The sequence below is a fragment of the Bowmanella sp. JS7-9 genome, assembly GCF_004329715.1.
GTDB lineage: Bacteria > Pseudomonadota > Gammaproteobacteria > Enterobacterales > Alteromonadaceae > Pseudobowmanella > Pseudobowmanella zhangzhouensis.
Genome location: NZ_JXSY01000018.1, coordinates 1 through 57,671 on the forward strand (window position 1 = coordinate 1; position 57,671 = coordinate 57,671).

50 protein-coding genes (1 of these 50 running past the window's edge) are annotated in these 57,671 nt (G+C 50.1%); 31 read left to right on the top strand and 19 right to left on the bottom strand.

Annotated elements, in window-relative coordinates; translation table 11 throughout:
• Positions 1-119: 119 nt before the first annotated feature.
• Positions 120-2,042 (bottom strand): methyl-accepting chemotaxis protein, encoded by a 1,923-nt coding sequence (locus tag TK45_RS09480; protein ID WP_131258414.1) that lies wholly within the window; start codon positions 2,040-2,042, stop codon positions 120-122.
• Between the two features lie 143 nt (positions 2,043-2,185).
• Here TK45_RS09480 and TK45_RS09485 point away from each other — a divergent pair, with 143 nt between their 5' ends.
• The 5 genes from TK45_RS09485 to TK45_RS09505 all read left to right on the top strand — a co-directional run bounded on the left by TK45_RS09485 (position 2,186) and on the right by TK45_RS09505 (position 12,469).
• A complete protein-coding gene (locus TK45_RS09485) occupies positions 2,186-4,729 on the top strand; it encodes a hybrid sensor histidine kinase/response regulator (RefSeq protein WP_165490751.1) in 2,544 nt (847 codons plus the stop codon).
• 1 nt (position 4,730) lies between these two features.
• Positions 4,731-6,014, top strand: coding sequence for a response regulator (locus TK45_RS09490; RefSeq protein WP_131258416.1), 1,284 nt, complete (start codon positions 4,731-4,733; stop codon positions 6,012-6,014).
• A 213-nt stretch (positions 6,015-6,227) separates the two neighbouring features.
• Positions 6,228-9,827, top strand: a complete 3,600-nt coding sequence (locus TK45_RS09495) for an EAL domain-containing protein (RefSeq protein WP_131258417.1) — start codon at positions 6,228-6,230, stop codon at positions 9,825-9,827.
• Positions 9,828-9,909: 82 nt separating this feature from the next.
• The gene (locus tag TK45_RS09500) at positions 9,910-11,772 is read left to right on the top strand and encodes a DUF885 family protein (RefSeq protein ID WP_131258418.1); all 1,863 of its coding nucleotides are present in this window, start codon (positions 9,910-9,912) and stop codon (positions 11,770-11,772) included.
• A gap of 85 nt (positions 11,773-11,857) precedes the next feature.
• Complete coding sequence (locus tag TK45_RS09505) at positions 11,858-12,469, top strand: YigZ family protein (RefSeq protein WP_131258419.1); 612 nt, start codon at positions 11,858-11,860, stop codon at positions 12,467-12,469.
• On the opposite strand, the gene TK45_RS09510 is transcribed toward TK45_RS09505, so the two are convergent.
• The 7 genes from TK45_RS09510 to TK45_RS09540 form a co-directional block, all read right to left on the bottom strand.
• Positions 12,454-12,702, bottom strand: coding sequence for a hypothetical protein (locus tag TK45_RS09510; RefSeq protein WP_131258420.1), 249 nt, complete (start codon positions 12,700-12,702; stop codon positions 12,454-12,456). The two genes, TK45_RS09505 and TK45_RS09510, sit on opposite strands and share 16 nt — an antisense overlap.
• A gap of 39 nt (positions 12,703-12,741) precedes the next feature.
• Positions 12,742-13,170: a group 1 truncated hemoglobin gene (locus tag TK45_RS09515; RefSeq protein ID WP_174719778.1), complete on the bottom strand. Its 429-nt coding sequence runs from the start codon at positions 13,168-13,170 to the stop codon at positions 12,742-12,744.
• The gene (locus TK45_RS09520; RefSeq protein WP_131258421.1) at positions 13,164-14,006 is read right to left on the bottom strand and encodes a DUF3034 family protein; all 843 of its coding nucleotides are present in this window, start codon (positions 14,004-14,006) and stop codon (positions 13,164-13,166) included. The genes TK45_RS09515 and TK45_RS09520 overlap by 7 nt, the downstream gene beginning before the upstream one ends.
• Positions 14,003-16,306: a bifunctional diguanylate cyclase/phosphodiesterase gene (locus TK45_RS09525; RefSeq protein WP_131258422.1), complete on the bottom strand. Its 2,304-nt coding sequence runs from the start codon at positions 16,304-16,306 to the stop codon at positions 14,003-14,005. Before TK45_RS09525 ends, TK45_RS09520 begins: the two co-directional genes overlap by 4 nt.
• Positions 16,306-16,938, bottom strand: a complete 633-nt coding sequence (locus TK45_RS09530; RefSeq protein WP_131258423.1) for a methylamine utilization protein — start codon at positions 16,936-16,938, stop codon at positions 16,306-16,308. The genes TK45_RS09525 and TK45_RS09530 overlap by 1 nt, the downstream gene beginning before the upstream one ends.
• Before the next feature lie 75 nt (positions 16,939-17,013).
• The gene (locus tag TK45_RS09535) at positions 17,014-17,214 is read right to left on the bottom strand and encodes a histidine kinase dimerization/phospho-acceptor domain-containing protein (protein WP_131258424.1); all 201 of its coding nucleotides are present in this window, start codon (positions 17,212-17,214) and stop codon (positions 17,014-17,016) included.
• A complete protein-coding gene (locus TK45_RS09540) occupies positions 17,198-18,574 on the bottom strand; it encodes a sigma-54 dependent transcriptional regulator (protein ID WP_131258425.1) in 1,377 nt (458 codons plus the stop codon). Before TK45_RS09540 ends, TK45_RS09535 begins: the two co-directional genes overlap by 17 nt.
• 240 nt (positions 18,575-18,814) lie before the next feature.
• Here TK45_RS09540 and TK45_RS09545 point away from each other — a divergent pair, with 240 nt between their 5' ends.
• Both TK45_RS09545 and TK45_RS09550 read left to right on the top strand, forming a co-directional pair.
• Positions 18,815-19,360, top strand: a complete 546-nt coding sequence (locus TK45_RS09545) for a BON domain-containing protein (protein WP_131258426.1) — start codon at positions 18,815-18,817, stop codon at positions 19,358-19,360.
• Between the two features lie 135 nt (positions 19,361-19,495).
• Positions 19,496-19,906 (top strand): DUF3617 family protein, encoded by a 411-nt coding sequence (locus TK45_RS09550; RefSeq protein WP_165490752.1) that lies wholly within the window; start codon positions 19,496-19,498, stop codon positions 19,904-19,906.
• Here TK45_RS09550 and TK45_RS09555 read toward each other — a convergent pair.
• Complete coding sequence (locus TK45_RS09555; protein WP_131258428.1) at positions 19,900-20,736, bottom strand: sulfurtransferase; 837 nt, start codon at positions 20,734-20,736, stop codon at positions 19,900-19,902. The genes TK45_RS09550 and TK45_RS09555 overlap by 7 nt on opposite strands.
• Positions 20,737-20,820: 84 nt before the next feature.
• Between TK45_RS09555 and TK45_RS09560 the strand changes: the two genes are divergently transcribed.
• Positions 20,821-22,362 (top strand): amidase, encoded by a 1,542-nt coding sequence (locus TK45_RS09560; RefSeq protein ID WP_131258429.1) that lies wholly within the window; start codon positions 20,821-20,823, stop codon positions 22,360-22,362.
• On the opposite strand, the gene metJ is transcribed toward TK45_RS09560, so the two are convergent.
• Positions 22,359-22,676 (bottom strand): met regulon transcriptional regulator MetJ, encoded by a 318-nt coding sequence (metJ, locus tag TK45_RS09565; protein WP_131258430.1) that lies wholly within the window; start codon positions 22,674-22,676, stop codon positions 22,359-22,361. The genes TK45_RS09560 and metJ overlap by 4 nt on opposite strands.
• 165 nt (positions 22,677-22,841) lie before the next feature.
• On the opposite strand from metJ, the gene metB reads away from it, so the two are divergent.
• From metB to TK45_RS09580, 3 genes are all read left to right on the top strand, one after another.
• Positions 22,842-24,005: a cystathionine gamma-synthase gene (gene metB / locus TK45_RS09570; protein WP_131258431.1), complete on the top strand. Its 1,164-nt coding sequence runs from the start codon at positions 22,842-22,844 to the stop codon at positions 24,003-24,005.
• 2 nt (positions 24,006-24,007) lie between these two features.
• Positions 24,008-24,892, top strand: a complete 885-nt coding sequence (metF, locus tag TK45_RS09575) for a methylenetetrahydrofolate reductase (protein ID WP_131258432.1) — start codon at positions 24,008-24,010, stop codon at positions 24,890-24,892.
• Positions 24,893-24,987: 95 nt separating this feature from the next.
• Positions 24,988-25,866: a virulence factor BrkB family protein gene (locus tag TK45_RS09580; RefSeq protein ID WP_254426598.1), complete on the top strand. Its 879-nt coding sequence runs from the start codon at positions 24,988-24,990 to the stop codon at positions 25,864-25,866.
• 37 nt (positions 25,867-25,903) lie between these two features.
• Here the strand turns inward: TK45_RS09580 and TK45_RS09585 are convergent, their stop codons facing one another.
• Positions 25,904-26,536, bottom strand: coding sequence for a DUF2959 domain-containing protein (locus TK45_RS09585; protein ID WP_131258867.1), 633 nt, complete (start codon positions 26,534-26,536; stop codon positions 25,904-25,906).
• Positions 26,536-26,763, bottom strand: coding sequence for a hypothetical protein (locus TK45_RS09590; protein WP_131258434.1), 228 nt, complete (start codon positions 26,761-26,763; stop codon positions 26,536-26,538). Before TK45_RS09590 ends, TK45_RS09585 begins: the two co-directional genes overlap by 1 nt.
• A 78-nt stretch (positions 26,764-26,841) precedes the next feature.
• Here TK45_RS09590 and pip point away from each other — a divergent pair, with 78 nt between their 5' ends.
• Both pip and dtd read left to right on the top strand, forming a co-directional pair.
• Positions 26,842-27,807 (top strand): prolyl aminopeptidase, encoded by a 966-nt coding sequence (gene pip, locus TK45_RS09595; RefSeq protein ID WP_131258435.1) that lies wholly within the window; start codon positions 26,842-26,844, stop codon positions 27,805-27,807.
• Positions 27,804-28,241: a D-aminoacyl-tRNA deacylase gene (gene dtd / locus TK45_RS09600; RefSeq protein ID WP_131258436.1), complete on the top strand. Its 438-nt coding sequence runs from the start codon at positions 27,804-27,806 to the stop codon at positions 28,239-28,241. The genes pip and dtd overlap by 4 nt, the downstream gene beginning before the upstream one ends.
• On the opposite strand, the gene TK45_RS09605 is transcribed toward dtd, so the two are convergent.
• Positions 28,226-28,969: a spermidine synthase gene (locus TK45_RS09605; protein ID WP_131258437.1), complete on the bottom strand. Its 744-nt coding sequence runs from the start codon at positions 28,967-28,969 to the stop codon at positions 28,226-28,228. The genes dtd and TK45_RS09605 overlap by 16 nt on opposite strands.
• A gap of 66 nt (positions 28,970-29,035) precedes the next feature.
• Between TK45_RS09605 and TK45_RS09610 the strand changes: the two genes are divergently transcribed.
• On the top strand, positions 29,036-29,932 hold the full coding sequence (locus TK45_RS09610; RefSeq protein WP_131258438.1) for a bifunctional GNAT family N-acetyltransferase/thioesterase: 897 nt from the start codon (positions 29,036-29,038) through the stop codon (positions 29,930-29,932).
• Between the two features lie 47 nt (positions 29,933-29,979).
• Here the strand turns inward: TK45_RS09610 and rpoH are convergent, their stop codons facing one another.
• Together rpoH and TK45_RS09620 are read right to left on the bottom strand one after the other, a co-directional pair.
• Positions 29,980-30,831: an RNA polymerase sigma factor RpoH gene (gene rpoH, locus TK45_RS09615; protein ID WP_131258439.1), complete on the bottom strand. Its 852-nt coding sequence runs from the start codon at positions 30,829-30,831 to the stop codon at positions 29,980-29,982.
• Positions 30,832-31,212: 381 nt separating this feature from the next.
• Positions 31,213-33,207 (bottom strand): sodium-translocating pyrophosphatase, encoded by a 1,995-nt coding sequence (locus TK45_RS09620; protein WP_131258440.1) that lies wholly within the window; start codon positions 33,205-33,207, stop codon positions 31,213-31,215.
• Between the two features lie 301 nt (positions 33,208-33,508).
• On the opposite strand from TK45_RS09620, the gene ppa reads away from it, so the two are divergent.
• The 5 genes from ppa (at position 33,509) to TK45_RS09645 (ending at position 38,208) form a co-directional block, all read left to right on the top strand.
• Positions 33,509-34,057, top strand: coding sequence for an inorganic diphosphatase (gene ppa / locus TK45_RS09625; protein WP_131258441.1), 549 nt, complete (start codon positions 33,509-33,511; stop codon positions 34,055-34,057).
• A gap of 124 nt (positions 34,058-34,181) precedes the next feature.
• Complete coding sequence (locus TK45_RS09630; RefSeq protein WP_131258442.1) at positions 34,182-34,646, top strand: DUF3299 domain-containing protein; 465 nt, start codon at positions 34,182-34,184, stop codon at positions 34,644-34,646.
• A 152-nt stretch (positions 34,647-34,798) separates the two neighbouring features.
• The gene (locus TK45_RS09635; protein ID WP_131258443.1) at positions 34,799-36,418 is read left to right on the top strand and encodes a methyl-accepting chemotaxis protein; all 1,620 of its coding nucleotides are present in this window, start codon (positions 34,799-34,801) and stop codon (positions 36,416-36,418) included.
• A gap of 211 nt (positions 36,419-36,629) precedes the next feature.
• Positions 36,630-37,787: a hypothetical protein gene (locus tag TK45_RS09640; protein WP_131258444.1), complete on the top strand. Its 1,158-nt coding sequence runs from the start codon at positions 36,630-36,632 to the stop codon at positions 37,785-37,787.
• 10 nt (positions 37,788-37,797) lie between these two features.
• Positions 37,798-38,208 (top strand): substrate-binding domain-containing protein, encoded by a 411-nt coding sequence (locus TK45_RS09645; protein ID WP_131258445.1) that lies wholly within the window; start codon positions 37,798-37,800, stop codon positions 38,206-38,208.
• A 35-nt stretch (positions 38,209-38,243) separates the two neighbouring features.
• Here the strand turns inward: TK45_RS09645 and TK45_RS09650 are convergent, their stop codons facing one another.
• Genes TK45_RS09650 through uvrA form a run of 3 tightly spaced genes read right to left on the bottom strand, consistent with a single transcriptional unit; the run spans position 38,244 to position 42,187 of the window.
• Complete coding sequence (locus TK45_RS09650; RefSeq protein ID WP_131258446.1) at positions 38,244-38,942, bottom strand: 2OG-Fe(II) oxygenase; 699 nt, start codon at positions 38,940-38,942, stop codon at positions 38,244-38,246.
• Positions 38,939-39,328, bottom strand: coding sequence for a thioesterase family protein (locus TK45_RS09655; protein WP_131258447.1), 390 nt, complete (start codon positions 39,326-39,328; stop codon positions 38,939-38,941). Before TK45_RS09655 ends, TK45_RS09650 begins: the two co-directional genes overlap by 4 nt.
• A 30-nt stretch (positions 39,329-39,358) precedes the next feature.
• Positions 39,359-42,187 carry an excinuclease ABC subunit UvrA gene (gene uvrA / locus TK45_RS09660; RefSeq protein WP_131258448.1) on the bottom strand — a complete coding sequence of 943 codons (2,829 nt, stop codon included), beginning with the start codon at positions 42,185-42,187 and terminating at the stop codon, positions 39,359-39,361.
• A 164-nt stretch (positions 42,188-42,351) separates the two neighbouring features.
• On the opposite strand from uvrA, the gene TK45_RS09665 reads away from it, so the two are divergent.
• The gene (locus TK45_RS09665; RefSeq protein ID WP_131258869.1) at positions 42,352-43,701 is read left to right on the top strand and encodes an MFS transporter; all 1,350 of its coding nucleotides are present in this window, start codon (positions 42,352-42,354) and stop codon (positions 43,699-43,701) included.
• 12 nt (positions 43,702-43,713) lie between these two features.
• Positions 43,714-44,289, top strand: a complete 576-nt coding sequence (ssb, locus tag TK45_RS09670; RefSeq protein WP_131258449.1) for a single-stranded DNA-binding protein — start codon at positions 43,714-43,716, stop codon at positions 44,287-44,289.
• Positions 44,290-44,417: 128 nt separating this feature from the next.
• Here the strand turns inward: ssb and TK45_RS09675 are convergent, their stop codons facing one another.
• Positions 44,418-47,951, bottom strand: coding sequence for a glycosyl hydrolase (locus TK45_RS09675; protein ID WP_131258450.1), 3,534 nt, complete (start codon positions 47,949-47,951; stop codon positions 44,418-44,420).
• Between the two features lie 346 nt (positions 47,952-48,297).
• On the opposite strand from TK45_RS09675, the gene TK45_RS09680 reads away from it, so the two are divergent.
• From TK45_RS09680 to TK45_RS09725, 10 genes are all read left to right on the top strand, one after another.
• Positions 48,298-48,951: a DUF2238 domain-containing protein gene (locus TK45_RS09680; protein ID WP_131258451.1), complete on the top strand. Its 654-nt coding sequence runs from the start codon at positions 48,298-48,300 to the stop codon at positions 48,949-48,951.
• A gap of 240 nt (positions 48,952-49,191) precedes the next feature.
• On the top strand, positions 49,192-50,469 hold the full coding sequence (locus tag TK45_RS09685) for an OmpP1/FadL family transporter (RefSeq protein WP_254426584.1): 1,278 nt from the start codon (positions 49,192-49,194) through the stop codon (positions 50,467-50,469).
• Between the two features lie 213 nt (positions 50,470-50,682).
• Positions 50,683-51,630, top strand: coding sequence for an MSHA biogenesis protein MshI (locus TK45_RS09690; protein ID WP_131258453.1), 948 nt, complete (start codon positions 50,683-50,685; stop codon positions 51,628-51,630).
• Positions 51,627-52,223: a PilN domain-containing protein gene (locus tag TK45_RS09695; protein ID WP_131258454.1), complete on the top strand. Its 597-nt coding sequence runs from the start codon at positions 51,627-51,629 to the stop codon at positions 52,221-52,223. Before TK45_RS09690 ends, TK45_RS09695 begins: the two co-directional genes overlap by 4 nt.
• Positions 52,223-52,918 (top strand): type II secretion system protein GspM, encoded by a 696-nt coding sequence (gene gspM, locus TK45_RS09700; RefSeq protein ID WP_131258455.1) that lies wholly within the window; start codon positions 52,223-52,225, stop codon positions 52,916-52,918. The genes TK45_RS09695 and gspM overlap by 1 nt, the downstream gene beginning before the upstream one ends.
• Positions 52,918-53,268, top strand: a complete 351-nt coding sequence (locus TK45_RS09705; protein ID WP_131258456.1) for a hypothetical protein — start codon at positions 52,918-52,920, stop codon at positions 53,266-53,268. The genes gspM and TK45_RS09705 overlap by 1 nt, the downstream gene beginning before the upstream one ends.
• Entirely contained in the window at positions 53,258-54,928 is a 1,671-nt protein-coding gene (gene mshL, locus TK45_RS09710; protein ID WP_131258457.1) for a pilus (MSHA type) biogenesis protein MshL, read from the top strand. Before TK45_RS09705 ends, mshL begins: the two co-directional genes overlap by 11 nt.
• Positions 54,929-54,931: 3 nt before the next feature.
• Entirely contained in the window at positions 54,932-55,840 is a 909-nt protein-coding gene (locus tag TK45_RS09715) for an ExeA family protein (RefSeq protein WP_131258458.1), read from the top strand.
• Positions 55,837-56,937, top strand: coding sequence for a lipopolysaccharide assembly protein LapB (locus TK45_RS09720; RefSeq protein ID WP_131258459.1), 1,101 nt, complete (start codon positions 55,837-55,839; stop codon positions 56,935-56,937). The genes TK45_RS09715 and TK45_RS09720 overlap by 4 nt, the downstream gene beginning before the upstream one ends.
• Positions 56,938-56,940: 3 nt before the next feature.
• Positions 56,941-57,671: the beginning of a GspE/PulE family protein gene (locus tag TK45_RS09725; protein WP_131258460.1), read on the top strand. The gene runs 1,096 nt beyond the window's last position; 731 of the gene's 1,827 nt are visible here — the first part of the coding sequence; the start codon lies at positions 56,941-56,943; its stop codon lies beyond the right edge, outside the window.

Genomic DNA, 57,671 nt, shown 5'->3' on the forward strand with positions numbered 1-57,671 from the left:
CCGCAGTCGTGAGTATGCAGCAGATCTTTCACTGCGACCAAAATTAATCATCGCGTTTAGTCTGAGTGAATAACAAAATAAGCGCCCTATTGGGCGCTTATATTACTGAAGACATGTATTTAAACTTTGTAGTAGGCCAGTTCTTTGCGCAATCGTTCAGATAGTTCACGTAGATTTTGACAAGCCTGGGCCGTGTTTTTCGCACTGTCCTGATTGGCTCGCGACGCCATTTGAATGGCCTCAAAGCTTTGGCTGATTGACGACGTGACCTGTTTTTGCTCATCGGCGGCGCTGGCGATTTCACTGTTATAGGTAGAGATTGTTTGCACCGAGCTCAGTACTTCATCCAGAGCACCGCCCGCTTGTTCGGTTGCCAGAGCATTTTGCTCTGCGCGGACTTTGTTTTCTTCCATCAAGGTGGATGCACTGCGGCCACCGCGCTGCAGGCGCTCAATCATATCGCGGATCTCTTCCGTTGATGTTTGAGTGCGGCTCGCTAATGAGCGCACCTCATCAGCTACCACCGCAAAACCGCGTCCTTGTTCGCCAGCCCGGGCCGCCTCAATGGCCGCATTCAAGGCTAACAAATTGGTTTGTTCGGCAATGTTGCGGATGACTTCCAACACCGCCGAAATATCTTCGCTGGCATTGGCCAGTTCGCTGATTACCTGTACCGAGCTTTGCATGGCATTGGACTGGGCATGGATATCCTGAATGGTTTTTTGCAACACACTCACCGTTTTCTCTGCATCGCTTCGGGCCTGATTAGCGGCTTGCTCGGCACGTGCGGCATTATCCGCCACACCTTGCGCGGAGCTACTCATTTCATGGACCGCGGCAGCACTTTGCTCGGTTTGCTGGGTTTGCTGATTAATGGCAGTTAGGGCCGCGCTGACATTTTTATCCAGTGTTAATGCGGCTTGATATACCTGCTCAGACGTTTGTTTTGACTCAGTAATGGTACGCTGTAAACGTTCGATCAATTTATCGAAACCGCGCGCCATCTGGCCGAGTTCGTCTGAGCGGGTGGCATTGAATCGGATCGTTAAATCACCTTCTCCATCTGCAAGATGATTGACGGTTTGGATGTACTCTGCCAACGGAGCACCGACCAGTTTATTGACCAGCAGATATACTCCGCCCAGCATCAATGCGCCCGCAATCACGACTTTGATGATGCCCGCCAGTACCCCCTGCCAGAAGTATCCGTCGACTTCCTGTAGTGAAGTGGCAATGACAATGTCATAACCCCATTCATTAAACGGGATAATTTTAACGTCCCAATCATCTCCTGGCTGGCTGACGATCTGGTTGATAGTTTCATTGGGAATATGACGGGAATGCAGGCGGATATTGCCTTTACCATCCCGCAGTGCCACGAAGCCTTGTTCTAACACCCGCATATTTTCGATGGCATCAGCCAATACCTTTAGGTCAGCGGAATACCCAACATACCAGATACCAATAACATTATTATTGGCATCAAACATGGGTTCATAACCGGTCAGGTAAGGGTTGCCGAGAATATCCACTTCGCCATAGTAGGCTTGCCCCTGACGAATGGCGGCCATGGCTTTACCGTTAGGGGCGAGCTTTGTGCCGATGGCCCGTTTACCTTCGCGCATTACATTGGTGGATACGCGAATAAAATCATCACCGCTGCGGCTAAACAAAGTGGCGGTGCCACCCATAATGTCGGTCAGTCCATCAACCAGTTGAAATTGATTGGCTTGCGGCGAATCGCCCAAAAATAATTGTGGTGCGGGCGTACCATTTACGTCAACGGTCGCACCTTGGGAGGGATTACCAATCGCGTTGCCCTGAATCTTTAACAATCGCATGGCATTTTGCACCCGCTCACGCATGATGCTATCGGTAACCTGCAAAACACCTCTGACTTTACTTTCGCTATAACGCACATCTTTGTCGAGTTGTGAATCGGTGTTCTGCACCGCCGTTTGAACCGTCAGAATAACCAGAAAAATACCTAAAACTACTACAAACCCCGCAACTGCCAGCAGGAACTTCTTTTGCACTGTCATATCAAGCGCTCCAACTATAAGACGGGGATTCAGTATAGAAGGACAGTAAAGATTTGCGCGTTGGACCAGCGGGCAAATTAATATGATCTGGTTGATTTTGTTGACTATTCTTACGCTTAAATCGACCAATGCCAGAGGAAATAATGCAAGAGGTGCTGGCAACCATCGCTTGCCCCGCTATGTTCGTCTCTGCCAAGGGGGAATTGTTAGCGAGCAACCCGCAGTTTGAGCAAACATTTGCGACCGATAAGTTGCATGAATTGCTGCTGGCTGAGGCAAAAGGTCTGATTACCAGTGGCCTGAGTTGCCGAATTTTTACTGTCGAACAGCAGCTGCGGGTATTACAGAGCATTCCCACCGGCGATGATCAGTTCCTGATCACTATTCAACCAACCCGTGAAAGCCTGCTGACTAGGCGATACCAGGCCATCGTAACAGCGATCGAACTATTGCCGGATGCCCTGTTTATCAGTGATTCCCATCATTGCATTGAGATCGTCAATTCGCGTTTTCGGGACCTATTTACACAATTTTGCCGCTATGGCGCAAAAGGCCGGTCACTGCTGGAGCTGGCGTCTTTTGTTTTAAAAAGCATGCCGGAGCAAACAAAACAGCGTAAAGCGGCGATCATGCGTTGGTTAAAGCGCAAACTGACAACTAAACGCCCATTCGCCGTGCGCTTTACCCATAGTGATGGAAAATATTTGGAATATCGCGACAGCGTCACCCCGGATGGCGAACGTGTGAGTATGCTGATCGACGAGTCGCACTTCAGAGCACTGCATCTGCAGTTAGAGCAGGCATTCGAGCAGGCCCAACAATTAAGCCGGGCGAAAAGCCAGTTCCTGGCTGCAATGAGTCACGAGGTAAAAACACCCCTCAATGCCATCATTGGTATGTTGGATCTGACCCTGCATGATCCGCAATTTGCACACAACGAATATCTGCATCGGATACAAAGTAATTCTCAGCATTTACTGCAATTACTGAATGATGTGTTGGATGCGGCAAAACTGGATGCCGAAAAAATGGTTCTGGCATCTGTCGACATTTCTCTCAGGGCAGAAATGGAAGAATTATTTAGTGGCTTTCTCGGGCAGGCGCGCAAGCGTGACGCCAAACTTCTCCTGTTTGTCGACCCCGCTGCTCCGTCAGTCATACGTGCAGATAAGAGTCGATTACGGCAGGTATTAAATAATCTCATTAGTAACGGGCTCAAGTTCAACGAATCACCCGAGCCGTGCATTGAACTGCGGATTGATTATGAAGCGGCGAATCACGCCATTTCTTTCTCGGTCCGTGACAATGGGATTGGCATAGCGCCAGAGCAGCATAAAAAAATTTTTGCGGGTTTCGAGCAGGGAACGCTGGATATTCATGGTCGCTATGGCGGTACCGGATTGGGGCTACACATTTGTCAGCGGATTTGCCAGTTAATGGGCATTGAATTGCAGTTGTCATCACAATTGCAAAAAGGAAGTTGTTTTCACTTTACATTGCCATTGGCAGGTAAGCCTGCGTCTTTGAGTAAAGACATCAGCCCGAACAGGCTGAACGGACTGGAAATATTGTGCAATGATCCGGCGTTCATTGAACAGTTAAACCTCTACGTCAATCAATACGATGTGCAGCTTACTTCTATCAGTTCGCTTCCCGCCCAGATTACCGACCGGCAGCGAGTACTCTTTTTGCCGGATACGGCGCCGCCCGCGCCAGAACTTATTTTGCAACTGAATCAGTTAAACGCAGTGGTGCTATACCCAACAACGCCGTTTGACTTAAGTAATCTTTGTCCGCAGTTAATCAATATGCCGCTTAAATGGCGCGATTTTTTGGCAATGATGCTGGATTACGATCATAAAGCCCATTCCCCTCGCCCGATTGTTAATGCTTCAGAGCCGTTGTTAAACAAGCGCCGGATTCTGGTGGTGGAAGATAATCCTGACAATGCCTATGTCATTTGTCATCAGCTTAAGGTGCTTGGCCAGCATGCCAACCTTGCGGTCAATGGTACAGAAGCCATACATCTGTTTCAGCATCACACATACGATTTAGTTATCTCGGACTACCAAATGCCAGACATAACAGGAGCTGAATGTATCCGTCGCTTGCGAGCCATCGAACATCAGCAACAGCGAGCACATGTCATCATGGTTGTGTTGACCGCAGACAGAACTCAGGCGTGTTTTGATAACAGTATAAAAGTTGGTGCCGATGACGTATTGATGAAGCCTCTTACGCTGACCAGTATGATGGATTTCTTGATGAACAGCGAGGGTAAGTGGTCACAAACGCAAAGTGTCAACCATAGCCACAACCTGCCCGGGGAAATGCGTGTTAATGAGTCCCCATACAACATTGGCGCCCTCTTTCGGTTTACCGGTGATATTGCAGCGGAAGAACTGCGCGAGTTTATGCGCGAGTTTATCCGCAATATGCAACACAGTTTTGAAGAGTTGGTCGCGGCCGTCGCCCATCGTAAGTGGGCGGATGTTGAACGTTTGGCACACAGTCTCAAAAGCAGTGCCAGAGCAATTGGCGCCAATCAACTGCAATTTGAGGCTGAACAGTTAGAAACAATTTGTCGCGAGAACCGCCCAGAAGATTTGCGTCTGCTACAGTGGTTGGAGGTGAAAAAACAAATGGAACGCTTATTGATGGTCTTGCGCAGGGATTGGGAGGGTTAATATGCCATCGAATACTACTCACATTATTTATTATCGAACCGATCCTGAAGCCGACAAACTGTTGATTAATATCCTTTCGGATTATTTCGCCTCGGTATTGGTGGTTGATGCGATGCGCGATATCTGCCGGCAACTGATTAGCAAGGAGCAGAAAGTATTCCTGATAACTGGCCCGAGCGTTGTCAAATGTCTGTCCGCCTATTATCGCAGCCTTGATGCGGTGGCGGAATATCCGGTCTGCGAGCATCGCGTTGTGGCCATGGTGCCTCGCCACGAAGAAGCGGAAGCTTATCAGGCATTTCGCAGTGGCATCGTCGATGACTACATGGTGGCGCGCCCTGTGTATGAAATGCATCGGGTGATTCTTATTTGTGAACACTTGCTCGCCAGCATGGGGATTGCAGTTAAACACAAAAAGGGTGATATGACCTTTGTCAGAGAAATCGGCAAAGTATCGGAAGATGTCGGGCGCGCGGTGAGTCGAGGGTTGGAGCGGCGTGAGCTGCTGCGGAGCGAATTTGAACAAACCATGCTGGACATCGACAAGGCGCTGGACGGTGCTGTGGCAAAGATTCGCTCACACCAACCGGTTGATCTGGACTTGGTTAAGTTACGTGAGACCCTTTCAGCTATTCGTTCCGATGAAGTGCGTCCTGAATTACTGAAGTTACAGCAAAAAACCATGAACCTGATTGGCGAATTGCTCGACAGTGTTAATCTGCCCAAAGCGAAAAATGATGACGCCGCCGATGAGGCGAATTCCGCTGCTTTTGAGACTCCAGCGTCCGATGGGGATAATCGGGTCGATGATGAAAATAATGCTCAAGAGACCAGTCACTATACGTTTAATCGTTTATATAGCGAAGACGTCGATTATGAGCAGATCTTGCAGCAACAAAAGTCGACACCATCGATTTTACTGGTCGAGGATGATGCAATTAGCGCACAGTTGACCAAAAAATTGTTAAATCATTACAAGGTAAAAGTCGATGTCGCGGCCAATGGAAGGGTCGCGTTTGCCTCTCTGTCAAACCGACATTATTCGCTGGTACTGATGGATGTAACGCTGCCAGACACCAATGGCATTTATATTGTCGATCAGGTGTGCACGACCGATGGCCCTAATAAAGATACACCGATAGTAATGCTCAGTGGTCGTAAGGATAAAATCACCGTACAACAGGCGGTCGAACGTGGGGCGAAAGGATATATTGTGAAACCTTTGTATAAAGAGTCTCTGGAAAAGCTTTTCGAAAAATTTGGCTTAAACATTGTGGCGAAATGAAGGGAACACTTGTTTTTGGTTTTCGCCTGTGAGACTTTTTAAAAAGCCATTAAATTCAGTTAGTTAAGTACATTCCGAAGTAAACGGCAAGGATGCCCGAATTTTAAAGTTGGCGCAATGTTGATAAAAGTCAGCGCCATTTATCCGGGGCGGCGAGTAGAATGGTGTTCGTCGTCTAAGCTTTGCACATAATTTGAGCGCCGTAGACGCACGATGTTGAGAAAATTCGCTTTTTTTGCCGCGTTATTGTTTTGTCAGGGTGTTGCTGCCACTGACAAAATTGTACTGCAACTCAGATGGGAACATGAATTCCAGTTCGCCGGGTATTATGCTGCCCAATGGCAAGGCTATTATGCCGACGCTGGCCTGGATGTCGAAATTGTCAGTGGCGTAAAGCCAAATAAAACCCCCATAGATGCAACCGATGAATTAAGTGAAGGACGGGTGGATATTGCCGTCGGCTCGGTAGACTTTCTGCTTGCCCGCGAACGGGGTGTGCCGGTGGTGTTGTTAGCCAGCTTCTATCAGGAAAGTCCAATTTCTTTTTTCTCGCTAAACAGCGTACCGCTAGCTAAACCAGACGACCTCAGAGGTCTGCGCATAGCAGTCGGTCAGCGCATCAGCAGTCGCGCTGAATTGTTAGCGCTATTACAGCATTTCGATATTCCACAAAGCGAGGTTACGCTGGTGAATGTGCCAGCCAATGTGCAGAGCCTGCGTGAACGCAAAGCAGATGCCATCGTATCTTTTGCGCCCAGTGCCCGCTATGAAGCGACTAAAGCACAGTTATCACTAAATGAAATGGATCCGGAAGACTACGGTATTGGCTTTTATGGGGATTCATTGTTTAGTACCGAGCAGTTTGTACAGCAACATCCGGATGTAGTGCGCCGCTTTATCGATGCCAGTATAAAAGGCTGGCGCTATGCCCTGCAGAATAAGAGTGAAATTGCCAATCGTATTTCTGAGCAAATGCCGCGTTACATAATTCAATATCCCAACCTACGCGAATACAACCTAGAGTTTGCCAACATTATCGACAGTTATATTCAATACCCACAAATACCATTGGGGAATGTCGATATTGTGCGTTGGCAGTATATGGCCAGGCAGCTAAAAGCGACCGGACTTTTGAATGAGTTGCCTGGCGATGAAATATTTAGCCGAGTAATTCAGACTGACGCAGGCCACATCAGTACGTTGTTCTTATGGATGCCATTGGTGGTGTTGGTGGTGTTTGTGCCGGCGCTGGCATTTACCTGGTATCGCAAGCGACTGGTGTTAACCATCGCACTGGTGATTTTGCTGGCTTTTATTATCGACCTGATGTTAGAGCAGGTGGTGCAACAGGAATCCCGCAATCGGGCTGAACTGACCGCTTACCGCCAGCTGAGCACTATCGCGGCGAAAATGGAAGGGCATCTTTCCCTGAGTTTATCCATGCTGGAAGGCTTTTCAGCGTATATTGCGGCTAATCCTGAATTGAGCTACGAGGAATTCGCCCGCTACGCCAAAGAAATGTTCAAGCGTGAACCGCTAATCGTAAACTTTGCTGCGGCGCGCAACCTTATCGTCAATTATGTGTATCCACTGGAGGGAAATGAAAAAGCGGTCGGGCTGGATTACAGTACCGTGGCGGATCAGAACCCTTCTGTGCTGAAAACCGTGCGCACCGCAGAGTCTCTGGTAATTGGTCCGGTGCAACTGGTGCAGGGAGGCGAGGCGTTTATTGCCCGCTCACCGATATTTTATGAACAGAATCAGCAACGTCAGTTGTGGGGGATTATCTCGGCTCCTATTGATGCAGATGCCCTTTTCCGCCAATCCGACGTGAGTCTGAATATGGGTGATATCTTGGCAATCCGCAGCTTCGATGCATTAGGCGAGCGCGAAGCGGTATTTTTTGGTGAAAAGCACATTTTTGACAAACCGGAGCGCCTGCAGGTGTCTATCCCAGTCGGTGGTGGTAGCTGGCAATTGGCAATTCTACCCGATTACCATTCCGATCAGTTACTGACCAATCTGTTTACCCTGCGTGCCCTGGTGTTCTTTTCTGCTGCGGTAATAATGCTGTTGTTGCAGATCCGTTTTCGCCAGATCAAAGAAAAGTACCGCCTTGAGTATGCGATGTATCGCAGCCAGCAATTGTTGGAAAAGGTTGGGCACGTGGCGCAAATTGGTGGTTGGAAAATCGATGCACAGTTAAATATTGTGCAATGGTCAGAGCAAATTTCCCGTTTGCTCAGTACAGCTACTATTCCTGAGCCCAGAGATGTTAATGAATTGGTTGCTTATCTGCAGCCTCCGCAGCTAGGCTTGTTGCGCGAGGCCATCACCAAATTATTTAACGATAAAAATAGCTTCGATCTGGAACTGGAAATACACGACAGCATCGGGGATGGGCGTTGGCTGCGTTTTATCGGTGAATATGTTCAGGAAGATGAGCAGCCACTCTGTATGGGGACCGTGCAGGATATAACGGATAAAGTACAGAGCATGCGGGTCATTGAACGGCAGGCCACTTTCGATGCTTTGACCGGTTTGCCAAATCGTTTGTTATTTAGCGCTCACTTACGTAAAGCACTCGATTCTGCAAGACGCCGCAATGAAATGTTGGCAGTGCTGTTTATCGATCTGGATCGCTTTAAACCGGTTAATGACAACCATGGTCACGCAGTGGGTGATGAGTTATTGCGTCAGGTTGCTCAGCGGATATCAAGTTGTGTACGTGAATCTGATACGGTGGCCCGCCTTAGTGGCGATGAGTTTGGCGTGCTGCTGAGCCATGTCGAAGAAGAATGTGATATTCAGACAGTCATCGAAAAGGTCATTGAAGCTGTGCAGTTGCCGCTTGAACTTGGAAACGTCCGGATTAACTGTTCATGCAGTATTGGCGTGGCTATCTATCCTCAGGACGGTCGCGACGAACAAACGCTGATTATTCATGCCGATCAGGCCATGTATGAAGTAAAAAATAGCGGCAGAAATGGCTGGCAGTTCTACACCCGTGAATTGCAGCAAAAATCTGAGCAGCGCCATGCCATGCTACAGGCGCTAATTTTAGCCATTAATGAGAACAAGCTAAGCTGCCACTATCAGCCAATTATTGACATTCACAGTGGCCAAGTCGTGCGCTGTGAAGCACTTGCCCGCTGGCAACGTAATGATGGCAGCTATGTTCCACCCTATGAATTTATCACACTGGCAGAGGAATCTGGCCTGATTAACCGTATAGATACCCTAATGCTGGAAAATGCCTGTGAACAGTTACTGGCGAGTTTCCCGGATGGCGACATTGGCTTGTCGATTAACGTGTCACCACGCCTGTTCCACTCAAAGGATCATGCATTGGAATTATGGCTGGAGAAAATTTCCCGCTATAGCCAGAACATCGAGATCACAGTCGAGATCACCGAGCGCCTTATCACCGCCAATACGGACAAAGCGCTTGGGGTGCTCAGTGAACTGAAGGAAATGGGCGTAAAAATCGCCATTGATGATTTCGGTACCGGTTATTCATCACTGGGATATCTGGTGCGTTTCCCGGTCGATATTATCAAGATTGATATCGAATTTATCTCCAAGTTGGGGCGCGATGAAGGTGCGGAAACACTGGTTGAAACCATTTTGGGCATGGCTGACAAACTGGGCATGGCCTGTGTTGCCGAGGGCATTGAGCTGTCAGAACAACTGACTTTTCTGAAGGCTCAGGGTTGCCAGTTTGGTCAGGGCTTCTATCTGGCCAAGCCGATGCCCCTTGAGTCATTCCAGCAATTTGTGCAGCAGGCCAATCAGCGCTCTGACACAAATTGAAACCCAATAACACTGCCCGGCTATTGACTGTAAGCGATGGCTGGGTAGTCTGTTTTGCAACAATAATAAATGAGTTCCTGTCATGCGATTAATCTTATCTCTAACCGCGCTCGCGGTGTTGACTGCCTGCTCGCCAGCTAGCAACGACAATTCTGCTGCGGCCCCCAAGGTGTCTGTTGAACAGACTGCACAAACTGAGTCCGAGCGCCTGAATCAATGGTTTGAGGAAAAATACGAAGAGCAATTGCAGTTTTCACCGCTGCAGATGACCTATCTCGGCCGTAAAGATAAGTACGACCAATTGGATGATATGTCCGAGGAGGCAGAGAAAAAGAATCTCGCCTGGCTAGCGGCTTCGGTTGCAGAACTGAAAAGTCATTTCGATTACGCCAAGTTGGATTTGGATAGTAAAACCTCTTACGACCTGTGGATTTACCAGTATGAGCAGGCACAAGCCGGTGAAAAATGGCGTTATCACGGCTACAGCTTCAATCAGATGTTTGGCCCGCAATCGATGTTGCCTAACTTTATGATCAATATGCATCGGGTAGATAATCTGCAGGATATGCAAGCTTACATCAGCCGATTGAATCAGATGAATCGTGCCGCCAAGCAACTGATAGATGGTGTGCACAAAAGTGCGGATATTGGCGTTAAAGCCCCATACTTCGCCTACGACGGTGTCATTACCCAGTCAAAAAATGTCATCACAGGTTATCCATTTGATGATAGCGAAACGGACGCCCCTCTAATGGCTGATGCTAAGCGCAAAATTCAGGCGCTGGTGGACAATGGCAGTATCGATCAGGCTAAGGCTGACGAACTGACAGAAGAGGCTAAAGCGGCATTGTTGAGCAGCGTTAAACCGGCTTACCTGACGTTTATTGACTGGTTTGAAAGTGATCGGGCCAATATTCCTGACGCCGCTCAGGGGGCTAGCGCACTACCAGATGGCCTGGCCTATTATGATTATCGCCTGAAGACGTCGACCACAACGGACTTAACCGCGGATGAGATTCATCAGCTGGGCCTGAGTGAAGTGGCGCGCCTGACAGCGGCAATGGAAAAGCTCAAAACTGAGGTAGGCTTCGAGGGCACACTGCAGGACTTCTTTGCATATATCAAACAGGATGTTACTGACGAGCGCTTCTATTACCCGGATACAGATGAAGGACGTCAGGCTTATATCGATGATACCCAGGCGTATCTGGACTATATCGACAGCAAATTGCCTGAGTACTTTGGCTTATTGCCCAAAGCCAAGCTGGTGGTAAAACGGGTTGAATCATTCCGTGAGCAGCCGGGGGCCGCGCAGCACTACAGCTCTGGCACACCGGACGGTAGCCGCCCGGGTACGTATTATGTGCACCTGTCTGATATGACCATGATGCCAAAAAATGAAATGGAGGCTGTGGCCTACCATGAGGGTAGCCCGGGTCACCATATGCAAATTTCTATTCAGCAGGAACTGCAATCTGTCCCCACATTCCGCACCCAATTGTTCTATGGCAGCTACGTGGAAGGCTGGGCGCTGTACGCCGAAACATTGGCCAAGGAAATGGGTGCCTATCAGAATCCGTTCTCTGACTTTGGGCGTTTGGTAACAGAAATGTGGCGGGCCATCCGTCTGGTTGTGGATACCGGTATTCACGCTAAAGGCTGGACTGAGCAACAGGCCATTGAGTATTTCAAACAAAATTCGCCGATTTCAGAAGGGCAGATTATTTCTGAAGTGCAGCGTTATTTTGTGATGCCGGGTCAGGCAACTAGCTACAAAATCGGTATGCTGAAAATCCTCGAACTACGTCAGCGCGCTATAGATGCTCTGGGCGATAAGTTCGATATCCGCGCCTTCCATGACACCGTATTAGGCGGTGGTCAGCTACCATTGCAGGTACTGGAACGCAAAGTGGATAACTGGATTGCCAGCCAGCAGAGCATGTAATAACTCATAGCCGCCTGCGGGCGGCTTTTTTATGCGGTTCCACCATTGGCTATGCCATAATGGCGCGGTTAACCGGCCAAATACTATGTCATTGTCATTCCCTATCCCTGCACAGTCTCATCAAACAGAACTGGAAATTAAACGCAGCCGTTTTCTTGCATTTGCTGCGCATACGCCCAATCCAGAGGTAGCGAATCATTTTTTGCGTGAACTACGTGCCCGGCATCTGGGGGCTAATCACGTGTGTTGGGCTTATATTGCTGGTGCACCGAACAGCACATTGATGTCTATGAGTGATGACGGAGAACCAAGCGGAACTGCAGGTATGCCGATGCTAAAAGTGCTGCAACACAGTGGTATTGGCGAAGTGACGGTGGCGGTGGTGCGTTACTTTGGAGGCACCAAGTTAGGCACAGGCGGATTACAGCGGGCATACTCTGACGCCACGTCTGCGGTGCTGGCTGAATTGCCCGTGCGTCATTGGGTGCAAAGGGTAGGGCTAACACTGGCGTTTGATTATGGATTTGATGGTGGCATGTTGCAGTTAGTCAGTCAGTATGACTGTGAACAGATTCATTATGATTATCAGCAACAAATCGTCTTAACCTTGCAGTTGGCAAAGGCGCAACAACAGGCATTTTGCCAACAAGCGACAGACCTGTGTGCCGGTAAAATTGTCATTCAATCCAGTGAGTGATGCTGTTCTTTCTGTATTTCTTCGCGACGCACCAACAGAAAGGTTAGATACATTTTGGTCGGTAACGACATTACCATACCCAGCGCTACGCAAACCGCACTGATTATAATGCCGGTGACCCCCATCGCTTCGATGGTGGCATTGAAATTATGCAGATAAATGCCGAGCAGTATCAGACAAATGCCCACCGACATGACGATTTTCAGTAAACGAATAAGGCTTTGATCAGACATGATGGCTCCTGATGGTGGGGAGCGGATGGCGCCCGGCGTTTAACGATAAATCATTTGTCGACGCATTGGCACAAACAGCGCAAGCATTTTGTTTTGCTGCGGGTGACTTAATCCGGCTTCGGTCATTGCGTCGATCAACAAGTCGACTGTGCGGTTGAAATCAGATTCTGTGATATGCATACCCGCGTGCACGTCCTGCATGCTGTCGCCGCTATAAACACAAGGCCCCCCGCTAAAGGCACAAATGTGTTCACTCAATTTACTGCGAAACCGATCAATATCCGATTCGAGAAAGAATTCGATGATATGCGGGTCATATTCAATTTGGCGAATAAAGTTGTCTACGATACGGTCGATGGTTTGCTGGCCGCCTATTTGCTCATACAGGCTGCTGGAAGCTGTGTTGCTCTGACAGCCTGCCAGGAATAGCAACAGCGCGATAACACCCAGGTGTAATTTCGTTACCATAAATACCCCGTGATTGACAGATACAAACCCCGTTGGCCGCGAACGCCGGCAATACTGCCCAAGTCGGCCCATGCTGCGGTAATATTGACATGCTTGTTGGGCAAGTAGCTGATAAACGCATCGTACCAGTCCTGTTCGCCCAAACCGAGATTGTCTGGTTTCTGGCGATATTCGATACCGAGCACCAGGCTGCGAGATAACAATACGCCTGCACTACCTTCAAGCATGATGGCATAATCATCATCGTGGCTACCACCATAACCTAACAGACCCATCTGGTTAGCTTTGGTCGCGCGAGCGGTCAGGTTCCACACCAGGTTGTAGCCACCTGCGGCGCCTAAATGAATTTTGGTTGCAGACAGATACCAGTCGGTACCTTGGCTAGAGTTATTGGCACCCACTAAGCGCGCCACACTGCCATCGCTGAGCTGCTTATGTTGAACCCCTAATGCCAGTTGAGGCCAGTCTGAATAGATCACATCACCGTACAAGCGCACTTTGGCGCCGACAATGGTTTGGCTGATATCCCCGCCCAGAGAGGTTAAATCAAAGGTGTGACGGGCAACGCTAAGCTCAACCCGGTCATACAGGCCGATGTTGGCGCCCCAGGCACTGAGCCGGTAATCATCGACGCTGACCGAGGTGCTGAATACGCTGGCTGAGGTTTGCTCACGACTGTCATAGCCGGCGATGGTCGCCCACGGAACTAGTCCACCGCCGCCACTGCCCTCTATTTGGGTTAGTCCGGGTGTTGCAAGCAATTTACCTTCGCCGGCCAGGGCATAGTCTGCCAGCAGACAGGTTACTGCCAATGATACCAAGCCTAGTTTTTTCATGGCTGCTCCTGTTGTTCAAGCCAGTGAGTAAAGTCACGGAAGGTCAGCGGTTTGGCAATGTAAAATCCCTGTAACGACTCACACCGCCAAGATTTTAAAAGCTCCCAACTATTCCAGCTTTCCACGCCTTCCGCCACCACATCTAGGTGAAAGCTGTGGGCCAACTGGATGATAGTTTGCACGATTTGCCGGTCAGCGGCATTTTCATCCAATTTCAGTACAAAACTTTTATCGACCTTCAGGGTATTGACCGGCATGCTGCGCAAATAAGCGAGGGATGAATAGCCGGTACCAAAGTCATCGATGGCTAACTGAAAGCCTGCATCGCGCAGGCGTTGTAATTGTGTAATGGCGGTTGTTGCATCACTGACCAAATCGCTTTCTGTCAATTCGAAGCTGATATGTTTGCCGCTAAGATTGGCATGTTTCACTTGGCTGATCAGTTGATCGACTATGGTGGATTTGAGGATATCCTGGGCGGAGAGGTTAATTGCGATACAGATAGCATATCCCGCTCGCTCCAGATTATGACTGTCTTCGATGACTTGTTGCAGCACCCGGAACGTCAGTTGATGAATGATCCCGGCTTGTTCAGCCAAGCCGATAAACACGTCTGGCGCGACAAAGCCTAAAGTGGGGCTGGTCCAGCGTACCAGCGCTTCTGCTCCATGGCACTGACCGGTCTGGGTGTTGATTTTGGGCTGATAATGCACGGCAAACTGGTTGGGAGAGGTCTCTAAAGCGAGCTTCAACTCACTAATGATGGTCAGGCGCCGCAGATAGTCTTGCTCCAATTGCACATCAAACTTGACCCAGGGAAGGTCTTTCTGTCGCGGGTCGTCCAGCACAATATGCAAGCGGCGCAACACTTGTTCTGTGCTATCCGCCTGTTGCGGACAATCCAGGTAGCCCAAGGCAATGGCCGGACGATATTCTACATTGCCCAACAGTACGGGGGCCTGCAAATCACGCAGCAAGGCGCCCAATTGTTCGTCACTGCAGCCGCGCGGGCTAATCAGCGCGAATTCGCCACCTGCGGTGCGAGCGCAATAGGCAGTTTGCTGAGCCAATCGTTGCGCGAGAATAGTCAGACACAGATCGGCATTCTGATGGCCAAACACGTCATTAATATTGCGAAAACCACGTACCTTGATCCCTATTGCCTGAAAGGCCTGCTGCTGGTCAAACATGCCGGTAATGTGTGCAGACAAGGCATTGCGGTTATTCAGTCCGGTGAGTAAGTCATGTTCGGCCTGAAAGCGGATTTGAGCTTCTCGGTTTTGAATATTGTCTTGCATGGTATTAAAGGCATGTGTCAGTTCATTGACTTCCAGTGAACCGTCAGTTTCGGATAAATGCCGATAGTTACCGTGCGCAATATGGCTGGATTGGTTGACTAAATTGCGGATCGGCCGGGTAACCCGGCGGGCGATGATGGCTGTGATCAGAACGGCTAATAAAACGCATAGCAGCGCGATAATGCTTATTTGCAGTTGTAAGCGCGAAAAGCCAGCGAATAACTGCTGAACATTTTCAGATAATTGTAACTCGATGCGCTGTTGATCATGCTGACTAAGCAGCGCAGATTGGGCCGCGAACACTTGCTGATTGAATAAGGCAATATTAATCCAGTTCAGTTGGTCCGGTTCGTGTTGGGCGACATGGTTATCTGCGGGCAATGTGCTGAGTAAACGCTGTGTCAACTGATTGTGGGTTAGCGTGATGGAGACGTCCAGTTGGGAAATAGTACTCAGTTCGCGCAGTAACGGCAGGCCTATCTCAAAGCCCAGCATGGCGACAGCAATAGGATTGGGCGCTTTTACCGGCAGCAGAAAGACCTGATATATTTTACCATCGCTATGTAAAATTTGTGTCTGGGTGCCACCGAACAACGCCTGTTGCGCCATACTGGCGGCCTGTTGGCTGAAGGTGGCAGGGATATTATCGCGGTCAAATACCATAGTGCCATTGACGTCGATTACGGCCATCATGTCCACATTGATGCGACGACCAAAATTCAACAAGACCGAGCGCATGGTTTGTTTATCACGCAGCGCCTGCACTACGGCCTGCTTGAAGCCCCAATCATCCGTCAGCACTTGAGCACTGGTGGCTAATTGTTGTTCGCGGTTTTGCAAAATACGCTGGGTAATCGCCTGACCAACCGACAAATCATTGCGCAACTGATTGCGGGCGTGCTCTGTGGTGGAAATCCACACATTGACCAGAATAATCAGCGAGGTAAAGACAATTAGTCCACCGACATACAACAAGATTGTCTGGTTAAGACGACGTCGCATTATGGTTGACCCTGCGGCCGCAGTTTGCGGCCAAATTTTGTACCCTTACTGGACGGTTCTGCTGGCGGCACCAGCGAAAATGGTAAAATAATTTGCTGTTGCCCGGGCGCTAGCGTAATAGACGTGCGCTCAACGACAGACAGCTGCTGTCGCGGGTGCCACAGGCTTAGTGTGGTAATCTCGGCAGGAATATTGAGCTCACCTTGCGAATTGCTTAGCGCAGTACCCCGACCATCATTCACGTAAATGTAGCCAATCATGCCGTCATGGATATTGCAGCCTAACACAACGATTCCGGGCGTATCGAATTGCACCGGGGGCGCATCGCTGCCTGCATATAACTTAAGTTCAAATGGCTTGGTGGGTGAAAAACTGTAAACGTGGTGGCGGATATCATCACTGTTGGGAAAAATCACCTGCTGACCGGCTTGGATGATTAATACCTGCGGGGAAAATTGCTTGTTGATTTGATCCATCACTGCCAATGAGTCAGTGGGCTGGTAAGCTGGTGTGGCGGGATAGCTAACCACCAGGTCGGCAACGGGCTGGCCTTGTTGGTCGAGCACGGTCAACTGACGGGCCCCACAGCCAAGACTAAACGCTATCAGGCTGATGAATAAGACTAATTTCAAAATGGTGTACTCAGACGCAATCCTCTACCATCATACCGGAATAGTCGCGTGCAGCAACTGACACTGTGTATTGGTTTAACCATGTTGTTTCAGTGAATCGAGTAATTGGCTGCTTCGCTGGCACTGCGCAATAATAGTGTCAAAGGTTTGCAATAGTTTTTCTGCCGTAGCCCCTTGCTGTGCCTGCATTTTGCCTAGCTCGGCGTACATGCTGATATTGTTCAGCGGATTGCGTAAATCGTGAATAAACTCGTCGAGATTAGTTGGCGCTGACATCCGTATGCTCCTGTTCCGATTCGTAGGCTTTTAAACGGTTGTAGAGGGTTTTAGTACTGACGCCGAGCATTTTTGCCGCGCGGGTGCGATCGCCACCCAGTTTTTCCAGGGTCATTTCAATCAATGCACGTTCCATTTGCTCGATGGATTGTCCCGGCTTTAAGGTAAAGTCACCGGGATCGTTGGCCTCACTGCTGGCAAACGGCGAACCGAGCTTATCCGGCAGTTGTAATGTGCGGCTATCCGGATCCGTCATAATAAATGCGCGGTGGATGCAATGACGCAACTCGCGTACATTGCCCGGCCAACTGTAGTCGCACAGACGTGCCAGTTCAGGTTTACCCAACACCAGGCCGCTACCGTGCTGGTTATTCAACTGATTGAGGAAGTGCTCTGCCAAAATGGGAATGTCACCGTCCCTTTCCCGCAGCGGCGGGATATGGATTGGAAACACCGCGAGACGAAAATATAAGTCTTCCCGCAGGCATTTTTCCCGCGCAATCGCTTGTTCATCGCGGTTAGTGGCGGAAATGACGCGGCACTGTACGGCAAGCGGCTCCTGCCCCCCAACCCGCACAAACTGGCGGCTTTCCAATACCCGTAACAGATTGGTTTGCAGATCAAGCGGCATCTCGGTGATTTCATCCAGAAACAGGGTGCCGGCGCCGGCCTGTTCAAACACGCCGGGTTTGCGGTTGAGCGCGCCGGTGAACGCCCCTTTTTCGTGACCAAATAATTCACTGTTAATCAGGTCTTTATTCAATGCCCCGCAGTTGGTGGCGACAAATGGTTCATGGGCGCGGCTGGCCTGATGTATGGCCTGTGAGACGACTTCTTTGCCGACGCCGCTCTCACCCATCAACATCACATTCGCATCCGTGGCGGCGACTCGCTCTATGGTACTGATTAATTGTTTTATTTGTGGACTCTCGCCAACCAACAAGGCTTGCGGCGAACTGGTTGCGTGCTGAGGCGCTGGCGTTGTGACCGCTGGTGTCGTCGGTATCGATTGCTCGCTTAATGCTTGTTGCAATGCGGTGATGGTCAGGGGTTTGACTAAGTAATTGACTCTGGGTCCATACAGGCTTTTGACCGATTGGGTAATACTGGGATGGCCGGTGATGATGGTGACACGGGTTGACTCCCGTTGGCGCTCATTAAGACTATCGAGTAATTGTAAGCCGCTGCCATCGGGTAACATCAGGTCCAGCAACAAGTGATCGAAGCGCTGACTTTTGACCATCATTTGCGCCGCACCCAGACTATTGCAGCTGCTAATCTGGTGCCCGAGGCCCTCCAGTAGTTCTGCTGCCACATCTAAAAATGTCTGGTCATCATCCACGACAAGCACTCTGGCCATCATCACTCTCCATGCTGGTTAATAGTTGACCACTATACGCAATTTACATGTTGCATCAATAGCGCACGCGGCCGGCTAAATTTTCCAGTGAGCGGAAAATTCTACCGGTGATTACGAACGCTTTTACCTGTCAGATCAGCATAAAAGCAAATTAAAACAACAAGTTATCCATTTGGCATGGAACCCGCAGTAATCAATTCAACGCCACCCGGTGGCAAAACAGGAAATTTGGAGGATAAGATGAAACATCTGACTAAGACGTTAATTGCAACTTCATTGCTTTTCGCTGGTTCAACGGCTTACGCTGCCAATACGTGGCAGGATGAGGCGAAAGATGCCTGGATCGATGGCAAGGCCGAGAGCACTTTGTTGTTTAATACCGAACTGAATTCGTTTGATATCAATACCGATGTGAAAAATGGCGTAGTAACGCTGACCGGTAAAGTAGAGAGCGAAGTTGATAAGGCGCTGGCGGGCGAACTGATTGCCAGCCTCGATGGTGTTGAGCGGGTGGATAATAAACTGACTGTGCTGAAAGAAGATAAAGAGCAGTCCGGCGAAACCATTCAAGACCTGAAAGATGCCAAAGTGACGACTGTGGTTAAGGCGCGTCTGCTGATGGAATCAGAAGTGAGCGGTACCAGCATCGACGTCGATACTGAAGATGGTGTCGTTACACTGAAAGGTAAAGTGGACAGCGAAGCTGAGAAGCAGCTGGCTGTAGCGATTGCTAAAAACACCACAGATGTGACGAAAGTGGTCGACAAACTGAAAGTTGAGTCGTAATTTGCCGTGAATCCCAAAAGCCGCTCCCAGAGCGGCTTTTGTTTGTCTTCAGCTATTCGCTATCAGGCTTGGTACTTCCCAATACTCGGCTTACCCCGTAAAGTGATCGCTCAGATGTTAAGAAACAGGAAGAATATGCGCTATTGGTTAGGCAGTTTGTTTTTATTGGTCGCGACAAATGCAATGGCGGCGCAGCTGACGATTGAGCCGGGATTATGGCAAACCACGCTGGCATCGAAAGATCCATTTAGCGGTAAAGTGCATCGTGAGGTGAGCAAATACTGTGTCAAAGAGCCGGTGTTGAAACTCACCGAGCTGGTAACAAAATTTAAAGATTGCCAGGCAGTGAGTGAAAAAATGGTAGGGGAGACCCTGCATGCGGTTATGCTCTGCGATATGCAGGGCGTGAGCACGGAGATAAGTGGGCAATTCCGCTCGTTTGGCAATCGCGGTGAAGGCGATATCACCATGCAAATGCGTCTGGGGGGCATGGCGATGGCATTACAAAGTTCCTTGCAAGCCGAGCGAATCGGTGAGTGTCAGTAGTCTGCGCTACTGACAATCGGTAAGCTCGGGTCGCTGCCCCATTCACTCCAGGAACCATCATAAACGCTCAGATTCGGGTAACCGCACAAATGAGCGGCAAACAAATCCACACAGGCGGTCACGCCGGAACCACAACTGAAAATAATTCGGTCCGTAGGTTGCAGCCCACGGGCCTGAAATGCTTCGAACAAGGTTTTAGTCGGCTTGAACTGACCGTCGGCCAACAGGCTTTCAAACGGTAAACTGACAGAACCCGGAATGTGGCCGGCACGCATGCCTTCACGTGGTTCGGGCGCTGTACCGTGAAAACGTGCTGCGGCGCGGGCATCGACAACTTTCCCGTCGGCATGCTTACAGGCTGCAAGCACTGCGTGGCGATCAACAAAGGCGTCAGGCGCAAAACGCGCGACAAAATCGCCGGTGTGTGTCGCAGGGCTAAGGGTTGCGGTTTGCAGACCTAAAGCCTGCCAGGCTGGCAACCCGCCATCGAGTAAATAGACCTTTGCATGTCCCATACTTTTGAACATCCACCAAGCTCGTGCTGACGAAAAAATGCCTTTGCTGTCATACACCACGATGTGGCTGTTGGCCGAGATTCCCAGCGCCTGTGCCAGTGCGCTGAAGCGTTCTGCACTGGGCATCATATTTGGCAGGGAGGCATCGGGGTCGCAAAACTGTTGCTCAATATCGAAACGTAGTGCGCCCGGGATAGCGGGTGCATGTTCGTTATAGTTGTCATCGACATGGCAACTGGCATCCAGAATAAGCAGATTGGGCTGGTGCAACCGGGCGGCTAGTTCGCCAGCCTGGATAAGTGAGGATGTAAACATAACAAACTGATCCTTATAGGTTTGTTGTCATATTAAGGGTTAACTGGCATCTTGAACAGCAGACTCAATAAGGTGGACATAAGCATGAAACTGGCGGGAAAACTCACGGCGCTGGGATTAGCGTTGGCAAGTATCAGTGGCGCAGTCAGCGCCGCACAGGATTTCAGCAACTTAAGCTGGCAACAGGCGCAAGCTAAGCTAATCAGCGGTGAAATCACCAGCGCCGAACTGGTGGCCTATTATCAACAGCGTATTAAAACGTTGGATCAGGCGAGCGACAGCACCAATTCAATCTCACAACTCAGTCCGGAGGCGCTGGCGCAAGCGCGGCAATTAGACGCTGAGCGCGCTCAGGGTAAGGTGCGGGGACCGTTACACGGTATTCCGGTGGTGCTAAAGGACAACATCGATACCGGTGATGGCATGAGCAATAGTGCCGGGTCGCTGGCGCTGAAAAATAATGTCCCGGCAGATGATGCGTTTCTGGTTGCGCGGTTACGTGAAGCGGGCGCGATTATTCTGGGCAAAACCAACCTGAGTGAGTGGGCAAACTTCCGCTCCAGCCGCAGTAGCAGCGGATGGTCTGGTATGTATGGCCAGACCCGCAATGCTTATGATTTCAATCGTAGTCCGTGTGGGTCAAGTTCCGGTTCTGGTGTGGCCGTCGCCGCAGATTTTACCTTGCTGGCTGTCGGCACTGAAACCGATGGTTCAGTGACCTGCCCCTCGTCAATCAACGGTATCGTGGGGATTAAGCCAACATTAGGTCTGGTTAGCCGTGATGGGATTATTCCCATCTCACACAGCCAGGATACGGCGGGCCCTATGGCCCGCACGGTCGCCGGGGCGGTGGCATTGCTGCAAGCAATGGCAGTGTACGATGGTAACGATGCGCAGGCAGAAAAGGGGCAGATGGATTATCTGCGCCATCTGAAAGCGGATGGTCTTAAAGGTAAACGTATTGGCATTGTGCGCCAGCTTGGTGGCTATCACGACGATGTGGATGTGCTGTTTGAACAGCAACTGGCGGTGCTTAAAGCGCAGGGCGCCGTTATCGTTGATAACGTTGAACTGGCGGATTACGAAAGCTGGGGCGATTTGGAATACAAGATTCTGTTACAGGAATTCAAACCGGATTTAGAGGCGTATCTGGCAACTACCGGGGATGGCGTACCTAAAACCATGCAGGCGCTGATCGCGTTTAATCAGTCCCATGCAGAGCAGGAAATGCCGTATTTCAGACAGGAAATCTTTGAGGCGGCGATGACCCCACCGTTTAGCCCTGAGGAGTATCAACGCAAACTCAGTGCGCTGAAAAAAATGGCGCAGGCTGATGGGATTGATGCGGCACTTAGTCAGCATAAGCTGGATATGCTGATTGCCCCGAGTAATCAGGCAGCCTGGTCTATCGACCATATCAATGGTGACAATTATTTAGGTGCGGCCAGTTCACCGGCTGCGATTGCAGGCTATCCGCATATTACCGTCCCTATGGGATATATACAGGGTATGCCGGTCGGCTTGTCTTTCTTTGCGGGTAAGTTGGCAGAGCCAGTGCTGATTGAGGCGGCTTATGGCTTTGAGCAGGCAACATTAGTTCGTCGCCCGCCCGCCATTGCCAATTAATCGTCGTCTTCGTTAATCTCAACCCCCATAGCAGCCATCAGTTCACGGGCTGCCTTGGGGATCCGGTTTGGATTGTCTTTACGCAGGTCATCGTCATCGGGTAACGGTTGGCCGGTAAAGGCATGCAGAAACGCCTCACACAATAATTCTGAATTGGTCGCGTGACGCAGGTTATTCACTTGTCTGCGGGTGCGCTCATCGGTCAGCACTTTCAACACATTGAGCGGGATAGACACGGTCACTTTTTTGACTTGTTCTGCTTTCTTACCGTGCTCAGCGTAAGGGTGGATGTACTCGCCATTCCATTTTGCCATTGGCTTATTCTCTTTATTTGTTATTCGGTCAGTAACTGAGCTACTGATTAATGCAGCAAATTCTACTTGGCTGGTAATTTTCGTCAACTTTAGACGGCTAAACATCTTGACGGCCTGTAAACCGTTCGGTAGTTTAGACGTCTAAACGTCCATATGGTGATGAGCATGGCAAAATATTCTGCACAAACGCTGGCGGTGCGAACCGGAATCGAATCGGATAGCGCTCATGGCGCGGTGGTGCCACCTATTTATCTAAGCAGCAATTTTGCATTCGCGGATTTTAAGGCGGCGCCGCAATTTGATTACGCACGGGGCGGCAACCCGAACACTCAGTTATTGGAACAAACCCTGAATAATCTCGAAGGCGGGCAGGGGGCTATCGTCACTAACTGTGGCCTGGCCGCTATTACGCTGCTGATGCAGTTGCTTAATGCGGGCGATAAACTGGTGGTTCCCCATGATGCCTACGGTGGCAGTCTGCGTTTATTTAAAGCATTGGCAGCCAAGGGCCAGTTTGAATTGGTGATAGTCGATCAGACTGATACTGCGGCCTTCGACGCAGCGATCGCAGATAAGCCAGCGATGGTGTGGTTAGAGACGCCCAGTAATCCTTTGCTGCGTATCGTGGATATTGCCGCAACATGCCGCAAAGCCCGAACGGTGGGGGCTAAGGTTGTGGTGGATAACACATTTTTATCACCTATCCTGCAACAACCCCTGGCTTTGGGGGCGGATTTTGCCCTGCATTCCACCACCAAATACATCAATGGTCACAGTGATGCGCTGGGCGGGGTAGTGGTCTGCTCCGATGCTGAGGTGGCGGAAAATCTGCACTGGTGGGCCAATTGTCTGGGCCTTACCGATTGCTCGGGACTTAATAACTACATGATCCTTCGAGGGGTACGCAGTCTTGGGGCTCGTATGCGAGTGCATCAGGAAAACGCCGGGCAACTCGTGGCACTGCTGACGTCGCACCCGGCGGTGAGTAAGGTTTATTACCCGGGATTGAGTTCTCATCCAGGTCACGACATCGCTAAAGCCCAGCAAAAAGGCTTTGGTGGCATGATCAGTTTTGAACTGCATGGTGGCCTAGAGCAAGTCGAGACACTGCTTAAGCATGTGCAGTTATTTAGTGTTGCGGAATCACTGGGGGGCACAGAGTCTCTGATCTGTTATCCATCCACCATGACACACCGTTCGATGGATGCCGAAGCGCAGGCACTGGCTGGCATTGGGCCGACGTTGCTGCGCTTGTCAGTGGGCATCGAACAGGCAGAAGATTTAGTCACAGATTTAACTCAGGCGTTAAACGCCGTCGTGGAGAATTAAGCATGGTGTCATACGCCCAGGGCATTGATGCACTGAATCAGTCAGTGTCCGAATTACGCAATATTAATGTGAGCTTTGAGTTCTTCCCGCCGCGTACCGAGCAGATGGAAAAGACCCTGTGGAAGTCGGTAGAACGATTGGCGCCATTGAAACCCAAATTTATGTCGGTCACTTATGGCGCCAATAGCGGTGAGCGGGATCGCACCCACGATATCGTGAAACAAATACACCATGAAACAGGTGTAACTACCGCCCCCCATTTGACCTGCGTGGATGCCAGCGCGGATGAACTTCGTGCGATTGCCAAAGATTACTGGGACAACGGCATTCGCCGTATCGTGGCGCTGCGGGGGGATTTACCGCAAGGGATGGGCAAGCCAGAGATGTATGCGGTGGATTTAGTCAGGCTGCTCAAAGATGTCGCCGATTTTGATGTGACCGTTGCGGCCTACCCAGAGGTACATCCGGAAGCGCCCAATAGTCAGTTTGATTTACTCAACCTGCGCAAAAAAGCTGAAGCGGGTGCCAGCACGGCTATCACGCAATTTTTCTTTGATGCCGAAGTCTTCCTGCGCTTCCGCGATCGGGCAGCGGCAGCCGGAATTGATTTGGAAATCATTCCAGGCATCTTACCGGTAACCAACTACCAGACGCTGGTAAGGTTTGCGGGCATGACTAATGTGCACGTGCCAGATTGGCTGCATAAGCAATTCAGCGGACTGGATGATGATGATCAAACCACGCGAAATCTGTTAGGTGCCAATATTGCAATGGATATGGTCAAAGTGCTGGCCAAAGAAGGGGTGCGGGACTTCCATTTTTACACGCTTAACCGTAGCGAACTGAGCTACGCGATTTGCCATATGCTGGGGCAGCGCGCCGGCTAAGCCATTGGGCTTTATGTAAAACCCATGTATATTCAAAGTGTTAATTTCTTTGAAAGGGTTAAGGTGTGCAAGCTTCTGGCGAGCCGGTTGATAAACTGGCGTTAAGCAAACAATTCCTGCAGGCGTTGCAGCGGCGTTGCGTACAGGATCGCATTACGGTATCGGCAGGTAACCTCGCCTACGTGACATTGTTGTCGCTGGTACCGTTTATTATGGTGTTTTTCACCATCTTGCAGGCCTTCCCCGCGTTTGCCGAAGGGCGCGCCGCCCTCGAGTCCTTTATTTTTGAGAACTTTGTGCCCCATGCCGGTGGCGTGGTGCAACAGTATGTAACGGAGTTTGTCGCCAATGCTTCGCAAATGGGCACGGTGGGGATTTTGTTTTTGGTGCTGGTGGCGTTACTGCTGATTTCCAATGTAGATAAAACCCTTAACCATATCTGGCAAACCCCCAGTGAACGGCGGCTGATTTTCACCTTTGCCATCTATTGGATGGTGTTGACCCTGGGGCCTTTGTTGATTGGCTCCGGGCTGGCAGCTTCGTCCTATCTGCTGGCACTGGCAAAATATGCGGAAGATTACACCCCCGGCATCACCACGTTATTACTCAAGCTGGTACCTTTCGTCACCTCACTGGGAACCTTCATTATTCTGTATATGGTGGTGCCCAATAAACAGGTGCGGGCCAAGCATGCGGTGGGTGGCGCACTATTGGCAGCCATATTGTTCGAGTTATCCAAAAAGGGTTTTGCCCTGTATGTGGCGAGCTTTCCGTCCTATCAGGTGATATACGGTGCACTGGCGGCGATTCCCATTTTGTTTGTCTGGATCTATATGAGCTGGATTATCGTGTTATTGGGCGCGGAATTTACCGTTCAACTGGAGTACTTTGCTGAACGTTATCAAACCCAAGCGGAAAAGCAGGCGTCGCAACGTTTACCGGAAGCCATGCGTGATGACGACAGCGGTGTGTAGAATATTCTTCACAAAAAAAGCGCCCTGAGGCGCTTTGTTAATTTTGCATGGCGTTGATAAAGGCTGTCGATTCGGCGATGGCCTTGTTCATGTCTTTAATCAACTGATCAACATCCCGTTTTATCCCACCAAACTCCCCCTGCAAAGCGCCAATCGCTGATGCGTTGAGGTTGTGCTTAAGATATAAAACGTTGTCCTGCAAGGCACTCAGTACCGGCGCCATTTTGCTCTCGGCGCGGCGCATACTGCGCAGCAGGGTGTCGTAACGACGGCGGGTATCGGCCAGTTTTTGCTGGCTATCACGGCGCAGGCGGTCATTGCTATACTTCTCCAGTTCGTCCTGCCACTCGTCAAACAACGCCCCGGCGACAGACTCGACTTTATCGATCCTGGCTGAGACCCGCTCGGCAGAAGCTTTGCTGGCTTCATACTGATCATTGAGGTTGTCATAAACCGTTTGCAGCTCACCACCATCAAAGTTAATCAGGGTGCTGAATTCTTCCAATGCGGAACTGAATTGCTGCTGTGCGTCTTGTTGGGCGTCTTTCGCTTCTTCAACCCGGTCGACCAGAATATCGCGCTTCTCGATGCCAAACTTCTCCATCGTTGCGTAATACGCCGACTGACAACCCGCCAGACCCAGCAACACCACTAACGACAGAGCGCGCATCATGCGGGGACTCCCCTAAATTTGGCAGCATCGATAATTGACCATAAATGCACGATTCCGCCGATGATGGCAGGGATAATCAGCACAAACAGGAAATAACCTACGCTGACAATCACAAAAAACAGCAATGCTGGAAAAATCCTGCCCTGTACCAATTGACCTAATCCCGGAATAAAAAAACTGCAAATCGCGGCTAACACGTTACCGCCTGATCCTTGCCCTGCCATAGGGTTCTCCTCGTTACATTTACACGTTAAGGTATACGCTACTTTAATTAACGCTAATGCACAATCAGGCAGGTCGCGGTGACGCAAATTTACCCTCCGTTAAAACCTTACGCAGAGCAGCGAATTCGTGTCAGTGACGGGCATTCACTGCATCTCGAACAAAGCGGCAACCCGGACGGGCTGCCGGTACTTTATTTACACGGTGGGCCTGGTGGTGGGATTTCGCCGTTTATTCGCCGTCTGTTCAATCCTGCGGTATATCGATTGATCAGCTTCGATCAGCGCGGCTGCGGTAAGTCCACGCCGTTTTTGGACGTTGAGGCGAATAGTACAGAACATCTACTCGCTGATATTGAGCATATTCGTAGTATGCTTGGCATCGAAAAATGGGTTGTTAGCGGCGGTTCCTGGGGCAGCACGCTGGCATTGATTTATGCGATACGGTATCCACAGCGGGTCCAGGCCATGATTCTGCGAGGCATTTTTCTCGCCCGTCAGCAGGATGTGGACTGGTTGCTGACGCCACAAGGCGCCGCGGCGCAAATGTTTGCTGAATACTATCCGGAGTTTGTGCAGGGCATATCTTCCCCACTGACTACCCAGCGAATTGTTGATTATTACCAACAGCAGTTTCACGGAGGTAATGATCTGGCACGTCTCAGTGCTGCGCGCGCCTGGGCCAACTGGGAAACCCGGGTGGCGGTGATGCATGCCACCGATACGGATATGCAGCAGGAAGATCACCGCTGCCTGTCGTTGGCCATTCTTGAACATCACTATCTCAAGCAGGGATGCTTTGTCGCAGAAAACTATATTCTGGAAAATATTCACCAGCTGTCAGGCATACCGGCAACTCTGATCCATGGGCGTTACGATATGGTCTGTAAGGCGGAGAACGCAGTGACGCTTCACCAACATTGGCCGAGTAGTCGTTTGTGTATGGTGCCAAATGCCGGGCATTCAGGCAGTGACCCGCTTATTGCCGCCGCGTTTGTCGCCAGCACTGAGCAATTGGCGACGTTTTTACAGGGAGCATCATCGTGATTGGATTGATTCAGCGTGTCAGCCAGGCGCAGGTAGATATTGATGGCCAAACGGTAGGAAAAATAGGGCAAGGGCTGCTGATTTTGCTTGGTGTCGAGCGTGAGGATGATGAGGCAAAAGCCAGACGTCTATGTGAACGGATCCTCAATTACCGGATTTTTGCCGATGAGCAGGGCAAGATGAACCTCAATGTACAGCAGGCTGGCGGCAGTGTACTGGTGGTCTCGCAGTTTACTCTGGTGGCCGATACCAGCAAAGGCAATCGCCCGGGATTTAGCCGTGGCGCGACGCCGGAACAGGGGCGAGCCCTCTATCATTTCTTTACTGATTGCGCCCGAGAGGCGGGTATACAAGTACAGACCGGTCGTTTTGGCGCGGATATGCAGGTGAGTCTGATCAATGATGGCCCTGTCACGTTTCAGCTAACGATTTGAAACTGATTTAAATCCAGTTGATGTTGGTTGGCATAGTCAACCAATGCGTCGCAATAGCGCAATTCTGGTAACGGGGTTTTGCTGATGGTAAGCAGGCGGTTCTTATAGCCCGGCAGTCTTATTTCCATGGCGGGCTGCGCAAACAGTCCTTCCAGTAATTCTTTGACTATCTCTATTTGCAGTGGTGTTTCCGGCAGTAAATTAACACTCAGAATGCCCTGTTCTGTCAGGCGCGCGGCGCAAAACTGGTAAAACAGTTGGTGAAACGTAAAGGGACTCGCTCCGTCGTGGTTAAACAGGTCGACTATCAGCCAGTCAACCAATTCACCCTGCTGTACATAGTGGGCTGCGTCATCCTGAATAACCGTACCGGCATTGTCGATGGCAAAGTATTGTTGGTAGACCTCAATAATGCCCGGATCCCATTCGACGCTTGTCACCTGTTGTGGTTTATTGGCAAAAAAGCGCTGAATCGCCCCGCCCCCCAGGCCCAGTTCCAGAATATGCTGAATATCCGGCCGCAGGTAGGGAATCAGCAACAGGGGTTGCAGGTAGGAAAGAATCGGCCTTTGTGGTTCCTGCAGGCTCATAACGGACTGCACAATGGTGCCTAATTGCAGCCAGCGGAACGCATTATTCTGGTACACAGTTAGGCGTTCGCCATCGTTTTGCTGATGCAACAGTAACAAGGTTTCATCTTGTAAGGCTTGTTTTAGATCGAAGGACACTGATATAACTTCCGTTCTCGGGGTGTGCAGTAGATCACCAAAACCAACAGAGTACAGTGCCACTATATGTTTAAAGTCGTGACACCACAATCAGAACAAGACTTTGAAAATTATTATAATTTTCGTTGGTTAATGCTACGCAAGCCGTGGAATTTTCCGCAGGGTTCAGAAAAAGATGAGTACGAGCAGGTCAGTCACCATCGTATGATTGTTGACTCCCGTGGCGAGGTCGTGGCAGTAGGGCGTTTGCATTTTAATACTTCGGAAGAAGCACAGATGCGCCATATTGCAGTGGCGGCCAATATGCAGGGCAAGGGCCTGGGTAAAATGGTCGTGTCGGCTTTGGAGAATGTGGCGCGTAGTGAAGGTGTGCAGCGCATTGTGACCAATAGTCGGGATACGTCGGTGGCGTTTTTTCAGTCTTGCGGTTATGACGCCGTACAGGAAATTTCCGCCGATGTGGGCGGGGTGAAACGTTTGCAGATGCGCAAACAACTGACCGAACTCAATGCGATTATGTTACATCCTAAATGGTGTGCGGCATTGCAAACTATCTGGCATGAGGGGATCCCCATCAGTGAACAGATGGGCATTAAGATATTTCAGTACAGCGGCCGAACACTGGAAACGCGAGCGTCACTGGTGAAGAACATCAACCCGCATAACACCATGTTTGCTGGCAGCATTTATTCACAAGCGGTATTAACCGGCTGGGGCATGATTTACCTGATGATGCGCGAGCGTAATCTGGACGGTGCGATTGTGCTCGGCGAAGGCAATATCAAATATTCACGCCCCATTAGTCAAAGTCCGCGGGGCTTGTGCAATATTGAAACGGTACATGAAAATCTGGCCGAATTAGAACGGGGCAAAAAAGCTCAGGTGATGCTGCAGGTGGACATGTACGATGAGTATCAACAATGTGGCCTGTTCCGCGGAGAATATTGGGTGATACCTGAATAGCATTAAAAAAGGCGCTCATTGAGCGCCTTTTTTGAATCTTTGCTTGGTTACAGCATGGCAGCTTGTAACTTTTTAATCGCGTTTTTCTCAATCTGACGGACCCGCTCGGCTGATACCTGATATTGGTCGGCCAGATCCTGCAGGGTTAGTTTGTCGTCGGCTAACCAGCGCGTCTGGATAATATGTTGGCTACGCTCGTCCAGAGTACGAATCGCCGCATGCAAACGTGTTGTCGCGGTATCTTCCCAGTCATCATTGATCACCTGGGCTTCGACGTTTTCAGATTTGTCTTCCAGATATTGTACTGGCGCAAAATTGCCGCTTTCATCATCGTCTGCACTCAGATCAAATGATTGATCCTGGCTGCTCATACGCGCTTCCATTTGCAGCACTTCGCGCTCACTGACACCTAACTCTTCAGCGACTTTTTGTACTTCTTCGTGGGTAAACCAGCCCAGACGCTTCTTGGCTTTACGCAGATTAAAGAACAACTTGCGCTGTGCTTTGGTGGTAGCCACTTTAACGATACGCCAGTTTTTCAATACGAATTCGTGGATTTCAGCTTTGATCCAGTGCACCGCGAACGATACCAGACGAACACCGACGGTCGGGTCGAAACGCTTGACCGCTTTCATCAGGCCGATGTTACCTTCCTGAATCAGATCTGCTTGTGGCAGACCATAACCAGAATAAGACTTGGCGATATGCACCACAAAGCGCAGGTGTGACATAACCAGCTTGCGGGCTGACTCTAAATCGCCTTCATTTTGTAAACGCTCAGCCAGACTACGCTCTTCATCCGCGCTAAGCATATCGATGCTGTTCACCGCAGAGATGTACGCCTCAATGCTTCCACTATGGGGAACGCTTAATGCCATTGACTGTAGGTTAGTGCTCATTACTTACCTCATTCACAAAAGGGTCTGTTAGTCTATCACTCGAATACCAGCCTTGCCATTTGTCGAACGGTTAAATCTGGTATCTCGTCGTAACTGCTTTGAGTCACAGACAAATCAAAAGTTCAACGTGTGCACAAAACGATCAAATTCAAGGGTTGCGATAAGCAATTCGTTAAAAATTCATCGTTTTGTATCGCAGACCGCGATACGCATACATTATTGTCCCAGTTATATATCAAAAAAATGCGTTTGGATCTGCTGTAATTCGGGCAAACAGTAACAATTTTTGTCACTTGAACAAAAAAGCAACAATAGCGCAGTGAAATGACAGGAGAATGACAAAAAAGGGTACCGAAGTACCCTTTTTTATCGTGTCAGAATTTAAAGCAACGGGGCAATGACCAAAGACACAATGGCCATCACGTTGATTAAGATATTCATAGCCGGGCCGGAGGTATCCTTAAACGGATCACCCACGGTATCACCGACTACAGTGGCGGCGTGTACCGGAGAACCTTTGCCCCCATAGTTACCTTTCTCCACATATTTTTTAGCGTTATCCCATGCGCCGCCGGCATTGGCCATCATCAGTGCCATCAGCACACAACCAAGTAACGCACCGCCCAACATGCCACCGAGTGCATGGGCGCCTAAGCCGAAGCCGACAAGAGGGGGAGCCGCCACCGCAATGACACCGGGCAGAATCATCTTTTTCAGGGCGGCCTGAGTGGCGATATCCACACAGCGGCTACTATCCGGATCTGCAGTACCTTCCATTAAGCCCGGGATCTCGCGAAATTGACGGCGGATTTCCTGAATCATCTCAAATGCCGCATCGCCTACTGCTGTCATGGTAATTGACGCGATTAAAAACGGCAGAATCCCACCGATAAACAGCCCCATCAACACGTCCGGATTTCCCAGATGTAGGGTAAAGCCGGGGTTATGTAATGACAGGGTTTCGACAAACGCGGCGATAATTGCCAGTGCCGCCAATGCTGCCGCACCGATGGCGAAGCCTTTGCCAATCGCTGCTGTGGTATTGCCCAGTTCATCCAGTGAGTCAGTAATTTCGCGGGTTTCTTTGCCGAGGCCACCCATTTCCGCAATACCACCGGCGTTGTCAGCCACCGGACCATAGGCATCGATGGCCATGGTAATTCCAACCGTTGCCAGCATGCCCACTGCAGCGATACCTACTCCATACAACCCGGACAGATGGGTCGAAATATAGATAATCGCGCAGATGGTTAAGAGTGGAATCGCTACCGATTGCATACCGATAGACAACCCCGTAATCATGACAGTGGCTGGGCCGGTTTCGCCGGATTTGGCAATCTTGCGAATCGGCGCAGAGGCAGTGTAATACTCTGTCACCAGGCCGATAATAATGCCACCGACGGCACCCGTAATCACCGACCACCATACCTCGCTGGCCACGCCCAGATAACTAAGCACAAATTTCGCCACCACGATAAACAAGATCGCTGCGGAAATCGTGCCGGCGCGCAAGGCAACTTCTGGCTTGGAGGAAGACATCATATTTACCAGCAGAATGCCGAGCACCGAACAAATCAAACCGGCGGAAGCTAACGCCAGTGGAGTAAACATCAGGGCTTCACGGCTACCCAATGAGCCAATTGCCATGGTCGAGGCGATGGCGATACTGGCAATCATCGCGCCGCAATAAGACTCGAAAATATCCGATCCCATGCCAGCTACATCGCCTACGTTATCTCCGACGTTGTCGGCAATAACCCCCGGATTGCGTGGGTCATCTTCCGGAATGCCGGCTTCGACTTTACCGACCAGATCTGCACCGACATCGGCCGATTTGGTGTAAATACCACCACCTACCCGGCTGAACAATGCCACGCTGGACGCGCCCATGCCGAAACCATGAATCGCGTGAGCCGATTCAGGATCGCCGCCGAATAACCAGTAGAGTAGCCCCAGACCTAATAAGCCCATGGAGGCGACACACAACCCCATGACCGATCCACCCATAAAGGCAATGGATAAGGCTTTCGATGCGCCACTGTCGTGGGCAGCCTGTGTGGTTCGCACGTTGGCTTTGGTAGCAGTGAACATGCCGATATAACCGGCGAGGCCGGAACAAACGGCGCCTGCCGCAAAGGCTATGGCGGTGTTTTGGCCAAGAGCCATATAAAGTGCAATCACCAACACCAGCGCGAAGACAAATAAGGTTTTATATTCGCGGTGCATAAACACCATGGCGCCGTCATGGATAGCGTGGGCGATTTTGGCAATCACCTGATTGGTAACGGTTTGTTTGGCAATAATGGAATAAATCACGAAGGCTATCAGTAAGCCCCCGATCCCCAGCAAAGGTGGGAGGTAATGCGTCGTGTTCATAGTGTCCCCAGTAGTAAGTACCACAATTAGCGTGACAACTTCCGGACGGCTTGCTCAGAAACACACCTGACTCAAGAGCACACTAATTCCATTAGCTTTGCCCTTGTTTTTGTTAGAATTTTTATTCACTAACGGTTCGACTATAAACAGCAAATCGGAGCCTGACAATCATCTTGTCGGGATTCTGCCAATTCTCTTTTCGACATTGGTCGTAAAAGTGTCAGCAGGTTTTGAATGATTGCTGCGCAGCCTATATAATCCGCCGTCTAATTTTATTCATTCACTATCAGGTAGCTGAACAATGAGCTTAAACGCCGTACCTGCAGGGAAGAACCTGCCAGATGAGATTAATGTAATCATCGAAATTCCGGCTCACTCCGATCCGGTTAAATATGAAGTAGATAAGGAATCCGGCGCGATCTTCGTAGACCGCTTTATGGCGACCTGTATGCACTACCCAACTAACTATGGTTACGTGCCGCACACATTGTCAGAAGACGGCGACCCGGTTGATGTGTTAGTGATCACGCCTTTCCCACTGCTGGCGGGAAGTGTGATTCGTTGCCGCCCAGTTGGTGTACTGAACATGACCGACGAATCGGGTAAAGATGCCAAGGTACTGGCGGTACCAGTGGACAAACTGTCGACTATCTATCGTGGTATTAACGAAGTTGAGCAAGTACCAGAACTGCTGTTGAAGCAAATTGAGCATTTCTTCGAGCACTATAAAGATCTTGAGCCAGGTAAATGGGTGAAGATTGATGGTTGGGCCGGTGCTGCCGCAGCCAAAGACGAGATCGTGAACAGCGTGAAGCGCTACGAAGACGCAGAAGAAAAACCAGCGTTCTAAAGCAGATTTCCGTGATGATTAAAGAGCCGCAATAGCGGCTCTTTTGTTATGTATGGGTTTTAATTCAGGCATAAGTAAAGTTATGGCAAAATGTTGCCAGAACGAATTCCTTGGACGGTGGTGTATGAAGAATCTATTCGCTGGCATGTTGTTGAGTGTGTTTGCCTGTGGCCTTAATGCCGCTGAGCCACTTGAAGTCTACTGGGAAGATTTAAAACCTGCAGATTCTGTACTGGCGGAACAAAGCGTCGACCATTCCGGTTCTGGTGCATCTTCACAAGCACTGGCGCCAGTGATTGATAGCTTCAACGGCAAATTGGTCAAAGTGCCGGGCTTTGTCGTACCGTTGGAAGGCGACAAGAATACCTTCAGCGAGATTTTACTGGTGCCGTACTTCGGAGCCTGTATCCACGTGCCGCCGCCGCCATCCAATCAAATAATATATGTTAAATTTGCCGAACCGGTGCCGATAGATAACCTGTATGACCCAATTTGGGTTGTTGGGGTGCTGTCCACCGAAACCTGGCAGGGAGACATCGCCACCACTGGTTATCGTTTAGCGGCACAAACCGTTGAGCTTTACCAGTAACCCATTGTAAATCGGTAGAAAATCGCACTTGATCATTCTGTGAATGAACTATAATCAGCCATGTTAACGTTAGCGCATGGCTGAGCTTATCTTCAGTACGATGGTTGCCGATAAGGGTATCAGGCCAGATTCAGCAAGAGAGTTGTAATACTATGAATTTCCTATTTCGCTTGTCGATAGCTCAGAAAATCTTTTTGATCCCAATCCTGGGGGCGGCCAGCTTCCTGATTTTTTTGGTGATTAATACCACGTTGTCGCAGACCAACGGGCATCTGCTCACCAATGCACAAACAATTCAGTTTCCTGCATTGCAAACCAGTGAGTCGGCACTGGTGCGCATGAGTAAAGTGCGAGACACGCTGAGTAGCGCGGTAACGACTGGCGACGAGGATGCACTGGCCAGTGCTAAACAGCTGGCTGACGAAACCCGCGATGATTTAAATAAACTCAAAGCACTGGCGCCGGATTTGGCGACCGAAGCGAACAAAATTCTGACCCGCTTTAATCAATATTTTGATGTTGCTTATGGTGTGTCTGAGTCAATGGTGAACAACACAGCAGATTTCTCCAAGCTGGGTGAACTATCTGAGCAGATGAACAGTCGCTTCGACAGCGCGGTGGCAGATCTGCGTACTTTTACTAATTTGCGTCGCGAAGAATTTGAAAACGCATTCAAAGCGTATAACTCAAGCCAGGCTTTCCTGTTTTATTTGGGCATTGGCATGGTGGCAATCACCACGTTTGTACTGTTCGCCACTGCCTGGCTGATTGTGTCGCAGATCCGTGGATCGATTGTGCGTGTCGTTGAGTCATTGCGGGATATTGCTGAAGAAGATGGCGATTTGACCGTACGGATAGAAACCCGTTCACAGGATGAAATTGGTGAACTGGTGAAATACTTCAACCTGTTTATGGAGAAGTTACAGGGTGTGGTGAAAGATATCGTCAACACCACATTCCCATTATCGCAGTTGGCGCAAAATCTTAATCAGCTGACTGATCAAACTAACCGTACCATCGAAATTCAGCAAAACTCTGCCAATAGCGCCAAGCGTGCGGTAGATAACATGAATAGTTCGGTTACTCAGGTTGCTGAAAGTGCCGCGGAAGCGGCCAAAGCGGCTAATGATGCCAGTAAAGCAGCGAATGATGGTCAGCGCGTGGTGGATACGACAGTAAAAAGTATTCAAACCCTGGCGGATAACGTGCGTGAGACCTCTGATGTGATTCGCAAGCTGGAAGAAGACTCCAATCAGGTCGGTGTGGTATTGGACGTGATTAAGGGCATCGCGGAGCAAACCAACTTGCTGGCACTCAATGCGGCGATTGAAGCGGCGCGCGCCGGTGAACAGGGGCGTGGTTTCGCCGTGGTTGCCGATGAAGTCCGTACATTGGCATCGCGTACACAGAAATCAACCGAAGAGATTCAGACTACCATTGAGCAACTGCAGTCAGCGGCGCGCTCGGCGGTTACCGTGATGAACAAAGGCACGGAACAGGCAGAGCAAAGCGTGGATACCGCGCACAAAGCCGGTGATAGCCTGACTGAAATTACCAAAACCATCGGCCGCATCAGCCAGATGAACGAGCAAATAGCTCACTCTACCGATGACCAGCAGCAAGTTGCGGTTACCATTGTCGGGCACGTGGATGAAATTCACACCCGTACTGATGAAACTTCAGCAAATTCCAGTCGCTTGGCGTCTGTGAGTGGTGAATTGGCGGATTTGGCCACCAATCTGGAGTCCATCGCCAGACAGTTTAAAGTGTAATACTACAGCAATAGTAAAAAGGCGGTTCGAAACCGCCTTTTTTATTGGCTGAAAAAAGTCGCTCTCGGGCAAAACATAAGCATCTGAACTGAATTTGAACAGCGCATGGTCGATACCTCAGCCAGATTAAGTGTGCGTATTTTTGTCACTTTTTTGCTTTCTTAAACTTACTAACCTATAGATTTTATTGCACATAATCTGGGAGGTAGGTATGAAATACCCGCGTTTGTTTACGATAACGATATCGGCGTGGGGGATGGCATTGCTCCCTGTCTACGCCGGCACAGATAATCTCACTTTTAATGGTTTTGGTTCTATTGTTGCAACTAATGTGTTGAGCTCAGACAACAACGCCAGTTTTGAAGAATATTACCTGCGGGGGGGGGGCTGTCCCTGCTACATCACGGATTATTATACCGGCGGCCTGATCAATGAAGATGACGGTATGTCATTGCGTTATGAGTCGCGTATCGGTTTGCAATTGGGCGTGAGAATGACGGATGAGTTGACCTTTACCAGCCAGGTCGTCGCGCGCAGCCTGACCAACGAATTCACGCTGGAATGGGCCTATCTTACCTATCAAATCAATGATGAATGGAGTGTGCAGGCCGGTCGTAAGCGCATTCCTCTCTACTATTTTTCGACCTTTCAGGATGTAGGCATTGCCTATACATGGGTTCGCCCGCCGCAATCTCTATACGGCTGGGAGGCGAGTAACTACAACGGATTAAACATCAGTTATGCGGGGAACATGGGCGATACGTCTATTCAGGCCAGCGTCTATGCAGGTAACGAGACGATTCGTGATGCTGCCTATAACTCTCTATATACCGATGATCCTTCAATAATTGATGACTCTCGTTGGAAGAATATTGTCGGTTTTGACGTGGAACTGACCTACGAGTGGTTAAACGCCCGCTTTATTTATCTAACGTCGGACAATTCAGCGACAGATAAGGCTTCCGGTGACTATGAGTTTTATCAACCCTTTAGCCAGCAGCGAGTGATGGGGCTGGCAATTAATGGTGACTTTAGTGACTGGTTTTTCCATCTCGAAAAAAGTCAGAACCGGCGAGAAAACAAAGAAGACGACATTGTGGTAAAAGCGCCGGCGGATATGTTGGCTATCGGCTACCGAATCGGCAACTGGACGCCTTTTGTGAGCTGGTCGCGATATTGGGAAAAGTCCGATAGCCCCGGCTACGAAGGCGAAGCCGAACGGTTTACGATTAAGTCCATAACCTTGCGTTACGACATTAATCCGGAGAATGCGTTAAAGGTGCAAATCGAAACCTTCGATGATGCGTCCCAATATGACTTTGTTGGAGATACTCGTGTGTTGTCTGTCTCCTATGACTTTGTGTTCTAAGGGGTGAGGTATGCGTAAAAGTGTTTTTATTGTCGTGGCATCGTTGGTGAGCCTGATGGCAAATGCCGAACTGGCGGTAGTGGTGCACCCCTCATATGCTGATGCGATTTCGCAGGACGATATCGCAAAAATCTTTCTGGGTAAGGCGAAAACCTTTCCGAATGGCAGTCCGGCAGTGCCAATTAATCAGGAAGACAGTCAGTCCGCAACAGACGAGTTCAACAATAAGGTACTGGGTAAGTCGTCGACACAATTGAAAGCTTATTGGTCGAAATTGGTGTTTACCGGCAAAGGTACACCACCTAAGGAAGCCACAAATGATGCGCAGGTACTGGAATTGATTGCAAATAATCCAAATATGATTGGTTATTTGGATGCCTCGGCACTGTCGGCAGATGTAAAAGTGGTTGCGCGGTTCTGATGAGCAAGAGTGCGCCAGAGCGCGCACTCTTGTTGTTAGCTCTGGCCGTAAATACGTTCTGCCGGATTGAACATCAACCAGCTGGTAAGAATATATTTATCATTGGATACGGGTACAGCCCCTCGGTGAGTATGAGTAAAGTAGGCTGGGGCAATCACCATGCGACCTTTTTTAGGCTTGACTGACTGATTCTGGTAATAGAAATCGGTCGTTCCCCCTTCATCCACATCGTTCAAATAGAACATAAATAACAGTACCCGGTGCAGCGCATCGTTATGCCCGGCCTGAGGGTAGGTTTCAGAGTGCCAATAGGGATAGCCGCCACTGCCACACTGATATTTTTGCGCGTTGATTTCACCAATGCGAAACAGATACTGAACATAGGCGGCAATGTTCGGCTCACCAATTTCTGCGAAATTATCGATAGATAACTTAACCGGCTCACCGCTGGTTGGGTGGCGTACTGTCAGGCCCATGGTGCCGATGATGGCCATAAAATGTTCGCGGAAATAATCGATAAGCTGTTCGCTGGTGGCTTCCAGCACAGCCTGGCGAATGGGTGTAAATTCGTCAAAACGCATGATCGACACGTCCGTGCTGCGCTTTTTCTCAGGATCCACCCCGCCACTGGTGGTGCCGGCTTTCAGATTTGGGCTGGATTCGAAAATGTCGATGATTTGCTCACACAAGGCCGGCGAGAGGACATCATCGATGACACGGATAAACTGGCTCATACCAGCAGTGCCTCCAGTTGGCTGCGCTGTGCTGGGCTAATCGGGGTAGATTTTTGCGTGGCGAAATTAAAATGCACCAGGCTGGTGGTGCCTTCGGCGCACAGCTGGTTGTTTTGCCAGATCTGCTGATAGACATCGAAGGAGCTGTTACCAATTCGGCTGATACCGGTACGCACTTCAACTTCTGAACCGAAATACATTTGTGCCTTAAAATCGATTTTCAGGCTGGCAAGGATCAGCGGCCAGTTTTCCACACTCATGTCTGGCTGGAAAATGGTAAAAACCGGCTCCCGGGCGGCCTCGAACCATTTGGGCACCACAGTATTGCTTACGTGTTTAAGCGCATCGGTTTCGTAAAAACGGACTTTAAATTTTTCTGACAGCATAGGGTTTCCGGGGCGCGCCCCGGCCTGTTGTTATTGTTGTAATAAAGGTTTGAGGAAGCGCGCAGTATGCGATACCGCCTGCTCGGCCAGATGTTCCGGGGTACCCTCGGCGATAATCTGGCCACCACCTGAGCCGCCCTCCGGCCCAAGATCCACTAACCAGTCTGCGGTTTTGACCACATCCAGATTGTGCTCGATGATCACCACCGTATTGCCATGGTCACGCAGGCGGTGCAGGACCTCCAGTAACTGGCGAATATCTTGGAAGTGCAGGCCGGTGGTTGGTTCATCCAGAATATACAGCGTCTGACCGGTATCCCGTTTGGACAATTCACGCGCCAGTTTAACCCGTTGCGCTTCACCACCGGACAAGGTTGTCGCCGACTGACCGAGACGAATATAAGACAACCCTACATCAATCAGGGTTTGGAGCTTACGCGCCAGCGCCGGTATGGCGTCAAAGAACTCACGGGCATCTTCAACGGTCATTTCCAGCACCTGATGAATATTCTTGCCTTTGTAGGTGACTTCCAGAGTTTCGCGGTTATAGCGTTTGCCCTTACACACATCACAAGGAACGTAAATGTCTGGCAGGAAGTGCATCTCTACCTTAATAACGCCATCACCCTGACAGGCTTCGCAGCGACCGCCTTTAACGTTAAAGCTGAAACGCCCGGGTTTATAGCCGCGTGAGCGAGCTTCCTGAGTTCCGGAAAATAACTCACGAATGGGCGTGAATAATCCGGCATAGGTAGCAGGGTTAGAGCGTGGCGTACGGCCGATGGGGCTTTGATCGATATCCACTACTTTATCCAGCTGCTCCAGGCCACTAATTGACGTGTAAGGAGCGGGCTCACCGGTAGTGGCTTTATTTAAATCACGGTGCGCAATTCGATACAGGGTATCGTTAATCAGGGTAGATTTACCTGAGCCAGATACGCCGGTCACACAGGTCATCAGGCCCATGGGAATGCGCAAGTTGACGTTCTGCAGGTTGTTACCACTGGCACCGGACAATTCAATCCACTTGCCTTCTTGTGGCTGGTGGCGTTTGGCCGGTACGGCGATTTTCTCGGCACCACTGATAAATTTACCGGTCAGCGAGTTGGGATTATTACAGATATCATCCAAGGTTCCCTGGGCGACAATCTCGCCGCCATGCACGCCGGCGCCCGGGCCGATGTCCAGAATATGGTCGGCGGCACGAATCGCATCCTCATCGTGTTCCACTACCAGCACGGTATTACCCAGATCGCGCAGGTGGGTCAGGGTTGCCAGCAGGCGTTCGTTGTCCCGTTGGTGCAGGCCGATAGAGGGCTCGTCCAGTACGTACATCACACCGACCAGCCCGGCACCAATTTGGCTGGCCAGACGAATACGCTGAGCTTCACCCCCGGACAAGGTTTCGGCACTGCGGGATAGAGTCAGATAATTAAGGCCAACGTTAACCAGGAAATTCAGGCGGTCGTTAATTTCTTTGAGGATCTTCTCGGCAATCTGCGCCCGTTTGCCGGTTAATGATAGTGCCCGGAAAAACGCCAGAGAATCACCGATGGACATATCTGCTACGGTGGGCAGATTGGTTTGGCCGATAAATACATTGCGCGCTTCCGTGCGTAAGCGTGTGCCGCCACAGCTGTTACAGTGTTGGTCGCTCATATACTTGGCCAACTCTTCACGCACCGTGTTGGATTCGGTCTCTTTGTACCGGCGCTGCATATTGGGAATAATCCCTTCGAACGGGTGCGCACGCTCAATCACGTCGCCGCGATCATTGATATAGCGGAACTTTATCGCTGTGGTGCCTGAGCCAAATAACACCACGTCCTGATGTTTCTGATCCAGCTCGTTGAACGGTTTAGTCAGGCTGAAAGCGTAATGGTCGGCGACCGCTTGCAGCATCTGAAAATAATAAAAACTGCGTTTGTCCCAACCACGGATGGCGCCGCCGGATAAACTCAGCTCATTGTTACTGACCACCCGTGCCGGATCAAAAAACTGGCGGGTACCCAAGCCATCACAGCTGGGGCAGGCGCCGGCTGGATTGTTAAATGAAAATAGTCTTGGTTCCAGCTCGGCCATGCTGTAGCCGCAGTGCGGACAGGCGAAGTTGGCCGAGAACACCAGTTCTTCCTGACTGCTGTCATCCATCCAGGCAATCTTGGCGGTACCACCGGATAAACCTAATGCGGTCTCGAACGACTCAGCCAGACGCAGCTGCAGATCGTCGCGCACTTTAAAGCGATCCACCACGACTTCTATGGTGTGCTTTTTGTGTAGATCTAACGCCGGTGGGTCGGACAAGTCACAAATCTCACCATCGATGCGGGCACGAATGAACCCTTGCGCGGCCAGATTTTCGAGGGTTTTGATATGTTCGCCCTTACGTTCCTGCACGACCGGCGCCAACAGCATTAACTTGCTGTCTTGTGGCATTTCCAGCACGCGATCGACCATTTGGCTGACCGTTTGTGCATCCAGCGGCACATCATGATCCGGGCAGCGTGGCTCGCCGACGCGGGCAAATAGCAGACGCAAATAGTCATATATTTCGGTAATGGTGCCCACGGTAGAACGCGGGTTATGGGAGGTGGACTTTTGCTCAATGGAAATCGCCGGCGACAGACCTTCTATATGGTCTACATCGGGCTTTTCCATCATAGATAAAAACTGACGGGCATAGGCAGACAGCGACTCAACGTAACGTCGTTGACCCTCTGCGTAGAGGGTATCGAAGGCTAACGACGATTTGCCAGAACCAGACAAACCTGTGATGACGATAAGTTTGTCACGTGGTAGCTCGAAACTGATGTTCTTAAGATTATGGGTGCGCGCACCACGAACTTCGATTTTATCCATACAGAGAGTTTCTGACCCGCTAAAAAACCAACAGTATGCCATATCTGGCGTTTATGTCGCCATGTAAGCGACAGGATACAAACAGCGAATCGGTTTATTCATCGCGTGTGTTGGCTGTGATACACTCCCCGACCGTTTTTGGATGTATCGATGCGTTAATTTACGTGAATAAAGTAGAGATAAAAGCCGCCGCGTCACTGGCCAGTGTGTATGTGTTACGCATGCTTGGGTTGTTTATGGTGATGCCGGTGCTGGCCATTCTGACTCAGGACTACGCGGGCTATTCGGCGATGATGGTCGGGCTGGCCATTGGTGGCTATGGCCTGACTCAGGCCCTGTTGCAAATTCCTATGGGGATTTTGTCTGACCGCATTGGCCGTAAACCGGTGATTATTGGTGGTTTGGTGTTGTTTGCTGCGGGCAGTATAGTCGCTGGGATGGCAGAAAACATGTCGCAGCTGATTGTCGGACGCGTGTTACAGGGCGCGGGAGCGATTGCCGGCGCGGTCATGGCGCTGGCTGCCGATGTCAGCCGCGAGAGTGAACGCACCAAGATGATGGCGATCATCGGTGTATCGATAGGCTTTTCATTCTATCTGGCGGTCATTTTGGGGCCGGTTATCTCCAGTGCATTTGGTTTATCCGGGATTTTTATGGTGACCGCCGCATTAGCCGCGCTGGCAATTCCGCTGGTCTATTTTGTGGTGCCGCAGGCCGTTAATGCTGCACCGCAGGGCGACACATTACCCGCGCTCAAAGACATTCGTGCGATGTTGGCCAACGGTGAACTGTTACGCCTGAATCTGAGCGTACTGATTTTGCACATGATGATCACGCTGTTGTTTACCTATCTGCCTGAAAAAATCAGTGCAGCAGGCTGGCCATTGGCGCGTCATTGGGAGCTGTATTTGCCGGTACTGATTTTGTCGGTGGCCGGGTTGGTGCTGTTAATGCGCATGGCCAAAGGCTGGGCGATTCGTCTGCCGCTAATGTTCAGCGTTGCCATGCTATTGGTCGCCTTTGCAGGTTACCTGTGGGTACCACTGCATATGAGCTGGCTGATGGTATTCACGCTGGTGTTTTTTATTGGTTTCAATTTTCTGGAGTCCAATCTGCCTGCGTTGGTTTCGTCGGTGGCGCCGGCAGGTAAGAAAGGCTCGGCCATGGGCTTGTACGCCAGTTTCCAATTTTTTGGCGCGTTTCTCGGCGGTGCAATCGCCGGTGTATTGCGTCAATATGAAGGGGTGGAAAGCGTGTTTATGCTGGCTATCTTGCTGTGTGTTTGCTGGCTACTTTTATTGGCCGGATTAAATGGATCGCAGCGTTTAAAACGTTATACACTAACGGTCAATGTCACCGCATCTGAGGCAAGCCACCTGGCGCACCAACTGGCGAATTTAGCCGGCGTCAACGATGTCACTGTCATCCCGCAAGAGCGCGCAGCTTACCTGAAAGTGGATGATACGCGGTTTAACTTACAACAAGCCCGCCAGATAGTGGGTGAACAACAATAATCAGGAGTCATTATGGCAAGCAGAGGCATTAACAAAGTTATTCTGGTCGGTAATCTGGGCCAGGACCCGGATGTGCGTTTCACGCCGGGCGGCAAAGCAGTTGCCAATCTGACCATCGCTACCTCTGAAAGCTGGAAAGATCAGCAAGGCCAGATGCAGGAAAAAACCGAATGGCACCGAGTGGTGATGTTTGGCAAATTGGCAGAGATCGCCGGTGAATACCTGAAAAAGGGTAGCCAGGTGTATATCGAAGGTAAATTGCAGACCCGCAAATGGCAGGATCAGCAAGGTCAGGACAAATACACCACGGAAATCGTATTGGATCCGTTTACTGGCGTGATGCAAATGCTGGGTGGTCGCAGTGGCGGTCAGTCAGAAGGTGGTTATCAGCAAAACCAGGGCGGTGGTTTCCAGAAGAATCAGGGTGGCTACCAACAAGGTGGTCAGCGTCCGGCACCTCAGCAGCAATATCAGCAGCGTCCGCAGCAGAATAATCCGGGTCAACAGGGTGGCTTTAATCAACAGAATCAAAATACGCCGCCAATGGCCGAGCCGGATTTCGATTTTGATGACGATATTCCGTTTTGAGAACGAACAATTTATTAATTGTTATAAATAGAAATCCCGCGAAAGCGGGATTTTTTATGCGGTTGTTATAACTGCAATTCTGATAACAATGCGGGTAGCCCCGCATTGTTAACTAAAGGAACCTGGCATTAAGGCTGAAGCACAGTGAAATTGTTGGCTTCAGCTATCACCTGCGTGCCATTACTAAAGGTAACCGTGCGTTGGGTCGCGCCAAAGTTATACACCACATAGGTCAACACGCCGTTTTTATTAAACGCCACGGCGGCAGGGTAGTCGGCGGTTAACGCACCGGTACCCATTGCCATCTGCCCCAATTTTTTGAAAGTGTGCAGCCAATGATAGGTATGGGCCTTGGTTTCCCCTGCTTCTGGCTCATAGGGTGAGGCAGACTCATAATCCTCAATGCTGCTGGTGGCATCGGTCATGGCCCAAATATTCCACCAAATATCACGCCATTGATCATTTACTAAGCCGGACGGGCGACCATTACTGGATTCATCCAAACCTAACGATACATAGTCTTGTAAATAGTCGGCATGCACCCCGATATGCAGATTTAATGCATTGGTCGGTAATCCCTGAATACCGAGAATGTGCGCATACGCACCGCTAAACCAGGTTGAGAATACTGCACCATCGCCCCATACAATTGAGGTGGTAATACCGTCATAACCCGCGGGGAAGTTATCGTTTTCGGCATCGCCGCCGCGATAGCCGTCAATATTGTTCCAATATTGCCAATAGGCCGCGGCTGTTGAGGCGTGTAAATAAAGTCCACGCTCGGTGATCGCGGTGTCACCGGTGATCAGCCCGAACAACACCATGGCGCCATACGCATTGGCCGCCTCGGACGTCGACTCATTGTTGTTGCCGCGCGCAAAATTGACGTTACCGGATGCCCATGAGAAACCATTAGTTGGATCAAAGTGGCGTAGATATGGAAACATGGGATCGTCACGATCGCCGGCATAATCTCTGATCAGTAATTTCACCATCTGGCCGTATTGGTCATCGCGACACCATGCGGGTTCGTTGCGGCAAATTTCCGCAGCTGCGCGCACAAAATAACCGTAATGGAAGTGGTGGTCATTGAGTTGCTGGTGTGCCGCAAAAGACTCCTCCATACCCAACAGGGTGTTCCAGGTGTCGTCGTAAGCAAAGTACTTATCCTCATCCAGATTGTCATTGGTTTGTGCGGTAAACCAATCTTCCAATTCGGCTTTTAACCAGGCTAACAACTGCTGCTTTTGGGTGGTTAAATTGAGTCCGTCGGCAATGGCAATTAACTCAGCAACTTTGCCGTAGTTTTTCCCTGCCCAATAAGTATCTTTGCGCGAGTTCCACTGGGAGCTGGGTATGGCGATAAATTCGTCGACCAGTGCCGTCAGGGCCGGCACATCCATGTCGTCGGTAAAGGTCGGTAATGCCGGTAAAATACCCACATTAGGTAGCTGATAAGTAAAGCTGCTTAGTGCGGCGAATTTGGTGATGCCGCGCGCGCTGCGGGTTTGATAGGCAGAAGCGTTTAACGTGGACGTGATATGTTTCCAGTGCAGCGGTTGCAAACCAGCTAAGGTGGTCACCGGTGAACCGTCTGCGTCCAGATAGCGCTGGGTAATGTCGACCGCCTGGGTTGTGTTGTCTACGCTGTAGTCCACCCTGACACTGGCGACTTTGTTGCGCGCATACTGCTCGAACAACTCAATCATTGCCTGCGCCGGATTACTCTGGGTTGGCAGCAGCGCAATGGTGTAAGACTTGGTGGCATTGCTAACACCGATGACGTTGCCATCCGGGTTACTGAAGCTGGTTGGTCCGTCGCCTGTAATCAGGTAGTAATTGGTATTGCCGGCAACGCTGGTCCAAATGCCCAGACTGCTATCACCGGTGAAAAATACGCCTTTTTCACCGCCGTTTTCACGCAGTGTTTTGAGTTGTAAATCTCCTTTGAATACGTCCACAAACACGTAGGGTGAGCCATGCACAAAGGTCGCATGCATGATGGCTTCGTTTTGTTGTTGCCATTCGACGGTGACGCTGCCGTCACTGTGCGCTGTGGCATAGGCTTGTAGTGCATTGTAGCCACTGTTCGCGATTGCAATACCGTCAAAAACCTCCGCGAATGGGTCGGGAATACGGTAGCCAAAGTCGATGCCATATACATTGAGCCCGCTGGGTATACCCATCATCCTAAAACCGGTATTGCTGATCCGGGCGGTGATGGGATCGGGAGTAATGTAACCGGCGCGGTTAGGATCGCCAATGGTCATTTCCCCGATAAATGATACGGAGCCCCACCAACGGTGGGCTGCCACGGGTTGTTGAGCCGCTTGTCCTACAACATGGGGTAAAAGTGGGGTTGGCTCACCTATGGGCTTACCCGTTGAGGTATCACAATCGGCAACGCCGGGAGCGACAACCCCGGCACTGTAAATCCAGTTACCGTAATCGTATACACAGCGATAGCTGGCAGGATTAATCGTATCGGAGTAACTTGCCGCTCCCAGTTGGGTAAGGGTGTAGTCAACATTGTTGGCGGGGGGCGTCGTCACGGCAATAGAAGATTCACCGCTATAGGTCGACTCAAAGCGCACGTTGTCGAGCCTGAACTGGTTGCCGTTGTGGGTGGTTGCCCAGATAACGATGCCAGTATTTACTTTTGTCAGATTCAGACCCGCCTGTTCAAGGGTGGCTAACGGTACCGTGATCTGTGTCCAGTTAGCATCCACGGCGAAAGTGATCTGCTGATCTCCCGATGTGCAAGGATAGCTACAATCGAGTTTCATGGTGTACAACCCATCGCCAGCAATGGTTTTAAGGTCAAACAACAACGCTCCATCACGGAAGCTGGTTGTATCTACCGGCGTGGAGGACTTTACAAAGAATCCTGCTAGCGAGCCGCTGCTGGCGTGCTGGATTTCGAGCACTTCGCCACGTTCACTGTCATTCACGGTTTGCCAACTGATACCCGGACACGCGGCACCACCGTCGTTATTGCACTCAGCGTAGCCAATTGCCTCATCAAATGCGTTTAACCCAGCATCCCAGGGAGCAACAGCCGCCCCTTGACTTAACACCATCAGATTGGTGGTCGCAGTGGCCTCTCTGACGTGTACGACTCGGCTGATGTTAGTGCTATTGCCGGCGGTATCGGTTGCCTCGTACTGCAATGTGTAACTGGCGACGGTTTGGGTATCCACGCTGCCGGAAATGATCACATTGACTGCACCATCAACGGTATCTTGTGCGGTTGCGCCCGCTTCGATGTATTCACTACCCAATTCAACCATCACGACAGGCTGGCCGAGCAACGTCACCGTCGGCGCGATAGTGTCGGCAACGATGACGGTGCGCTGCTGCGTGGCAGTATTTCCGGCGCTATCGCTGGCACTGTATGTCAGGGTATAGGTACCTGCAGCGCTGCCGACACTACCAGACACACTGACGGCCACGCTGCCATCGACATTGTCGCTAGCGGAAGCACCAGGGTCGCTAAACACCGTGCCTTGTTCGTGATTAAGCGTGGCAGCACCGGTTAGCGTGATGACAGGCGCAGTATTATCAGGCGCAGGTGTAGGAGATGGGGTAACGGGAGCTGAGTCACCGCCTCCACAGGCTGATAATAAAACAGAGGCACAACAAACCAAGAGCGGGTAACGCATAAGCATCCTTGAATATAAGTAATGTGGTGATGACACAGGGCGTTCAATTCGCTAATCATTGACATTACTACGTGCCAGAGATGCCACTGCCAAATAATGTAAGCGCTTACATTTGCTTTTTATAACCTCGCACAGTGTGTTGTCTAACGCAATGTAAATATTTTGTTATTTTGTCTTGGCGAGTTCTGAGCGGTTAATTGCCGTATCAGTCAACACAATGCACATTTATGTTGATTAACAGACGCAACACGTTAGTGACGAGTCACATTTGATGCAGGATTGGAATTGTTGGTAGTCGTAGCAACAAAAGCCGGTTACAGTGGAAAAAAACACCAATAACAACAATATGAAAAATTCCTCAAGTAGTTTCCCGTTACTGATGCTGCTGTGTTACCTGGCAGAGTTTATTTGGCTGGCTATCGACCCCTATGACAGAGCTGTATGGTGGGCAGAGAATATCCCGGTGATGATCCCTGTTGCGCTGCTAGTCCTGACGTATCATCGCTTTCGCTTCTCGAATCTTGCGTATTTTCTGATGACGTTTTTCTTTATGTTCCATACCTTTGGTGGGCATTACACCTTTGAACGTGCGCCATTTGATACCGTAAATGGCTTACTGCCCTATTTAAATATGGATTTTTTGTTTCCGGAAGGACGCAACAATTTCGATCGCGTCGGGCATTATTTGGTTGGCATTCTGGCCTATCCGTTAGCCGAGTTATTTCTGCGTAAGAAATGGGTGGCAAATGTTCCGACGGCAATTTTTCTGGGTATTGTCGCGTTAGGTTTCTGGGGAGCTATCTACGAAGTGATCGAGATGTATTACGCCATTGCGGAAGGCGGTGAGTCAGGCGCGGCGTTTTTAGGTTCTCAGGGCGACGTGTGGGATGCACAGAAAGATATGTTTCTGGACATTCTCGGTGCGTGTAGTGTGTTTATTGTGTTTGGATTTAGCTTAAGCAAATGGCGTCGCAACGGTTTCGACGATTATCGTTTGTAAAACATTGTTTTTTACACCTCAGCCCGCCGGCTATTCTGGTCTGGCGGGCACTCGTTTTGCTGCTTTAATAACCTTAAAAATTAACATTTCGTAAAAGTTGTAGTTGCTTTGTTAAGGTTGCGAACTTTTGTTTGAAGCCTTGTGTCACGCGGCGTAGACTGCGCAGCCTTATTTTTACAAGGTCAGCAAGTTGGCTAAATTTTGCTGGCCTAGCAGTTCATGACAGGTTGTAGTTTTCTCATGCGTATCAACAAACTTTCTTTGGCTGTTCTGACAGCCGTTACTTGCAGCTCACAGGTTTTCGCTGCTGGATTTCAAATTAACGAACATAGTGCCAATGGTTTAGGTCGTGCATTTGCAGGGCAGGCGGCAACACCTGAAAATGCGTCCGTGCTGGCAACCAACCCAGCCGCGATGACACAATTTAATCAGCGTCAAATCAGTGCCACCCTGAGTTATATCGATCCTGAACTGGATATCATCGGCGAAGTGACCACCACTATCGGTGCAACGCCTGTGACCTTGCCAGCGACGGAGCACAATGTGGCGGACGGCGCATTTGTACCTGCACTGTTCTACACCGCCCCTGTAAATGAGCAACTGAGCTGGGGTTTGGGTATCTTTGCTAATTACGGCCTTTCAACTGACTACAGTGAGCAGTTCAACGCATTGAACTTTGCCGACTATGCCTCAGTAAAAACCGTGACATTCAACCCAGCCATTGCTTATAAAATTTCACCGGAATTGAGCGTGGGCTTTGGTTTGAACGCGGTTTACGGCGAAGCAGAAATCAAAACCAGCGTGCCAGCCTATCTGAGCGCTGCAACAGGTGGTGCATTGCCAGCAAATGGCAAGATGCTGGCGTTGGCCGGCGACGACTGGGCGTATGGCTGGAATGCCGGGGTGTTTTATACACCAGCTGCGGGCACACATATCGCGTTGAGCTACCGTGGTAAAACAGATCTTAATTTGGCGGGCGATATCGAGTCTGACCTGGTGGCAGCACTTAATCAGGGTGGTCAGTTGACACTACCATTACCTGCCATTGCGGAGTTTGCCGTGGGTCAAGCGATCAACGACAAACTTTCAGTGCAGTTTAGCCTGACTCATACCCAGTGGAGTGCATTCAAACAACTGGAAGCCGAATTAGATTCTGGTCTGGTTGTACCGGTGAAAGAAGAAAACTTCGAGAGCACACTGCGCGGTGCATTGGGTGTTACCTATCAGTATTCTTCTGAGCTTACTCTGCGCGCCGGTTATGCCTACGATGATGGTGCAGTGTCGATTGAAAATCGTACCATCAGCATTCCAGACACGGATCGTCAGTGGTTCACTCTGGGCGCCAGTTACAAGCTGAGCAATGACGCCAGCATTGATTTTGCTTATGGCTACCTGCAAGGCCGTGAAGCAAAAGTTCATGAACAGCAGCAATTAAATGCATTTATTTCTAGTGAGTTGAATGCAATTCAGCACGCCGAAGCGCATGTGTTAAGCGTGCAGTATTCTCTGGCACTGTAAAGTTGGATATTTGCTAAAAAAAGGCCCCGAATTTTCGGGGCTTTTTTGTTAGTAATCAGTATGTTCTGTATACAAAGTCGGGCAGAAAAAGGCTGTTACAATTACGTGCATGGCAGATTGGTTAAGCAATAACCAAAAACTTACGCTTATCTCTTTTATTTATCGGTCATTACGGGAATAATGGTCTGATTATAAAGGATTAACCAGTGGATCATGATGCAGGTAGGCTGGGGCACACTACTAAAACGTTTTTTTAATCGTTCTTCGGGGAAACAACGGCTTGGCCTGGCGTTAACCGATCAGGGCGTGCATATCAGCGTATCCGAAAAATCTGCCGGGCAATGGCGCTGGGTCAAACAACATTTTATTGATGTTGCAGACTGGCCGCAGCAGCTACACCCGTGGGTGCAAAGTAATAACCTGCAATTTTGTCAGTGCAATCTGGTCTTGCCGGCCTCGAAATATCAAATCATGCAGGTCGAACGTCCAGCCGTAGAGGACAGCGAACTGGCTGCCGCATTGCAATGGACGGTAAAAGATATTCTCTCTACTCAGGAAGAACTCAAAATCGATTATTTTGAGTTGCCTGCACAACCCGCCGGCGCAAATAAAGTGTCTGTGGTCGTCGCCAGTCGTAAAGATATTCTCACCCTAGCCCGGGTGTTGCATCACGCTGAATTAATGCCGGATCAGATCACCATCGAGGAAACCGTGTTGTTGGATGCATCCGGTAAGGATAACGAAGCGGTCGTATCTTTGGTGCAACACGCAGGCAGTGAAGTGTGTCTTAGCATCTACAAGCAGGGCAAAATCTATTTTACCCGTCGCATTAAGGGTTATGAGTTGCTCTCGAGTCTGACCATAGACGAACTTAACAACGGTATGCTGGAGGCGTTGGCCACTGAGGTACAACGCTCGATGGATTATTTCGAATCTCAATTACATCAGGCCGGATTGCGCAAGGTCGTGTTGATGCTCGACTCAGATTTTCAGCCTGAAATCGCTGAAAACTTAAAAAATCTGCTGTTTATCGATGTGGTGAACTATGTGCCAGATATCGCCAAAGATGATGCGCTGGTGATGCGACACGCCTACATTACCAGCGTGGTTGCGTCGCAGCTTGGCGCATCCGTGAAAAGCGCAAAGAAGGTGGCCGCATGAAGTCATCCATCAATTTTTATACCGACGACTTAAAGCCACGCATCGAAATCATCACCCTGTCTTTCGTCCTGACGATGGCCATCGTCAGCGTGGCGTTGATGTTGGGGATCAGCTGGTGGGCTGCCAGCCATCATGAGACGGTAAAATCACAAGGGCAACAGCTAAGCGCTCAAAGGACCTCGCTGGAAAGCCAGATTAAGTCTTTGTCAGAAGCGTTGACCAGCCGCCGTCCCGAGCAAGCATTATTGATGGAAGTTGCCAGCGCAGAAAAAACGCTGCAAGACAATAAATTGCTCTTAGCCCGTCTGAATGATCGTAGTCGTCTGGCCAGCCATGACTATCCCAGCCTGATGCTGGATTTGGCCAAGGCGCATCACCAGGACGTTTGGCTGAGCCGCATTCTGGTAAATGGAGAACAAGTCTATTTGCAGGGCTCGGCAAGTGCCGCGGAGTCGGTACCAGAATGGATCGCGCAGTTAAGTGACGTGGCTTTTTTCCATGGTGTGGAGTTTGAGAGCGCGCAAATCAGTGAAAATGACCAACAGCAAGTCGACTTTGTGCTCGGCGCATTGCCAAAAGCCGGAGGACAGTAATGAGTCTGCTTGCTAAATACGAACAACGTTTTCGAGCATTGCAACCAAGAGAAAAACAGCTGCTATTGCTGGTGGCGGTGTTGGTCCCTCTGTTGGTCGGTTTTTTCCTGTTTATTGATCCGGATTTACAGGCTGCGGATAAGCTGACTAAGCAAAATCAAGCCACTCAACGCCAGATAAATGATATGCAAACGCAAGTGCAGGAGATCAAGCATCGTCTCAATGATGATCCTAATCTGCCGGTACGCCAGCGGTTGCAAGGTTTGAACGAGCAAATTAATGGTGTGCGTCAGGAATTGGCGGCCCATACCACTGCATTAGTGGATGCGCGGCAAATGCCAGCGATGTTGCGCCAGTTATTAGCGGCAACCGACAAAGTAGAGTTAGTCAGTCTGACTTCACTGGCGCCGATTAAAATTGATATTAATGAACAGCCTCAGCCGTCTGGTACGGCGCAAACCCCGGCTACGCAGAATCAGTCACAAGCAACCGGCATGGCACTATATCAACATGGCGTAAGATTAGTCTTACGTGGTCGCTATTTTGACGTACAGACCTATCTGCAACAGGTGCGCAATCTGGACTGGCATATTTACTGGCATAGATTTGATTATCAGGCTGATGATTATCCTCAAGGGCAGGTCAGCCTCGAGTTATACACCATCAGCACCAACGCATCGTTTATGGGGTTGTGATGAAAGCAACAATCTATCTATCAACACTGTGTCTGATGGTCAGTAGCATGGTCAGTGCAAAACAGACGCTGCCAGATCCGACTCAGCCGAAAGGCGCGGCACGCAGTGCGGCAAATAGCAGCGAGCAGGCAGATGCCTTTAATAATCTTAAGCTCACAGCCATTATGGATAATGGACAGCGTAAATCGGCCATTATTAACGGCCGGTTGATGCAGGTTGGACAGAAATTTAGTGGGTTTACCTTGCTAAAAATTGATGAGTCCAGCGTGCTGATGGGTAATGAACAGGAGCAAAGACGCTTTGCGTTATTCGGAAAAACTATCAAAAAAGAAGCATCCAATGATTTCTAGAGCGCTTTCGGCAGGATTGTTTATGGCGATGTTGACCAGCTGCCAGTCAACCTACACAGAAAAAGGTATGCGTCAGGCGGATGAGGCGATTACCGACGCCATCGCAAATCAACCACAGCAACCCGCGGCGGCGTTACCAGCCTTGCCTGCTGACGTTCTGCAAGCCTTGATGCCAGCGAATAATGGTAGTGATAGCGACCTGTATGGTGAACCACGTTACGACATTAGCGCTGAGAACGTTGAGGCCTCAGCATTTTTTGCCGGTTTAGTCGCGGATACGCCATACAGTGTTGCCATTCATCCCAATGTCAGTGGCAAGATCACGCTGGATTTAAAGCAGGTATCGCTGACGGAATTATTTTCGCTGGTGACGGATATTTATGGTTACGACATTCAGCGCAGCGGCACCGTTTACCGGATTTATCCTGCGGGCATGCGCACCGAAACCTTTACCGTTAACTATCTGTTGATGCAGCGAGACGGCTCCACCCGTTCGACTATCAGTTCGGGCGGTGTGTCGCAGGCACAAAATGGCAGTCAGGGCTCGCGCTCCAGTAATGGTCAGAATTTTGCCACCCAAAGTGCACTGGGCGGTACCGGCAGCAACCAGAATTCAGCCATGATGGGCGGCAATCAATCCGTCAATGGCACGAATATCACTACCCGCACCAACACTGACTTCTGGGCAGATTTGAAAGAAACCCTTGGGGCTTTAATTGGCCAGGGTGAAGGGCGCAGCGTGGTCGTTTCTCCTCAGGCGGGGTTAGTGACTGTACGTGCGATGCCAGAAGAATTACGTGCCATTCGTGAATATCTGAGTACCACTGAACAGCATGTGCAGCGTCAGGTTGTGCTGGAAGCGCGGATTATTGAAGTGGTATTGGATGATGAATTCCAGCAGGGCATTAACTGGCAACAAATCATGGGTAATATCAGCAGCACCAATTTCACCTTATCAACCGGTGGACAGGTAGCGGGTAATACCATCAGTGCGGCATTGGGCGGTATTACCAGTCTGAGCATTGTGAACCAGGACTTTTCCGGTGTGCTGCAGCTGCTGGATACACAAGGTAATGTGCAGGTACTGTCTAGCCCGCGGGTAACCGCCACAAATAACCAAAAAGCGGTATTTAAGGTGGGCGATGATGAATATTTTGTAACGGATATTTCCTCTCAGGTGACCTCTACTGCGACGGCCACGTCATCGGCACCCGATATTCAGTTAACGCCATTTTTCTCGGGTATTGCGTTGGATGTCACCCCACAGATCAATGAATCGGGTCAGGTGATGTTGCATGTGCATCCGTCGGTAATTGATACCCGCGAACAGGAAAAAGTGCTCAAGCTGAATGACGAGCAAATTGTGCTGCCACTGGCGCAGAGTAACATTCGTGAATCTGACACCGTGATTCGTGCCAACTCAGGTGAAATCGTGGTCATCGGTGGCCTGATGCAGACTATTATTCGCGACAGTGAGTCCCAGACGCCGTTACTGGGTGATATCCCAATTTTGGGGCACCTGTTCAAAAACAAAAAACAACAGGAATTGAAAAAGGAGCTGGTGATACTGATTAAACCTACCGTGGTTGGGCAGGACACCTGGCAGCAACAATTGCTGCAAACCCAGCGCAATATCAAAGACTGGAGCCGCGGCGGTTAATCCATGTATCTTTACCACTTCGGCATGCGTGAGTTGCCGTTTACGCTCACGCCAAATACCAGTTACTTTTACGGCCTGCCGAGTCATCAGCAGGCTTTACAGGTATTGCTGACCGCGCTGCAAACCGGCGAGGGGTTTATCAAAGTGACCGGTGAAGTGGGCACAGGTAAAACCCTGCTTTGTCGCAAGTTGCTCAATGAGTTGCCTGCGCATTTTGTTGCGGCCTATATTCCTAATCCCTATCTGTCCGCCAGTGAACTGCGTCGTGCGGTGGCCCATGAGCTGGGTATTGATAGCGCGGCGCTGGCTGATGATCAGTTGGTTACCCAACATATTCAGCAGCGTATTATTGAGCTCAACCAGCAAAATAAGGCCGTGGTGCTGATTGTGGATGAGGCTCAGGCGTTACCGCTGGAAAGTCTTGAGGCATTGCGGTTATTTACCAACCTGGAAACCGAATCGCGGAAATTATTGCAGGTTGTTTTGTTCGGTCAGCCAGAACTGGATGAGAAGTTGGCGCAGCGCAGTATTCGCCAATTAAAACAGCGTATTAGTTTTTCGTTCCAGTTAACTCACATGGATGAAGATCAGACCTTTCACTATGTAAAGCACCGCATAGAAGTGGCAGGCTTTCGTGGAGATGCGCCCTTTGACCGCGGGGCCTGTAAGTTGTTATTTAAAGCCAGTCAGGGTATCCCGCGTATTGTGAATGTGTTGTGCCATAAAGCACTGATGCTGGCCTACGGCGAAGGCAAAAATAAAGTTACCCGTTCTCACGTGCGTTTGGCGATTAAAGACACGGAAGCAGCACATCAGGCAAACAGCTATTGGCGTTTACTGGCTGCATTTGGCTTAGGTGCGTTGTTGATTGCCGGTGCCTGGACTATTTGGCACATGCGGGGTGGCTGGTGAGCGTCGTCAATAAAATGTTGCAGGATTTAGAAAACCGTCAGGCCGACCCGACCAGCAATGCGGTGTATGTTCCACCGGCGAAAAAATCATATCGTATATGGATTGCGATGCTGTTGTTGGTTGGCGCCAGTGCGGCTGTTTTTCTGTTTTGGATGCCGCCATCGGACGTGCCAATTCAGGCAGATTTGCCTGCAGATGAGAAGCTGCCTGCTACTCAACCGGTTGTGGCCAAACCGATGCAGGTCAGCAAACCGATGCAGGTCAGCAAACCGGCGGTTTCCGAGCCGCAAGCTCAGGGTACGCCAGATGTGCAGATGACAGGAGAGCCCGTCCAAAATGTTACTGAAACGGTGGCATCTTCAGTTGATACCGAGGCGTCAATCGATAGTGAAACGTCAGAGCCAATGGCGCAGCAAGACCCACCTGTGCATGCTTCTATTCTGGCACCGGTGAGAGAAGCGCGCGTCGAGCCCACACCGGAACCGAAAGCCAAAGTGGCAGTCAGCGCGGTAACACAGACAAGACAGTCAGAGACAGAGCGTTTAGAAAGCGAAATCCGGCTGGCTATGGCGGCTAATCAGCGAGATAAAGCGATTCAGTTACTGAGTCGCCTGGTTGCCATTGAACCTACCCACAATAAAGCGCGCATGCATCTTGCCGGGTTGTATGCTGACGCAGGACGCATTGATATGGCGGAAGCCTTGCTGCGAGAAGGCCTGATACAATCACCCACAGCGACGCCGCTGGCGTTGATGTTAAGCCGTTTGTATCTCGCTGCACAGCAACCACAACAAGCGTTAGACGTATTGCAGCCGGTTGTTGGCGATGTGGCCTATGAACAAGAACGGTTATTATTGCTGGCTGGTCTGGCACAACAGTTAAACCAATTTAATCTGGCGTTAGATAGTTATCGACAAGTCGTTCAGCTAGTGCCGGATAACGCGAAAGGTTGGATGGGGCTGGCAATTAGTGCAGAACGTCTGCAACAGCCACTCACCGCAGTAAGCGCCTATCGACAGGCTTTAGCCCTGAATCAATTAGCGCCATCGGTACAGGACTTTATCCGTGAACGACTTGCCGTATTGGGAGGGCAGTAGTTAATGCAACCCAAATTAAAAATGCGTCTGGGTGACTTGCTCGTCCACGAAAACGTCATTACCGAAGCACAGCTTCAGGATGCGTTGAATCGTCAAAAAACTAACGGACGTAAATTAGGTCAGTCTTTGGTTGAAATGGGCATCGTCAGTGAGCAGAAGTTACTGACCTTTTTGGCCCAGCAACTAAATGTGCCATTGATTGATTTAACCCAAATTCGTCTCGATCCCGATGTGGTGAAAAAGATCCCTGAAGTACAGGCACGTCGATTCCGCGCGCTGGCTATTCGGGAAGAAGAAAAGCATATCCTGGTAGGGATGAGTGACCCGGCGGACTTGGTGGCATTTGATGCCTTGTCCAACGTGTTGCCAAAACCTATCAAGTTGGCAGTAGTGCGTGAAGCACAACTGTTGCAGGCCTTTGATAATCAGTATCGCCGTACTGATGAAATTGAGTCATTCGCGCAGGAACTGGCTTCAGAGTATCAGGACTCACAGAACTTCGACTTTATGCAGGCCGCGACGGGGGAAGAAGACACCGCCGTTGCCCGTTTATTGCAATCGATTTTTGAAGATGCGGTGCAGATGAAAGCATCGGATATCCATATCGAGCCAGAAAAAGACGTGTTGCGCATTCGTCAGCGTGTGGACGGCGTATTGCAGGAAAATGTGATCCGTCAGGCCAATATCGCCTCCGCGTTGGTATTGCGCTTAAAGTTAATGTCCGGGTTGGATAT

Coding starts and splice junctions, on each gene's coding strand:
- TK45_RS09480 (WP_131258414.1), bottom strand. CDS start 2,042: ATGACAGTGCAAAAGAAGTTCCTGCTGGCAGTTGCGGGGTTTGTAGTA.
- TK45_RS09485 (WP_165490751.1), top strand. CDS start 2,186: ATGCAAGAGGTGCTGGCAACCATCGCTTGCCCCGCTATGTTCGTCTCT.
- TK45_RS09490 (WP_131258416.1), top strand. CDS start 4,731: ATGCCATCGAATACTACTCACATTATTTATTATCGAACCGATCCTGAA.
- TK45_RS09495 (WP_131258417.1), top strand. CDS start 6,228: ATGTTGAGAAAATTCGCTTTTTTTGCCGCGTTATTGTTTTGTCAGGGT.
- TK45_RS09500 (WP_131258418.1), top strand. CDS start 9,910: ATGCGATTAATCTTATCTCTAACCGCGCTCGCGGTGTTGACTGCCTGC.
- TK45_RS09505 (WP_131258419.1), top strand. CDS start 11,858: ATGTCATTGTCATTCCCTATCCCTGCACAGTCTCATCAAACAGAACTG.
- TK45_RS09510 (WP_131258420.1), bottom strand. CDS start 12,702: ATGTCTGATCAAAGCCTTATTCGTTTACTGAAAATCGTCATGTCGGTG.
- TK45_RS09515 (WP_174719778.1), bottom strand. CDS start 13,170: ATGGTAACGAAATTACACCTGGGTGTTATCGCGCTGTTGCTATTCCTG.
- TK45_RS09520 (WP_131258421.1), bottom strand. CDS start 14,006: ATGAAAAAACTAGGCTTGGTATCATTGGCAGTAACCTGTCTGCTGGCA.
- TK45_RS09525 (WP_131258422.1), bottom strand. CDS start 16,306: ATGCGACGTCGTCTTAACCAGACAATCTTGTTGTATGTCGGTGGACTA.
- TK45_RS09535 (WP_131258424.1), bottom strand. CDS start 17,214: ATGTCAGCGCCAACTAATCTCGACGAGTTTATTCACGATTTACGCAAT.
- TK45_RS09540 (WP_131258425.1), bottom strand. CDS start 18,574: ATGGCCAGAGTGCTTGTCGTGGATGATGACCAGACATTTTTAGATGTG.
- TK45_RS09545 (WP_131258426.1), top strand. CDS start 18,815: ATGAAACATCTGACTAAGACGTTAATTGCAACTTCATTGCTTTTCGCT.
- TK45_RS09550 (WP_165490752.1), top strand. CDS start 19,496: ATGCGCTATTGGTTAGGCAGTTTGTTTTTATTGGTCGCGACAAATGCA.
- TK45_RS09555 (WP_131258428.1), bottom strand. CDS start 20,736: ATGTTTACATCCTCACTTATCCAGGCTGGCGAACTAGCCGCCCGGTTG.
- TK45_RS09560 (WP_131258429.1), top strand. CDS start 20,821: ATGAAACTGGCGGGAAAACTCACGGCGCTGGGATTAGCGTTGGCAAGT.
- metJ (WP_131258430.1), bottom strand. CDS start 22,676: ATGGCAAAATGGAATGGCGAGTACATCCACCCTTACGCTGAGCACGGT.
- metB (WP_131258431.1), top strand. CDS start 22,842: ATGGCAAAATATTCTGCACAAACGCTGGCGGTGCGAACCGGAATCGAA.
- metF (WP_131258432.1), top strand. CDS start 24,008: ATGGTGTCATACGCCCAGGGCATTGATGCACTGAATCAGTCAGTGTCC.
- TK45_RS09585 (WP_131258867.1), bottom strand. CDS start 26,536: ATGCGCGCTCTGTCGTTAGTGGTGTTGCTGGGTCTGGCGGGTTGTCAG.
- TK45_RS09590 (WP_131258434.1), bottom strand. CDS start 26,763: ATGGCAGGGCAAGGATCAGGCGGTAACGTGTTAGCCGCGATTTGCAGT.
- TK45_RS09610 (WP_131258438.1), top strand. CDS start 29,036: ATGTTTAAAGTCGTGACACCACAATCAGAACAAGACTTTGAAAATTAT.
- rpoH (WP_131258439.1), bottom strand. CDS start 30,831: ATGAGCACTAACCTACAGTCAATGGCATTAAGCGTTCCCCATAGTGGA.
- TK45_RS09620 (WP_131258440.1), bottom strand. CDS start 33,207: ATGAACACGACGCATTACCTCCCACCTTTGCTGGGGATCGGGGGCTTA.
- ppa (WP_131258441.1), top strand. CDS start 33,509: ATGAGCTTAAACGCCGTACCTGCAGGGAAGAACCTGCCAGATGAGATT.
- TK45_RS09630 (WP_131258442.1), top strand. CDS start 34,182: ATGAAGAATCTATTCGCTGGCATGTTGTTGAGTGTGTTTGCCTGTGGC.
- TK45_RS09635 (WP_131258443.1), top strand. CDS start 34,799: ATGAATTTCCTATTTCGCTTGTCGATAGCTCAGAAAATCTTTTTGATC.
- TK45_RS09640 (WP_131258444.1), top strand. CDS start 36,630: ATGAAATACCCGCGTTTGTTTACGATAACGATATCGGCGTGGGGGATG.
- TK45_RS09645 (WP_131258445.1), top strand. CDS start 37,798: ATGCGTAAAAGTGTTTTTATTGTCGTGGCATCGTTGGTGAGCCTGATG.
- TK45_RS09650 (WP_131258446.1), bottom strand. CDS start 38,942: ATGAGCCAGTTTATCCGTGTCATCGATGATGTCCTCTCGCCGGCCTTG.
- TK45_RS09655 (WP_131258447.1), bottom strand. CDS start 39,328: ATGCTGTCAGAAAAATTTAAAGTCCGTTTTTACGAAACCGATGCGCTT.
- uvrA (WP_131258448.1), bottom strand. CDS start 42,187: ATGGATAAAATCGAAGTTCGTGGTGCGCGCACCCATAATCTTAAGAAC.
- ssb (WP_131258449.1), top strand. CDS start 43,714: ATGGCAAGCAGAGGCATTAACAAAGTTATTCTGGTCGGTAATCTGGGC.
- TK45_RS09675 (WP_131258450.1), bottom strand. CDS start 47,951: ATGCGTTACCCGCTCTTGGTTTGTTGTGCCTCTGTTTTATTATCAGCC.
- TK45_RS09680 (WP_131258451.1), top strand. CDS start 48,298: ATGAAAAATTCCTCAAGTAGTTTCCCGTTACTGATGCTGCTGTGTTAC.
- TK45_RS09685 (WP_254426584.1), top strand. CDS start 49,192: ATGCGTATCAACAAACTTTCTTTGGCTGTTCTGACAGCCGTTACTTGC.
- TK45_RS09690 (WP_131258453.1), top strand. CDS start 50,683: ATGATGCAGGTAGGCTGGGGCACACTACTAAAACGTTTTTTTAATCGT.
- TK45_RS09695 (WP_131258454.1), top strand. CDS start 51,627: ATGAAGTCATCCATCAATTTTTATACCGACGACTTAAAGCCACGCATC.
- gspM (WP_131258455.1), top strand. CDS start 52,223: ATGAGTCTGCTTGCTAAATACGAACAACGTTTTCGAGCATTGCAACCA.
- TK45_RS09705 (WP_131258456.1), top strand. CDS start 52,918: ATGAAAGCAACAATCTATCTATCAACACTGTGTCTGATGGTCAGTAGC.
- mshL (WP_131258457.1), top strand. CDS start 53,258: ATGATTTCTAGAGCGCTTTCGGCAGGATTGTTTATGGCGATGTTGACC.
- TK45_RS09715 (WP_131258458.1), top strand. CDS start 54,932: ATGTATCTTTACCACTTCGGCATGCGTGAGTTGCCGTTTACGCTCACG.